The following is a 48,443-nucleotide window of genomic DNA, read 5'->3' as shown; positions in this document are numbered from 1 at the left end:
ACGCTGCCGACCACGTGCAGCGCCTCCTCCGGCCCGTACAGCAGGTACCGGGAGCGCAGCCGCCGCACGGCGTCGAGCACGGCGGGCCGGTCCGGCGCGGCGGCCAGGGACGTGATCGCTGTGACGGAGGTGGTGCGCTCGCCCGGGTCGCGGGTCAGCCGGGCGGCGTCCAGGATCTGGAGGGTGAACTGGTCCAGCCCGTCCAGCGCGCGGGCCACCGAGACGCGGGACTGGGCCCGCACCGCCAGCGCGGAGACGTCCGCCGGCACCGGCACGACCAGGTCCGGGCGCAGCTTGAGCAGCGCGCCCAGCGCCTCATCCGGTAGCGCGCGCAGGGTGTCGGCGAGTGAGATGGCCATCGCCGTTCAACGCTAGCGGCACCGGGGCGGATTCGCGCCGCCCGGCCGGGTCAGCGCGGCAATGTCACGATGGTGACCCGCGCCGGCAGCGCCGGGTCCGCCGCGACCACCTCGCGGGCCGCCGCCCCGGCCGCGGGCGTGACCGCGATCAGCCGGACCCGGCCCGGCACCCGGGCGAGGATCTGCCGCAGCCGCTGCGGCTCCCGGAACGTCATGTCGTAGATGCCGGGCTCGGTCTGCGCGCTGGTGCCCTGCAACGACGACAGGAACACCGACTCGCGGTACCCGTCGATGGTGGACGTGTCCATCATCAGCGTCACCGTGCCGGGGATCGGCGGGTACGCCCGGTACGCGGTCATCGTCGCCCGGGCCTGGCGCTGTCGCTGGAGCAACCGGTCCCGCCAGGCGCCCGTCCAGGTGGTGTCCTCGTGGGCGGCCGAGACGTGGAACAGCCCACCGGTCCACCCGATGACGCCGCTGGTGGCCAGGGTCGCGACGAGGACGGCGGCGGCGATGCCGGTCGGCGGCGCCCACTCGCGCGGACCGGCGCCCGGCCCCGGCGCCGGCAGCAGGCGGGCCAGGGCGCCCACGCCGACGATCAGCAGCGCCATGCCGTAATGCACGGTCTTGATGAAGTAGTAGCCGGGGCTCGCCCCGGCGGCGACGTTGGCCAGCGCGACCGCCGCCGCGAACAGCAGCGTGATGGCGACCGCCACCGGGTACCAGCGCCATACCGGCTCCCGCCACGCGGACCGGGCCAGCGGGCCGGTGGCGGCCACGGCGCCCAGCACCAGCAGGGTGTTGGCGACCGGGTCGGTCTGCCCGCCGACCGACAGCGCCTCGCTCTGCCCGCCGACCAGCAGGCCGGACAGCGCCGTGATCGGGGCCAGCACGGCGGTCAGCACCGCGACCACGAGCAGCATGCCCCGGTGGGCGAGCACGCGGCGCCGCGCGGCGAACAGCCAGGCCAGCACCAGCAGCCCGGCCGGCAAGAGGAACAGGTAGTAGGTGAAGCCCACGCCGACCAGCAACGCGCCGAGCAGCAGCAGCTGCTCGCGGACCCCGGCCAGCGGGCGGACGCACAGCCCGGCCACGATCAGCGCCAGGGCCAGCCCCAGCGCCTCGCTCGGGTACCCGGAGACCAGCAGGCGGGGCAGTTCGGTGCCCAGCGCCAGCGCGCCCACCAGGCCGACGGCCACCACCCGCTGGAGCGCGTGCAGCGGGCCGGTCAACCACTGGACCAGCCAGATCAGGGTGAGCAGCAGCAGACCGTAGCCGGCCAGCGTCCAGAAGATGTAGTGGTCGACGGCGGCCGGCCCGCCCGGACCGGCGGTGGGGCGGCGGACGAAGCCGTCCAGCAGGGCGGCCGTCAGGTGCCAGCCCTGCGGGTAGTAGATCATCCCGGAGAAGATGTGCTGCCGGGCCCGGCCCTGGGCCACGAACAGGTACCCGCCGAGCCGGCCGATCAGGTCGAACGCCGCCTCGTGGCGGGCATTGTCCTCGCCGCCGATGAGGATGCCCAGCCGCCGGGTGAAGTTGGAGTCGCGCAGGTAGGGCACGGACAGGTAGGCGGCCAGCAGTAGCGCGACGCCGCCCGAGAGCGCGTCCGCCCAGCCCGGCCGGGGCAGCGCCGGCCGCCGGCCGGTCCCCGCCGCGACCAGGAGCAGCACGGTGAACGCGGTGCCGGCCACCGGAACCGGGTGCATGCCCCACGGCCACACCGACCACAGCAGCCCGACCGCGCAGGCCAGCCCGATCAGCAGGCCGACCGCCAGCACCACGCGGTCCAGCAGGGTGCGCCCGCCGCGCAGCAGGGCCGCGGTACCCAGCAGGACCAGCGGCGGCAGCAGCCAGGCGGTGTGGCTGAGGGACGCGAGCGCCGGTACCGCCCAGGCGGCGATCAGCAGCGCTGCGGGGACCGCCCAGCGGGGCCGGTTGCGGCGGGGCGGCACGGGCGTGCTGGCCGGCGCGCTCACGGTTCCCGTCGAGGTGTCAGCTGGCCCGGCTGCCTCGCCCGTGGCTGGTGGATGTGGCCGGTCAGGGGACGGTCCGGTCGGCCGGTCGGCGGCCCCGACCCCCGCCGTACCCTGATCATCGTGCGGCCACCCCTTACCGTCGGCTTCGACCTCGACATGACCCTGCTGGACACGCGGCCGGGGATCGCCGCGGCGTACCGGGCGCTGAGCGCGCAGACCGGCGTCCCGGTGGACGCCGACGCCGCCGTGGCCCGGCTCGGCCCGCCGCTGCGGGAGGAGATCCGCCGGTGGTTCCCGCCCGAGCGGGTGGACTCCGCCGTGGCCGCCTACCGGGCCCTCTACCCGAGGTACGCCGTCCAACCCTCCCCGCCGCTGCCCGGCGCGCGGGAGGCGATCGCGGCGGTCCGCGCCCAGGGCGGGCGGGTGGTAGTGATCACATCGAAGCTCGGCCGCCTCGCCCAACTCCACCTCGACCACTGCGGCATCGTGGCGGACGCCCTGGTCGGCGACCGCTTCGCGGCGGGCAAGAGCAACGCGCTGGCCGAGCAGGACGTGCACGTCTACGTGGGCGACCACGTGGCTGACATGCGGGCCGCCCGGGCGGCGGGCGTCACCGCCATCGGGGTCCCGACCGGGCCCTGCTCGGCGGATGAGCTGCGGGCCGCCGGTGCCGACGCGGTCCTGCCCGACCTGACCGAGTTCCCCGGCTGGCTGTCGGCGCGCAGCTTCGATCCGCCGCCGGGGCGGGATACGGGTTGGGCGTGTCCGGCCTGATGGCTAGCCTTATACGCGGGCCGCGCTGCGCTGCCCGTCAATCCGGTATGGAAGGTCGAGATCTGCGGTGCCCACGGGTCGAGTGAAGTGGTACGACGCGGCTAAGGGATACGGCTTCGTCACCAGTGACGAGGGCGGTGACGTGTTCCTGCCCAAGGGTGCCCTGCCGGCCGGGGTCACCGAGCTCAAGGGGGGCCAGCGGGTCGAGTTCGGGGTGGTGGAGAGCCGCCGCGGCAACCAGGCCCTCGGGGTCAAGCTGCTGGACACCCCGCCGTCCGTGGCGGAGCTACGCCGGCGCCCGGCCGAGGAGCTGCACGGGCTGATCGAGGACATGATCAAGGTGCTGGAGGCCAAGATCCAGCCCGACCTGCGCCGGGGCCGCTTCCCGGACAAGCGCACCGCGCAGACGGTCGCGCAGGTGGTGCACGCCGTGGCCCGCGAGCTGGAGATCTAGCCCCCGGCGGGCACCAGCCCGGCCGCGGCCGCGCGGTCCAGCAGGGTCCTGACCGCCGCGTGCCCCTCCTCGCCGAGGTTCTCGGTGAACTGGTTCACGTACAGGTCGATATGCCGGCGCACCACGTCCGGCTCCATCTCCTGGGCGTGTTCCAGGACGTACGCCCGGCTGGCCGCCGGGTCGCGCCAGGCGGCCCGGACCGACTCGCGCACCCACCCGGCGGCGGCGACCGGGTCCACGCTGCCCTTCTTGGCGAGGATCGCGCCGAGCGGGATCGGCAGTCCGGTCTCGCCCTCCCACCACTCGCCCAGGTCGGCCAGGGCGGTCAGCCCGTACCGCGGGTACGTGAACCGCGCCTCGTGGATCACCAGGCCGGCGCCGAACCGGCCCTCGGCCACGCCCGGCATGATCTCGTGGAACGGGACCACCTCGATGCGGGCCGGCGGGCGCCGCGCCGACCAGAGCCGGAACAGCAGGTACGCCGTGGTCCGGTCGCCGGGGACGGCGACGGTCTGGCCGGTCAGGTCCGCGGTGGGCCCGGCGGCGAGCACGAGGGGGCCGCAGCCCCGGCCGAGCGCACCCCCGCAGGGCAGCAGGTCGTAGGAGTCCAGCAGCCACGGCAGGGCCGCGTAGCTCACCTTCACCAGGTCGAACTCGCCGCGTTCGGCGGCGGTGTTGGTGACGTCCACGTCGGCGTACGTGACCTCGACCGGCGGGGCGCCCTCGACCAGGCCGTGCGCCAGCGCGTGGAAGACAAAGGTGTCGTTCGGGCAGGGGGAGAAGGCGAGCGAGAGGGTCACGTGACCACGGTAGCCACGGCACCCGCGGCGGCGGCGAGCGCGGCCAGGGCCTGGGGTATGCGCCACGCCGCCCGGTCCCGGGGGCCTACCGGGTTGGAGACGGCGCGTAGTTCGGCGAACGGGACGCCCGCCTCCCGGGCGGCGCAGGCGACGCCGTACCCCTCCATGCCCTCCGCGACGGCGTCCGGGTGGCGGGCCAGAACCCCGGCGACGCCCTCGCTGGTGCCGGTGACCGTGGAGACGGTGAGGATGTCGCCGGTGACCGCCCCGGGCAGCGCCGCGCGCAGCGTCGCCAGCAGCCCGGGGTCGGCCGGCAGGGTGGTGGTGCCGAAGCCCAGGTCGTCGAGCGGGATGAACCCAGCGGGCGAGTCGGCACCCAGGTCGGCGGCGATGGACCGGACGCCCAGGGCCACCGCCGCCAACCCCACCCGCCCGGCGAAGCCACCCCCGATGCCGGCGGAGATCACCCCGCGGTAGGGGCGGCCAGCGGCCTCGGCCAGCGCGAGGACCCGCGCGGCCCCGGCGGCCGCCGCCGCGGGACCGACCCCGACCGGCACGACCCCGATCGGCGCGGCCCCGGCGGCCGGGGTGGCGGGCAGCCCGGCCCGGACCGCCTCCGCCTCCGCCTCGACCGCGGTGGCGATGAGTAGCGGACGTCTCACTCGCCGGACCGGTTCTTGGGCGCGGGGTCGTCGCCGGCCGGACGCCGGGCGCCGGGGCGGTAGATGTGGAAGCCGGGTGGGGTCAGCGGGTCGTCGTCGGGTGCGGGCGGGACGGGGGTGCCCGACGGCCCACCCTGCTTGGGTGTCGGCCGGCCGAAGGGCCGCAGCCGTCGCCGGGCCGGCTCCTCGCCGCCCCCGGCCGCGCGCAGCGGTGGTGCGGGGGCGGGCGCCGGCGCGGCGGGTGACGGCGCCGTGGCCGCGTCCGACCACGGGTCCACGGGCGGCACGGTCGTGCGTGGATCGACCAGGGTTGGCTCGTCGGAGCCGACCCGGCTGGCCGGGCGGTCGGCGGCCGGTGCGGCGGTGGACCGGTCGGCGGGGCGCTGCTCGGTCGCCTCCGGGGCGGCGCGGCCGTTGAGCCGCTCGCGGCGCAGGCCCGCGGCGACCGCCGCCGCCCGCAGCAGCGCCAGCGCGGCGAAGACCGCCGCCGCCACCAGGCCGACCCGGCCGCCCATCGGGATCAGGCCGAGGCCGCCGCCGGCCACCCAGGCCAGCATGAGCACGGTCTCGGCGTGCGCGAAGGCGCTGGCCCGGGAGCGTTCGGCGATCCGCTCCTGGATGGTCGCGTCCACGGCGAGCTTGGCCAGGCCGCTGGCCAGCGCGGTCACGAGACAGAAGAGGGCCACCGTGACCAGCGTGAAGCGCAGCGCGGCCAGGGTGGCGGCGCCGGCCGCCAGGAGCAGGCCGGTGGCCTGGAGCGCGGCCGGGCGGTGGATGTTCAGCCGGGTGCCCAGCGCGGTCGCCAGGAACGTGCCGGCGCCCAGCGCCCCGCCGACCACGCTGAGCGCGAACCCCTCCCCGAAGGTCATCCCGAGCACGGTGCCGGGCAGGTCGCCCGCCTTGATCGAGAAGGCGAGGAACAGCAGCAGGAACCCGTACAGGGCGCGAAGCGTGGCGCTGCCCGCGACGGTGGCCAGCACCAGGCGGCCGGTGAGCACCTTCTCCCCGCCGGTGCGGCGCCAGGGCGCGAGGAACACGCGCGGGACGGTCTCCGGCGGGTCGGAGTCGGCGCGCGGGGGCAGGCGCAGCGCGTGCACCATGCCGATCACGAAGATGACCGTGGCCACCCGCAGCGGCCACTGCGGTCCGAACTGGAACGCCGCGACCCCGAGCGGCGCCACCACGGCGCCGGCCACCGTGCCGTACACGCTGGCCCGGGCGCCCGCCTGGGACAGGCCCAGCCCGCGCGGCAGCAGCCGGGGCACCGCCGCCGAGCGGGCCACCCCGTACGCCCGGGACAGGGCCAGCACGCCGAACGCCGCCGGGTACAGGCCGAAGCCGTGGATGTAGTCCGAGATCAGCCAGGCGAGGAAGGCGCGACCCAGCATGGTGGCGGCCAGGGCGTACCGGCGGCCGTGGCGGAAGTGGTCCAGCAGCGGGCCGACCACGGGGGCCAGCAGCGCGAACGGGACCATCGTCACGAGCAGGTACAGCCCCACCTTGTCGCGGGCCTCGCCGAGCGGGGCGGAGAAGAAGATCGTGCCGGCCAGCCCGATGGTGATCAGCGTGTCCCCGGCGCAGGACGCGGCGTGCAGGTCGAACAGGCGGGCCATGCCGCTCTCCCCGCCCGCGCCCTTGCGCCGCACCTCGCCCACGGTGCGCCCGGCCCAGCGCCCGGTCGTCGCGGTGCCGCGGGCCAGTGCCCGCCCGGCGCGGATCGCGGTGCCCACCGTGCGCCCGACCGTCCGGCCGCGCCTGTCCTCCCGCCGCATGGGCCTATCCTCCCGCATTCGCGCGAGCGGAGCGGGTCACCCGGTGGGGCGCGTTGACCGCTGCCGCCGCGCATGGGCAAGAATGACCCGGTGACCAGGACCACGGCCCGCTCCGCCCGTCCCGACCAGGTGTGCGCCGACGCCGTCGAGTTGGCCCGCGCGGCGATTGTCGAGACCGGGCCGGAGCACGTCGGCGAGCATCTCGCCGCGGTCGGCGAGGGCGACCGGCTGGTGACCCACTTCTTCGAGTGCCGCCTGCCGGGGTATGTGGGGTGGCGCTGGGGGGTCACGGTGACCCGGGCGCCCCGCAGCCGGCTGGTGACGATCTGCGAGACCGTCCTGCTGCCCGGCCCGGAGGCGCTGCGGGCGCCCGGCTGGGTCCCGTGGAACGAGCGGCTGCAACCGGGTGACCTGGGCGTCGGTGACCTGCTGCCGGCCGGGCCGGACGACGACCGGCTGGCGCCCGGGTACCTGCTCTCGGACGACCCGGCGGTGGAGGAGGTCAACTGGGAGCTGGGCCTTGGCCGGCCGCGGGTGATGTCCCGGGAGGGCCGGCTGGAGACCGCCCAGCGCTGGTACGACGGGGAGCACGGCCCGGAGGCGGCGATCTCGGTCTCCGCGCCGCGCACCGCCCGCTGCGGCCGGTGCGGCTTCTTCCTGCCGCTGGCCGGCGCGATGCGGCAGAACTTCGGCGTGTGCGGCAACGTCTACGCCCCGGACGACGGCCGGGCGGTCAGCGTGGACCACGGCTGCGGCGCCCACTCGGAGGTGCTGGTCGAGCAGCCCGCCGCCCCGGTCGACGAACTGCCGACCGTGTTCGACGACGGTGAGGTCGAGCCGGTGCCGGCCGGTACCGTGGATGGCCTCGACGCGGGCGCCGAGCCGTACCCGCTCGGCTGAGGCTCTCCTCAGCCCTCCCGCTGCGGCGGGGCCACCCGCCGGCGGCGGCGGTTCGCGTCGTGCACCAGCATCGTCGCCAGGCCGGGTAGGCCGAGCAGGAAGCCGGCCAGGCAGATCCACAGCCAGTCGGTGTGCCCGTGCGCGGCGAGCCGCTCCCGGAACGCCAGGAGCACCAGTCCGGCGACCGCCCAGGCCACCATGCCGCCGACGGCGAACGGGACCATCGGCGGATCGACCGGGCGCAGGCTCCGCTGCTCGCGGGGTTCGTCAGGCACGACGCCAGGGTACGGGCCGGAAGATCCGCCCCGCTCACCTGTTACCCAGCCGGTCTTTTTCCGCACCGGTCCATCTGACACGATGCGCGGGACAACCCCGATTGATCAACTGGTGAGGCCCGCGATGACCGTTCCACCACCCGCCGCGGACACGATGGACCGCCCCGCCGCCCCGCGCAACGGATTCGACCGCTTTTTCGAGATCTCCGCACGCGGGTCCACGGTCGGCCGGGAGGTGCGCGGCGGGTTCGCCACGTTCTTCACGATGGCGTACATCATCGTGCTGAACCCGCTGATCCTCGGCGGCGCGGTCGACGGCGACAAGAAGTCGCTGGCGATCCCGGCGATCGCCGCGGCGACCGCGCTGGTGGCCGGCGTGATGACGATCCTCATGGGCGTGGTCGGCCGGTTCCCGCTCGCGGTGGCCGCCGGGCTCGGCGTGAACGCCCTGGTGGCGTTCGAGGTCGCCCCGAAGATGACCTGGGCCGACGCGATGGGCCTGGTGGTCATGGAGGGCATCCTCATCCTGATCCTGGTGCTGACCGGCCTGCGCACGGCGGTGTTCGTGGCCGTGCCGACCCAGTTGAAGACCGCGATCGGCGTCGGTATCGGCCTGTTTCTGGCGCTGATCGGCCTGGTGGACGCGGGCTTCGTGCGCAGCACCGGCCAGGGCTCCCCGCCGATCGGGCTGGGCTTCGGCGGCAAGCTGATCACCTGGCCGGGCCTGGTCTTCGTGCTGGGTCTGCTGCTGACCCTGGTCCTCGTGGTGCGCCGGGTCCGGGGTGCGATCCTGATCGGCATCCTGGGCTCCACGGCGCTCGCGATCATCGTCGAGTCGATCGTGCGCGTGGGACCGTCTGGCGGGCCGGCCGGCAACCCCCACGGCTGGTCGCTGAACGTGCCGAAGCTGCCCGCGCTGCGCGACCTGGCGGTGGCGCCGGACCTGTCCCTGCTCGGCCGGTTCAACCTGTTCGACTCGTGGGGCCGGGCGGGCGTGCTGGTGGTGCTGATGTTCGTGTTCACCCTGCTGATCACGGACTTCTTCGACACGATGGGCACGATGGTCGCGGTCGGCCAGGAGGCCGACCTGCTCCAGGCGGACGGCACCCCGCCACGGACCCGGGAGATCCTGCTGGTGGACTCGGTCGCCGCGGCGGCCGGCGGCGCGGCGAGCGTGTCCAGCAACACCACGTACATCGAGAGCGCGGCCGGCGTGGGCGAGGGCGCCCGGACCGGGGCGGCCAGCCTGGTGACCGGTGGGCTGTTCCTGCTGGCCATCTTCCTGGCCCCGGTTGTGGAGGTGGTCCCGTTCGAGGCGGCCTCGACCGCGCTGGTCGTGGTCGGCTTCCTCATGATGACCGCGGTGCGGACCATCGACTGGAGCGACTACGAGATCGCGCTCCCGGCGTTCCTGACCATCGTGCTGATGCCGTTCACCTACTCGATCACCAACGGGATCGCCGCCGGTCTCGTCACCTTCGTGCTGTTCAAACTGGTCAAGGGCAAGGCGTCGCAGGTCCACCCGCTGCTCTATGTGGTGTCGGCGCTGTTCCTGGTCTACTTCCTGCGCGGTCCGATTGAGACACTGGTCTTCTGACCGGCGGTGACCGGCGTCTCAGATAACCGGAATCCTGGTCCTTAGCCATGCTCATTAGTTAAGCTAACGAACGTGACGGAGCGGACCGTGACGGCACATCACCCAGAACAGGGATCGGGTGATGGCGCTGCCCAGCTCGCCCACGAGCTGCGCGACGCGATCACCCGGTTGAACCGGCGGGTCCGCCAGGCCCGGCCGGTCGGCGACCTCACCATCGCCCAGCTGTCCGCGCTGACCAGCCTCGAGCTGGCCGGCGCGCTCACGCCGCGGGAGTTGGCCGATCTGGAGCGGGTGCAGCCGCCGACGATGACCAAGATCGTCGGGCGGCTGGAGGAGGCCGGGCTCGTGCAACGGGCTCCGCACCCGACCGACGGCCGGCAGGTGATCCTGTCGGCTACCGAACGGGGGCGGGTCGTGTACGCGCAGTTCGAGCGCTCGCGGGACCAGTGGCTGGCCCAGCGGCTGAGCGAGCTGACCGGACCCGAACGCGCGGCGCTGGCCGCGGCCGCGGAGATCCTGCAACGGGTGGCGCGGGGCTAGCAGTCCCGCCGGCCGCCGCCGGGTCCGTTTCGTCACGTGTGGTGATGTGGCGTACGACCCGAGGAGGCGCACCCCGCGTGCGGGCACGTTTAGGCACGACGTTCCAGTCCCTGTCCGTCCGCAACTACCGGCTGTTCGCGACCGGGCAACTGGTCAAGCTCATCGGCGTCTGGGTGATGATCACCGCCCAGGACTGGCTGGTGCTCCAGTTGTCCGGCAACTCGGCGACCGCGCTCGGCGTGGTCACCGCGCTCCAGTTCATCCCGGTCCTGCTGCTCACGCTGTACGCGGGGAAGCTGGCCGACCGGTACGACAAGCGGCGGATCCTGATCGTGGCGAACGGCGCCTGGGCCGGGCTCGCCATGGTCCTGGGCGCGCTGGTGTTCACCGGCGTGGTCCAGTTGTGGCACGTGTTCGTCTTCGCCACGCTGCTCGGCATCGCCAACGCCGTCGAGACGCCGGTCCGCCAGGCGTTCGTCTCCGAACTGGTCGGTACCCCGCTGCTGCCGAACGCGCTCTCGCTCTCCGCGGCCACCTTCAACACCGCGCGGATCACCGGACCCGCCGTGGCCGGCCTGGCGATCGCCTGGTTCGGCGTGGGGCCGGTGTTCCAGCTCAGCACCATCCTGGCGCTGTCCCCGATGGTCAGCCTCATCCGGATCCGCCCCGCGGAGCTCTACCGGGAGGCGTTGCCGCCGGTGGCCGAGCGGGACGCGGCCACGATCACCGACGGGCTGCGGTACGTGCGCGGCCGCCCCGACCTGATCCTGCCGATCGTGCTGATGGCGGTGGTCGGGATGCTCGGCTTCAACTTCCCGGTGACGCTGGCCGCGCTGGCCAAGGTCACGTTCGCCAGCGGCGCCGCGTCGTTCGGCCTGTTCACCACCGCGCTGGCGGGCGGTGCGCTGGCCGGTGCGCTGGCCGGCAGCGGCCGGCGCGGGCGCCCGTCCGCGTACGTGGTGCTGGCCGCGGCGGTCGCGTTCGGCGCGCTCGAGACGGTGGCCGGGTTCGCGCCCACGTTCTGGCTGGTGGCCGCGCTGCTCGTGCCGACCGGGTTCTTCATGGTCTACTTCGCCCAGGCCGCGAACCAGCGGGTCCAGCTCGGTACCGACGCCGCCTACCGGGGCCGGGTCATGTCGCTGTACGTCCTGGTCTTTCTCGGTACCACGCCGATCGGCGCGCCGTTCATCGGCTGGTGGGCGGAGCACTTCGGGGCGCCGTCCAGCGTCTGGCTCGGCGGCGTCCTGTCGCTGCTGGCCGGCGTGGTCGCGCTCGTCTGGCAGCTGCGCCGGCGGCGGGAGCGGCTGCGGCTGGTGGTCCTGCCCACCCCGCGGCTGTACGTGGTGCCGTCCGTGGTGGACAACCCGGAGGTCGCCCGGGCGGCGTAACGCGCGCCGACTGTCGGACCCGTGTGCTTGGGTGACCGGGTGGACGATTCCCGGCTGATCGAATGTCTCACCGCCGACGCGGCGCGCCTGCGGGCGGTGGCCGCCGCCGACCTCGCGCCGACGGTGCCGAGCTGTCCCGAGTGGAGCGTCGCTGACCTGGTCGAGCACGTCGCGATGGTGTACGCCCACAAGGTCGAGTGCATGCGGCGCGGCGAGTTCCCCAGCCCGTGGCCGCCGGCGGACCACCCGCCGGCCGGGGGGCCGCTCGCCCTCTTCGACCGGGGCCTGGCCGGCCTGCTGGCCGAGTTCGCGGCGCGGGCGCCCGAGTCGCCGGCGGCCACCTGGTACCCACCGGAGCAGACGGTGCGGTTCTGGATGCGCCGGATGGCGCAGGAGACGGTCATCCACCGGGTGGACGCGGAGCTCGCCGCCGGGGCCGAGTCGGCGCCGATCCCGGTGGATCTGGCCACCGACGGCATCGACGAGGTGCTGCGGCTGTTCCTGTCCTACGGCAGCCGGGAGTACCCGGAGGATTTCGGTGACCGGCTGGCCGAGTGTGCCGGGCAGTCGGTGCTCGTCTCGGTCGGCGGCGCGCGCTGGCTCGCGGTGCTCGACCCGTCCGGCGTGCGGATCGAGCCCGGCGGCGCGGTTCAGCCGACCGCCCAGGTCAGCGGGGAGCCGGAGGCGGTGCTGCGGTGGTTGTGGCGCCGGGCGGGCGACGAGCGGGTCCGCTTCGACGGCAACCGGGCGGCGCTCGCCCGGCTGCGCGAGCTGCTGCGGGCCGCCACGCAGTAGCACCATCGGGTGAACCGAACGTACGGAAAGCGGTGGCAAACGTTACCAGCGGGATCTAGCGTCAGAGGACATGGCCGTGGTGCAGGGGGCGCAACTGGTCGGCGCGTTGCTCGCGCTGCTGTGCCTGCCGTGCGTCGTCGGGGCGCTCATGTTCGCCGACGAACTGTTGGAGCGGCTGCTGGTCGCTATCGGCCGGCGGCGCGCCGGCTGGCGGGAGCGGCGCATCCTCGGCCGACTGGAGCGCCGGCTGCCGCCCACCGCGCCGCAGGCGCTCGAGTCCCCGCACCCCACGCCCGCCATCGAGCAGATCGCCGCCGCGCTGCGCCGGCTGGACGCCCAGCGGCTCAACGTCGGCACCCGTTCGATGGCGCGGCACGAGGCGGTCCTGCGTGCGTACGACGAGCACCTGCGGATGGCGTGCCGCTGCCTCGGGGTGGAGGAGCACCTGGCCGAGGTGGAGGGCATCGACCGGGAGATCGAGCGGCTCCGCGTCGAGGGCGAACTCCAGGCCGCCGGCCTGGCCCTGCGGTCCCTCGCCGGCCCCCGCTGAGGCGTCGTGCGGCTGTTCGTCGCGGCCTACCCACCGCCGGAGGCCGTATCCGACCTGAGCGCCGCCGTGGGGCGCCTGGAGATCGGCCAGCGGGCCGGCGCGGGCGTCAACGTCCGCCTCGCCACACCGGAGAAGTGGCACATCACGCTGGCGTTCCTCGGCGACGTGGCGGAGGAGCGGCTGCCCGATGTGGACGCTGCCCTCCGGGTCGCCACCGCCCCGCCCGCCGCGCCCGTTCCGGTGCGGATCGCCGGGGGTGGGCGGTTCGGGCGGGGGCGGTTCACGATCGTCTGGGCCGGCGTGCAGGGCGACCTGGTGCCGCTGGCGAAGGCGGTCCGGCGGCAGCTCAAGCGGTCCCGGATCGGGTACGACCCGAAGCCGCTCAAGCCGCACCTGACCCTGGCCCGGCCGGGGGACCGGATGCCCGCCGAGGCGGTCGCGGCGGACATCGCGGCCCTCAACGGCTACGCCGGGCCACAGTGGAGCGTCGAGGCGATCGAGCTGGTCCGCAGCCACCAGGGGCCCCGGCCGCACTACGACCACCTGGCCACCTACCCGGTGGGGTAGCGGCCACCAGACGGCGGCCTGCGCTCGCTGCGGGCGGGCCTCAGCTCGACTCGCGGGCGGCCGGCCCGCCGCCGAACAGCACGTCGTCCCAGCTCGGCAGGCGCTTGCGGGACTTGGCGCCGGCCGACTCGCCGCCCTCGCCGCCGGCCGTGCGCCGGGGGCGCAGGACCGCCAGCGACGGGACGGCCGGGATCTCCTTGGGCGTGTCGGCGTCGTCGTCGAACGCGGAGCCGGAGCCGCCGCCGAGCAGGGCCGCCGCCCCGCCGGAGACCGGGCGCTGGTGGCGTGGGGCGTCCAGCCCGCCGTGCGCCGCCGGGGCGCTGGGGCGGCCGAGCGGGTCGGCGCCGAGGCCGCGCCCGCCGGTGGGCTCACCGCCGAGCGGGCGGTCCAGCGAGGCGAGCAGGGCGTCCCGGCCGGCGCGGATCGCGTCCCGGCCGGAGCGGCTCTTCTCCGGGGCGCTGGGCAGCGCGTGGCCACCCCGCGCCGGCTCCGCCCGGGGCGGTACCGGCAGGCCGTGACCGGTGCGCTCGGGCGCGGGCTCCTGGCCCAGGATCTGGGTCGGGCGCTCGATGCACAGGTACTGCGCCATGTCGTCGTGCGGGGTGACGGACTGCCGGGCCCGGTCCAGTTCCCAGATCGCCTGCGCGGTGGCCTTGCCGGACGGCCAGGTGGCGACGATCCGCCAGGTGCCGTCGTCGCGCCGGTACGCGTCCCAGGAGATCTTCTCGGCGTCGATGCCGTGCTGGCTCAGCCGGCCGTCGACCACCTCGGCGAGGCTGGTGCCCTTCTCCGAGCCGCGCAGCTTGGTGCGGCGGGCGTGCTGGGCGAGCATGGCCCGCTCCTGAAGCACCGGACCGGCGTAGCGCAGCACCCGGTCGACCGGCACCCCCGCGATCCGGGCCACGTCGTCGGCGGACTCGCCGGAGCGGATGCGGGCCTGGATGTCCCGCGGGGACAGCGAGGGCGTAGGGTCACCTGCGGTCATGGTCAGCGTGGCGGTGGGGTGCGCGCCGGGCTCGGCGTGCAGGGCGCTGGAGATCCGCTCGTCGATCGGCAGGGCGAGCAGCCGCCCGACCTCGTCGGCGAGCACCATCGCCTGACCGTCCTCGGAGAGGGCGACGAAGCGTACCGGGCGCATCGCGTTGCCTCCATCCCGCTTGAGCTGGCCCGCCGGGCAGCCCGACAGCTTGGACCCCACGGTACGCCCGCGGATCACCCGTGCGGTGGAGGCTGGGCCCGCGTGTTATCGCTGGTGCGGGCCCAGCCGCGTGCTAAAGGCGCCCCAGTACGTGGTCGACGCAGGCGGTCAGCGCCTCCACGTCGGCGGGGTCGATGGCCGGGAACATTGCCACCCGCAACTGGTTGCGGCCCAGCTTGCGGTACGGCTCGGTGTCCACGATGCCGTTGGCGCGCAGCACCTTGGCCAGCGCCGCCGCGTCCACCCCCTCGGCGAAGTCGATCGTGCCGACCACGGTCGAGCGCAGGGCCGGGTCGGTGACGAACGGGGTGGCCACCGGCGAGCGCTCGGCCCACCCGTACAGCACGCCGGCGCTCTCCGCCGTGCGCTTGGCGGCCCACGGCAGGCCGCCCTGCGCGAGCATCCAGTCGGTCTGCTCGGCGGCCAGGACGATCGTGGCCAGCGCCGGAGTGTTGTACGTCTGCTCCAGCCGGGAGTTCTCGATCGCCGTGACCAGGTCGAGGAAGCCCGGGATGTACCGGCCGGACGCCTTGATCTGGGTGGCCCGCTCGATCGCGGCCGGCGACAGTACCGCGATCCACAGCCCGCCGTCGGAGGCGAAGCCCTTCTGCGGCGCGAAGTAGTAGACGTCCGTCTCGCGCAGGTCCACCTCCAGGCCGCCGGCGGCCGAGGTGGCGTCGGTGAGCATCAGCGCGCCCGGGTCGGCGCCGGCCACCCGGCGGATCGGCACCGCCACCCCGGTGGACGTCTCGTTCTGCGGGGTGCCGTACACGTCCACGCCCGCCTCGGCGCGCAGCGCCGGCGCCGAGCCCGGCTCGGCCTTGAGCACGGTCGGGTCGGCGAGGAACGGTGCGGCCTTGACCGAGCCGGCGAACTTCGCGCCGAACTCGCCGAAGCTGGCGAACTGGGCCCGGTCCCGGATCAGGCCGAACGTGGCGACCTCCCAGAACGCCGTCGTGCCGCCGTTGCCGAGCACGACCTCGTACCCCTCGGGCGCGTCCAGCAGGGCGGCGATGCCGCGGCGCAACCGGGCCACCTGGTCGCGGACCGGCTGCTGCCGGTGGGAGGTGCCGAGCAGTGAGCCGCCGACCTCGGCCAGCGCGGCCAGGGCGGCGGGGCGGACCTTGGACGGGCCGCAGCCGAACCGCCCATCGGCGGGCTTGATCTCGTCGGGGATCCGGATGCTCGTTACGTCAGCCACTGAGCGGTGTCCTTCCGCAGGTCGGCCCGGTGCGGCCGGGCGGGTGGGGGCCGGCGGCACTGCCGAGGGTTCCCATCCTTCCACCCCGGCGGACCGGCGGCCCGCCCCGTTCCGGTGTCCCACCTCACGGGACGCGCGGGTCAGGCGTCGCGCGGGACCGCGGACCAGCCCTCGACGTCGGCGGCCTTGCGCGGCCCGGGCCCGACGTACCGCGCCGCCGGGCGGACCAGCCGGCCCAGCTTCTTCTGCTCCATGACGTGCGCCGACCAGCCGGCCACCCGGGCGCAGGTGAACATCGAGGTGAACATGTGCGCCGGCACCTCGGCGAAGTCGAGCACCACGGCGGACCAGAACTCCACGTTGGTCGCCAGCACCCGGTCCGGCTTGCGGCTGTGCAGTTCCTCCAGTGCCGCCTTCTCCAGCGCCTCGGCCACCTCGAAGCGGGGCGCACCCAGGTCGCGGGCGGTACGCCGGAGCACCCGGGCGCGCGGGTCCTCGGCCCGGTAGACCCGGTGGCCGAAGCCCATCAGCCGCTCGCCGCGGTCCAGCACGCCCTTCACGTACCCCTCGGCGTCGCCGGAGCGCTCGACCGCCTCGATCATGTGCAGCACCCGGGACGGCGCGCCGCCGTGCAGCGGCCCGGAGAGGGCGCCGATGCCCGACGAGATGCAGGCCGCCACGTCGGCGCCGGTGGAGGCGACCACCCGGGCGGTGAACGTGGAGGCGTTCATGCCGTGCTCGGCGGCGGAGATGAAGTAGGCGTCCACGGCCTTGACGTGCCGCGGGTCGGGTTCGCCGCGCCAGCGCCGCATGAACCGCTCGACGATCGTCTCCGCCTTGTCGATCTCCTTCTGGGGCACCGCGGCCAGCCCGAGGCCGCGCGCGGACTGCGCCACGAAGGACAGCGCGGTCACCGACACCCGGGCCAGGTCCTCGCGGGCCTGCGTGTCGTCGATGTCGAGCAGCGGGGACAGGCCCCAGTACGGCGCGAGCATGGCGACCGCGGACTGCACGTCCACCCGGATGTCGCCGGAGTGGACCGGCACCGGGAACGGCTCCGCCGGCGGCAGTCCCGGGCCGAACCGGCCGTCGACCAGCAGCGCCCAGACGTTGCCGAACGAAACCTGGCCGATCAGGTCCTCGATATCGACGCCCCGGTACCGCAGCGCGCCGCCCTCCTTGTCGGGCTCGGCGATCTCCGTCTCGAAGGCGACCACGCCCTCCAGCCCCGGCTTGAAGTCGGACATCTCGTACTCCTGGCTCTGGTTGTCCACGCTGACAGCCCCCCGGCCGGTGCTGGCCACCCGCCACCTGAGGCGATCCTCAGTTCGTTTCGTGCCATCTTGCCCGTTGGACAACTCGTTAGGCGAGCGCCCGAGCCTGTGCTACGTGCGACATTCTTCCCGCCCGCGCCCCCGTCGTCCGGCGGTTCCACCGTCGCCGGTGGCGAACGCGACAAAGATTGGCCTGGTCGGTGGCGGTCCGACAGGATGGGCCGGTGGCAACCGACGATCCCGACCTGGCGCGGATGCGCCGCGACTACGGCGCCGACGGTATCGATGATGGCCTCTACGAGGAGGATCTCGCGGCGGACTGGACCACGCAGTTCGGCCGATGGCTGGCGGACGCGGTCGCGGCCGGCCTGCCGGAGCCGAACGCGATGATCTTCGCCACCGCCGCCCCGGACGCCCGGCCCAGCGCGCGCACCGTGCTGCTGAAGGGGTACGACGAGCGCGGGCTCGTGCTGTACACCAACCACGAGTCGCGCAAGGGACGGGAGGCGCTGGCCAACCCGTACGCCAGCGCGGTCTTCCCGTGGATCGCCCTGCACCGGCAGGTGATCGTCTGCGGCCCGGTGGCGCCGGTGGCGCGCTCCGAGACCGAGGCGTACTTCGCGGTGCGCCCGCGCGGGTCGCAGATCGGGGCGTGGTCGAGCCCGCAGTCCCGGGTGCTGCGCGACCGGGCCGAGCTGGACGAGCACGTGCGGCTGGCGCGGCAGCGGTTCCCCGACGGCACCCCGGTGCCGCCGCCCCCGCACTGGGGCGGGCTGCGGATCGCCCCGGAGACCGTCGAGTTCTGGCAGGGCCGGCCCAGCCGCCTGCACGACCGGCTCCGCTACCGCCGGACCGGGGACGGCTGGGTGGTCGAGCGGCTGGCCCCGTGACCGCCGTCGAGCCGGAGGAGGTCGAGGCCGCCGAGGCGGGTACCGCCGCGACCGCCGGCTGGCGCCGGTACGCGATGGACACCCGCCCGCTGCGGCACGTCGCGTACCGGCGGCTGTTCGTCGGCAACGCGGTCGCCAACTTCGGGTACCAGTTCACCGCCATCGCCGTGCCGGTGCAGATGTACGCGATGACCCGCTCGTCCCTGTGGGTGGGGCTGCTGGGCGTGGCGGCGCTGGTCCCCCTGCTGGTCTTCGGGGTCTGGGGCGGCGCGGTGGCCGACGCGGTGGACCGGCGCCGGCTGCTGCTCGCCTCGTCGCTGCTGATGTGGTGCGCCACGCTGGGCCTGCTGGCCCAGGCGGTGCTCGACCTGCGCCGGCCGGAGGTTCTGCTGGTGCTGACCGCGGTGCAGTCGGTCGGGTTCGCGGTCAGTTCGCCGACCCGCCAGGCGATCATCCCGCGGCTGGTCCCGGTGGCCGAGTTGCCCGCGGCGAACACGATGAACACCACGTTCTTCAACGTCGCCATGGTCGCCGGGCCGCTCACCGCGGGCCTGCTGCTGACCCAGGTCGGCGCCGCCGCCGTGTACGCGGTGGACGCGCTCGCCTTCACCGTGATGCTCTGGGCCACCCTGCGGCTGCCCGCGCTGCCGCCGATCGGCGGCTCCGGCCGGGCCGGCTGGCGGGACATCCGCGAGGGGTTGGCGTACATCGCCACCTCCCCGGTCCTGCTGCTGTCGTTCGCCATCGACATCGCGGCGATGGTCTTCGCCATGCCCCGGGCGATGTTCCCGCAGGTCGCCGACCAGCGGTTCGGCGCCGGCTCGGTCGGCTGGCTGTACGCCGCGATCGCGATCGGCTCGGTGATCGCCGGCCTCACCTCCGGCTGGATCGGGCGGGTGCGCCGGCAGGGCGTCGCCCTGGTGGTCGCGGTGGTCGGCTGGGGGCTGGCCGTCGCCGCGTCGGGTCTGGCGCACCGGCTGTGGCTGGCCGTCACGCTGCTCGCCATCGGCGGCGCCGCGGACCTGGTCAGCGCCGTCTACCGGCAGACGATCCTGCAGACCTACGCACCGGACGGCTTGCAGGGCCGCATGCAGGGCGTCTTCATCTCCGTGGTGGCCGGCGGCCCGCGCCTCGGCGACCTGCGCGCCGGCGCGACCGCGGCCGCCTTCGGCACCACGGTGGCCTGGACCGGCGGCGGCCTGGTCGCCGCCGTGATCGCGGTCGCGCTGGCGGTGGCATTCCCGGCGCTGCTCAGGTACACGGTCGCCCGGTAGGGTCCGCTCATGACCTCAGCGAACGGGCCCGCGCCCCTGTCGGGTACACAGTGGACGATCCGGGCCGGTGGCCACGAGGCGGTCGTGGTGGAGGTCGGCGGTGGGTTGCGGACGTACCGGGTCGACGGCGAGGACTGCGTCGACGGGTTCACCGAGGCGGACCTGTGCCCCGGCTGCGCCGGCCAGGTTCTGGCGCCCTGGCCGAACCGGATCCGCGACGGCCGGTACACGTTCGCCGGCCAGGCCCGCCAGGTCGCGCTCACCGAGCCGGAGCGGCACAACGCCCTGCACGGCCTGGTGAGCTGGGTGAACTGGCACCCGGTGGAGCGGCGCGAGGACGCGGTGGTGCTGGAGTGCGCGATGCCGGCCCAGATCGGGTACCCGTGGCCGCTGCTGCTGCGCACCGAGTGGTCGGTGAGCGGGGCCGGCCTGCGCGCCACGCACACCGTGGTCAACACCGGGCGGGAGGACTGCCCGTTCGGCCTGGCGGTCCACCCGTACCTGATGATCCCCGGCGTCCCGGTCGACGACCTGGAACTGCTGCTGCCCGCCCGCAGCCGCCTGCTCGTGGACGGCCGGCTGCTGCCGATCGGCGCCGCCAAGGTCGCCGGCACCGACCTGGACTACACCGCCGGCCGGCGGATCGGCCACGCCCGCCTGGACACCGCCTTCGGTGACCTGGATCCCGGCCCGGACGGGCTGGTGACCGCCCGGATCACCGCGCCGGACGGGCGCGCCGTGGAGGTCTGGGGCGACGAACGGTTCCGCTGGTTGCAGGTCTACACCGGCGACTCGCTGATCGGCGACCGGATCCGCCGCGCGGTCGCCGTCGAGCCGATGACCTGCCCGCCGGACGCGTTCCGGTCGGGCCGGGACGTGGTCGTGCTGGCACCCGGCGGATCCTGGCAGGGCACGTGGGGTATCCGCCCCGCCGGTCGCCGGTAGCGGCCCGGGTCGAAGAGGGGGCAGGAGTGGAGTTTCGGCAGGTGGTGCGGGCGCGCCGGATGGTGCGCGACTACGACCCGCGGCGGCCGGTCCCGCCGGAGGTGGTCGACCGGTTGCTCGACCACGCGGTGCGGGCCCCGTCGGCCGGGTTCACCCAGGGCTGGGGGTTCCTGGTGCTGGAGTCGCCGGCCGACCGGGAGCGGTTCTGGGCCGCCACCACGGTGCCCGGCTGGGCGCCGACCCGGTGGCTGGAGGGCATGTCCCGCGCCCCCCTGATCGTCGTGGCGCACGGCAACCGGGACGCCTACCTGGACCGGTACGCCGAGTCCGACAAGGGGTGGACCGACCGCGACGAGGCGCGCTGGCCGGTGCCGTACTGGCACATCGACGCCGGCTTCGCGGCCATGCTGATACTGCTGACCGCGGTCGACGAGGGCCTGGGCGGCTGCTTCTTCGGCATCCCGCCGGAGCGGACGGCAGCCTACCGGTCGCAGTTCGGTGTACCTGACGAGTTCACCCCGATCGGCGCGGTCACGGTGGGCTACCCTGCACCGAGCCCACGGTCACCGTCGCTGCGGCGGGGGCGGCGACCGATGGACGACGTGGTCCATCGGGGTAACTGGTCGTAGTCTTCGGGCGGCGGAGCCGGAAGCCGACTTCGGGCCAGAAGTCGGGTGTCGGAGGGGGCCGTTACCCTGGGACCGGCGGGCCGGCGTCATGGGAGGGGAGCGTGTCGTCGTGATCTTCAAGGCGGTCCGGGACGGGCGGCCGTACCCGGATCACGAGCTGACCCTCAAGCAGTGGGCGGAGATCCCGCCCCGCCCGATCCGGCTCGACCAGCTCATCACGACCAAGCGCGAGCTCGCCCTGGACAAGCTGCTCGCCGAGGATTCCACCTTCTACGGCGACCTGTTCCCGCACGTGGTGCAGTGGAACGGCGGGCTGTACCTGGAGGACGGGCTGCACCGGGCGCTGCGCGCGGCGCTCCAGCAGCGGCACCAGATCCACGCCCGGGTCCTGGTGCTGCCGGCGCCAACTGCCAACCGGGAGGCCGCGAGCTGACATGCCGCGCCGCCGCACCTCACCCCTGGATCTGATCGACGTCGACCGGCTGCTCACCGAGGAGGAGCGGGCGGTCCGGGACGTGGTCCGCCAGGTGATCGACGACCGCGTCCGGCCGTACGTCGCCGAGTGGTACGAGGAGGCGTTCCTGCCGGTCCGCGAGTTGGCGCCGGTCTTCGGCGGGCTGGGCCTGCTCGGCATGCACCTGACCGGCTACGGCTGCGCCGGCGCCTCCGCGGTGGCGTACGGGCTGGCCTGCATGGAGTTGGAGGCGGGCGACTCGGGCGTCCGGTCGCTGGTCTCGGTGCAGGGTTCGCTGGCCATGTACGCGATCTGGCGGTTCGGCGGCGAGGAGCAGAAGCAGCGCTGGCTGCCCCGGATGGCGGCCGGCGCGGCGATCGGCTGCTTCGGGCTGACCGAGCCGGACCACGGCTCCGACCCCGCCTCGATGAAGACCCGCGCCCGCCGGGACGGCGCCGACTGGATCCTGGACGGGTCCAAGATGTGGATCACGAACGCGCCGGTGGCGGACGTGGCGGTGATCTGGGCGCGACTCGAGGACGGACTGGGCGGCTTCGTCGTGCCCATGGACGCCCCGGGCGTCTCCGTCCGCACCATCGGGCACAAGCTGTCGCTGCGCGCCTCGCCGACCGGCGAGATCGGGCTGGACGGGGTGCGGCTGCCCGCCAGCGCCCGGCTGCCCGGGGCCGAGGGCCTGAAGGCGGCGTTGTCCTGCCTCACCGAGGCCCGCCAGGGCATCGCCTGGGGCGCGATCGGGGCCGCCCGCGAGTGCCTGGACACCACCATCACCTACGCCTGCACCCGCGACCAGTTCGGCAAGCCGATCGCCCAGTTCCAGCTCACCCAGGCCAAGCTCGCTGACATGGCGGTCGAGTTGCAGAAGGCGTTCCTGCTGGCGGTGCACCTGGGCCGGGCCGGTGACGCCGGCACGCTGCGCCCCGAGCAGGTGAGCGTGGGCAAGCTGAACAACGTGCGCGAGGCGCTGGCCATCGCCCGCGAGTGCCGCACGATCATGGGCGCGAACGGCATCAGCGGCGACTACCCGGTGATGCGGCACGCGGCGAACCTGGAGAGCGTGCTGACCTACGAGGGCACGTCGGAGATCCACCAGCTGATCATCGGCCAGCGCCTCACCGGTCTCAACGCCTTCGCCTAGGTAGCGTCGCCGCCCCGCACGGCATCCCGTGCGAGGCGGCGACGAACTGACGCGTTGCCGCCCTAGACGGCGTGGCCGCCCGTCGCCGCCGGGGCCGGGGCGGCGACCGGCGGCTGGATGCCCGCCGCTGCCTCCGCCGCCTCCGCGGTCGCGATGGCCTTGGCGAGCTGCTGCTCGAAGCCCTTCGTCGACAGGTACAGCTTGTAGATGATGGCCAGGTCGAACACCAGCAGCAGGGCGCCGGCGACGACGGTGACGGCGGCCACCGCGCCGGCCACGTGGCCGGTCGCCGCGCCGATCAGCGGGCCGATGATGAACACGGCCATGTGCAGTTCGACGGTGCTCATCACGTTCGGCCGGATGCGGCCGCGGCGCAGCAGGTTGCGGAGCCGGACGAAGAGTCCGAACCGGGCGCGGAAGTCCTCGTTCAGGTCGACCACCTCGCGCTCGACCCACTTGGTCCGGTTCGCGACGGCCTGGCTGGCGTCCCCGGAGGGCACCTCGACCACGACCTCCTCGACGAAGCGGGGCGGCAGGGCGCCCGTCTCGCCGCGGGCGATCGCGGTGCGCTGGGCGGCGGCGGACAGCTTGCTGCGCATCTTCCCCTTGACCCGGCTGATCTCCAGCGAGTTGAGGTGGTGGAACATGTCGAGGAACACCACCACGCCGCCGAGCACCAGGTACAGCGGGTTGTGGGTGACCGCCCACAGGCCGCCCATGAGCGCGGCGGTGCAGGTGACCACGCGGACCCGGTCGAGCATGTAGTCCAGCCAGGCGCCGAACACGGTGCCGGTGCCGTTGAGCCGGCCGACCTTGCCGTCCATGCAGTCGGCGACGAACGCGAAGTGGAACAGCACCGCGCCGGCGACCAGCCACCACGGCGTGGCGAACGCGAAGCAGGCCGCGGCGACCAGGCCGATCAGCGCGGCGGCCAGGCTCAGCCGGTTCGGCGTGACCGACCGGTACGGCGACACCAGGCGGACCAGCCGGGACGCCAGCGGGTCCACCAGCAACACGGTCCACCAGGAATCGCGCGACTTGTAGGTTTTGACGCGGATCTCGGCGAGGCTCGCCCTTTCCATGCTCACAACTTCCGAACTTACCGCAGGGCAAACATTCGCTGAACTCCCGGGGACGACGCCGGTGAATGCGGCTGCCGTGTGTGCGGCTCCGGTCGCGGATGTCGCACCCCACTCGTACCGTGAGTACCACGTCACGATCGGCGGACCGACAGGGCGGTGAGCGATGAGCGGATCATCGGAAACCAACGGGCCCACCCGCGAGTTCCCGGAGTACGCGGCCGGCCGGGCACGGCTCGGGTCGAGCCAGGTCGACACCGACCTGGGCTGGCCGGAAGGCACGGAGGAGATCGGCCGGCCGCTGGCCGAGTCGCCATTGGCCGAGGCCGGCCGCACGGAACTGGTCGAGGCGCCACCGCGCCGGGGCCGTGGGCTGTTCTGGCTGGCCATCATCGTGGCGCTGCTGGTCGCCGCCGGTCTCGGGCTGCGCTCGGTGAACATCTTCCCGGACCTGAAGAACCCGTTCAGCAAGGAGCAGGCCGACCGCAGCCAGCCCCCGCTGCTGCTGTCGATCAAGGACCTGAGCCGGTACGTGGCCGCCCAGGGCAACTTCCAGGTGGTCATCGACCTGCAGAAGGACCGCAGGTACGTACCGGATTTCCTGCTCAACCAGCGGACGCTGTTCATCGCGGCCGGCTCGGTCGAGGCGTACGTGGACTTCGGCGCCCTGACCGAGGGCAACATCATCCGCTCGGCGGACGGCACCGGCGTGGAGATCCGGCTGCCGGGGCCGAAGCTGGGTGAGCCGAATCTGGACATCCCGGCCAGTTACGTCTTCGCGGAGCAGCGCGGGCTGCTGAACCGCCTAGGCGACCTGGTCGGCGGCGACCCGAACCGGCAGCGGGAGGTGTACGCGCTGGCCGAGGAGCGGATCGCCGCCGCAGCGCGGGACAGCCACCTGGCCCAGCAGGCGCGGGACAACACCACCCGGATGCTGGAGGGGCTCCTGCGCGGGCTGGGCTACACCACCGTGAAGGTCACCTACACGGCGGCGTAGCCGGGACGGTGACTCCTCAGTCGCTCGGCATGACGATCCAGAGCGCGAGGTAGATGATGACCTGTGTGCCGGGCAGCAGCAGGGAGAGCAGGAACAGCAGCCGGACCAGCCCCGGCGACCAGCCGAGGCGGCGGGCGAGGCCGGCGCAGACGCCGGCGACCCAGCGGTTCTCGCGGGGTCGTGACAAACGGGTGGTGGCCATGGTGTATTCCTTCCCCTCGATCGCGGTAGGCAGTCCACGCTAGGCGGCGTGCCGGCGGCATCCCTCCACCCGTGGAGGGATGCGTCGCGCCGGGCTCCCGTAGGGGCGGCCCGGGACCGGCCCGTAAACCACGACGTCGGCCCGCGTTCACCTCCAACGGCTGCTAACCTTCAGCCGTTACGCCGGCCCCGCTGACGGGACTCGGTCGGGAAGGGGAGACTCCGGTGACGTCCAGTGTCGCGGCGGTATGGGGCCACCGAGGCGTACTACGGCTCCTGGTGCAGCGCGATCTCACCGTCAAGTACCAGCAGTCGGTGCTGGGGTACATCTGGTCGCTGATCGAGCCGCTGGGCATGGGCCTGATCTACTACTTCGTGTTCGGCGTGCTGTACGGCGAGCGCGTCGGCCCGGCGCACGCCTCGTACCCGCTGTTCGTGCTCACCGGCGTCTTCGCCTGGATGTGGGTCAGCAGTTCGCTGAACGAGTCGACCAGCGCCCTCACCGGGCAGGCCCGACTGATCACCACGATGAAGGTGCCCCGCGAGGTGTTCCCGATCGGGCGCGTGATCGGCCGGTTCGCCGAGTACCTGGCCGGCGTGCCGATCCTGATCATCGCCGCGATCCTGTTCGACGGCGACTTCGGCTGGAACATGCTGGCGTTGCCGCTGGCACTGATGCTCCAGGCGATCCTGCTGACCGGCATCTCGCTGTTGCTGTCGTCGCTGAACGTGCTGCTGAGGGACGTGGAGCGGCTGATGCGGCTGGCGCAGCGGGCGCTGTTCTACGCCGCGCCGATCATCTACCCGCTTTCCCGGGTGCAGCAGAGCGACGTGCCCGAGTGGGTAAAGACGCTGTATGAGATCAACCCACTGGTCGGCATCTTCCAGTTGCACCACGCCGCCTGGATCGCCAACGAGTGGCCGCCGAACTGGCTGCTGATCACCTCGGCCGCGGGCTGCCTGATCGTGCTGCTCAGCGGGTGGTGGGTGTTCCGCCGCCTGGAACCGGCCGTGCTCAAGGAGCTGTGATGTCGTCCGAGCCGATTATCGAAGCCCGGGACCTGGGCATCCGGTTCGTCCGGAACCGGCGGCGCCAGCTGAGTCTGCGGGACATGTTCATCCACCGGGGCGGGAGCCACCCCCGCGCCGGTGACTTCTGGCCGCTGCGGAACCTGTCGTTCGACATCATGCCGGGCGAGGCGGTCGGCGTCATCGGTCGCAACGGCACCGGCAAGAGCACGCTGTTGCGCCTGGTCGCCGGCGTGCTGATCCCGGACGAGGGGGCGATCACGACGCGCGGGGCGGTGGCGCCGCTGCTGGAACTGTCGGCCGGCTTCTCCAGCGGGCTGACCGGCCGGGAGAACGTGCACCTGGTCGGTTCCCTGCACGGGATGAGCCGAGGCACCCTGCGGGCCAAGTTCGACGAGATCGTCGAGTTCGCCGGGGACCAGGTCCGGGCGGCCATCGACACGCCGGTGCGGCACTATTCCTCCGGCATGAAGGTGCGCCTGGGCTTCTCGGTGATCGCCCAGCTGCACCACCCGATCCTGCTGGTCGACGAGGTGATGGCGGTCGGCGACAAGGACTTCCGGGAGAAGTGCTACGCGACCATGGAGCGCCTGCTCGCCGAGGGCCGCACGCTGGTCCTGGTCTCGCACAACGAGAACGACCTGACCCGGTTCTGCACCCGGGGGCTGTATATCAACGCCGGGAAACTCGAGGTCGACGGCACGGTGCGCGAGGCGCTTGACGCGTACAACGGGCTGGTCCGGGCCTAGAAGGTGACGCTGGCCGTACTGCTCGCCGGAGCCCGTGCCGGCGATGTCGAGGTGCTCGCCGGGCAGTTGCGGGCGGCCGGTGCCCGCGAGGTGCTGGTGGCGCCGGTGGGCGACGGCGCGGTGCTGCGGATGGCCGCGGCGCGGGGCGAGCGGCTGCTGGTGTGCGGGGGTGACCTGGTCGCCAACGACGCGGTGCTGTGGCACCTGGCGACGGACCCGTCCGGTCGCTCGGTCGCGCTGACCGGCCCCGCGGGCGCCGCCCCGCACGCCGCCGGCGTCCGGGAGGCGCGCGGGCGGGTCGCCGAGGTGCTGCCGGCCGGTGCGGGGCAGCACGCCTTCCTCGGTGCCCTCCTGGTGGTCCCGGCGGACCTGCCCACCCTGGTGGCGGCGACCGGCCACGACGTCGATGGGCTGCTCGGTGAGCTGCACGGGTCGGGGGTGACGCTCGGGGCGCACCGGGTCCGGCTGCTGCACGCCGAGCGGGTGACCGACGCCGCCGGGCTGGCGGCCGCCCGCGCGGCGGTGGCGGCCGTCGACGAGGACGCGGCCCGGCTCAGGCTGGCCGTCAAGGAGCGCGACGACTTCTTCACCACGTTCTTCGTCAGCCCGTGGTCGCCGCTGGTGACCCGGGCGGCGGCCCGGCTCGGGCTGACCCCGACCGGGGTCACCGCCGTGTCGGTGGCGCTGGCCGGGCTGGCCGCGCTGGGCTTCTGGTCCGCTACCCGGCCCGCCCTGATCGCCGGCGCGGTGCTGCTGTACCTGGGCTTCGTGCTGGACTGTGTGGACGGGCAACTGGCCCGGTACACCCGCCGGTTCAGCGTGGCCGGGGGCTGGCTGGACACGATGGCCGACCGGCTCAAGGAGTACGTGGTCTACGCCGGGCTGGCGGCCGGCGCCGAGCGCGCCGGGCTGGGGCACACCTGGCCGCTGGCCGTGGCGGCGATCGTGCTCCAGACCGTCCGGCACATGACCGACGCCTGGTACGGCGCGATGCACGACCGGGCCGCGTCCCGGCCCGCGGCGGCGGCCGGGGTGCGCGGCATCGGCGGCCGGCTCGGCGCCGCCTCCGAGCGGGTGCAGGCGGACACCGGTTCGCCGATCTACTGGCTCAAGCGGATCGTGGTGTTCCCGATCGGGGAGCGGTGGGCGCTGATCGCCGTGGTCACCGCGCTGGTCAATGGGCGGGCCGCGCTGATCGCGGTGCTGGTTTGGGGCGGGCTGGCCTTCGCGTACACGCTCGCGCTGCGCGGCCTGCGCGCCGCGTCGATGCGGGTGCCGGTGATGGCCGGCCCGGACGCCCCGGATCACCGGGACGACGGGCCGCTGGTCCGGCTGCTCCGGCCGGGCCGGCGCGCCGGGGGCAGCGGCCTGGACTGGCTGGTGCCGGCGGCGCTGCGGGCCGTCGAGTACCTGGCCGTGGTGGCGGTGGGCGTGTACCGCGGGGTGCCGTACCCGCTGCTGTACCTGCTGCTGGTGCTCCTCGCGCTGCACCACTACGACCTCGTGGCCCGGATGGAGAAGAACATCCCGCCCCGGCGTGCCGCCGTCGCGCTCGGCTGGGACGGGCGGATGATCGTACTGATACTCGCCGCGCTGCTCCCCGCAGCGGCCCCGGCGCTGCTCGCCGGATTGGCTGGGTATGTTGGATTGGTCCTCGGCATCCGCGCCGCCGCCGGGTTCGCGGCATCGCGGCCGGCGCCGGTGCCCGTGCCGGAAGGTGGGAGAACCCGGTGACCCTGCTCAGCGTGGTCGTACCGTGCTACAAGGTGCAGGGCTACCTGCGGGAGTGTCTGGACTCGATCCTCGATCAGCGGTTCACCGACCTCGAAGTGATCGCGATCGACGACCGCTCGCCGGACCACAGCGGCGAGATCCTCGCCGAGTACGCCGCCCGGGACCCGCGGGTGCGGGTGCTGACCCCGCCGGAGAACGTCGGCCTGGGCCGGGCCCGGAACCTGGGCCTGGACGCGGCCACCGGCGAGTACGTGTGGTTCGTGGACAGCGATGACTGGTTGACCCCCGGCGCGATCGGCGCGGTGGCGCAGCGCCTGCGGGACGGCCGCCTGGACGCGCTGATCGTGGACTATGTTCGGGCGCACTGGGACGGTCGCATCGAGCCGAGCAGCTCGGTGGACGTCCTGCCGGCCGCGCCGGACGAGTTCGCGTTGCACGAGTGGTTGCCGGCGTTCCGGATCCTGCACGTCGCCTGGAACAAGATCATCCGGCGGGAGTTGCTGCTCCAGCTCAACTTCCGGTTCGAGTCCGGCTGGTACGAGGACGTCTCGTTCACCTACCCGGTGCTGGGCGCGGCGCGGCGGATCGGTGTGCTGAACCGGGTCTGCGTGAACTACCGGCAGCGGCGCACCGGCGCGATCACCCGGACCCGGGGCGAGCGGCACTTCGAGATCTTCGACCACTGGGTGCACGCCTGGGAGCGGACGGCGGGGTGCGCGCCCGAGTTCGAGGCGCTGCGCCGGCCGATGTTCGACCGGATGATCTGGCACCTGCTGCTCGTGCTCGGCAACGGCGAGCGCGTGCCGGCCCGCTCCCGTCGCGCCTTCTTCGCGCGGATGACCGAGTTCTACCGGCGGTACCGCCCGGAGGCCGGGTACACGCCGCCGGGCGGCCTGGCGGGGAAGCGGCACCGGATGATCGCCCGGGGCTCCTTTGTGGGCTTCGAGGCGCTGCGTCAGGGTCGGGCGAACGTGCGCCGGGCGCGGCGCTTCGCCCGGCGGGGCAAGCGGGCCGCGTTCACGGCCGCGCGCCGGGTACGGGAGCGGCTGTACCGGGGGTACTACCGCATCCAGCGGCGGCTGCCGGTGGACCGATCGCTCGCGCTGTACGCGTCGTACTGGTACCGCGGGTACCTGTGCAACCCGGCCGCCATCCACGCCAAGGCGCGTGAGCTGGCGCCCGGCGTGCGCGGGGTGGTCGTGGTGAACCGCTCCCGGGCCGGCACCATCCCGTCCGGCGTGGACCATGTCGTGGCCGGCACGCTCCGCTACTACCGGCTGCTCGCCCGCGCGGGCTACCTGTTCAACAACGTGAACTGGCCGAACTGGGTGCGTAAGCGCGCCGGGTCGGTGCACGTGATGACGCACCACGGGACCCCGCTGAAGCTGATGGGCCTGGCCCAGCTCGACCACCCGGTCGGCGCCAAGGGCAAGGACATCCGGGCCGAGCTGGCCCGGGCGGACCGGTGGGATTTCAGCGTCACGTCGAACGCCTTCACCACGGAGATCTGGGAGCGGGCGTACCCGTGCCGGTACGAGACGCTCGAGGTCGGCTACCCGCGCAACGACCGGCTGGCCCTGGCCACGCCGGCCGACTCGGCCGCCGCCCGGGAGAAGGTGGGCGTGCCGGCGGATGCCACGGTGCTGCTGTACGCGCCCACGCACCGCGAGTGGCTTGAGGACGGGCGACCGGTGCTGGATCTGGCCGAGTTCGCCGCCCAACTGCCGCCGGACCACGTCCTGCTGGTCCGCTCGCACTACTTCTACGACAAGGCGGGGCGCCCCGAGGCGGGCGGCCGGGTGGTGGACGTCTCCCGGTACCCGATCGTGGAGGACCTTTACCTGGCCTCCGACGCGCTCATCACGGACTACTCGTCGGCGATGTTCGACTACGCCGTCCTGGACCGGCCCGTGGTGATCTTCGCGCCGGACTGGGAGGTCTACCGGACCAACCGCGGGGTCACGTTCGACCTGATGGCCGAGCCGCCCGGGGCCGTCGCGACCACGCTGCCGGAGCTGGTCGACGCGTTCACCGGCGGCGGGTACGCCGGTGACGCCGCGGCGAAGGCCCGCGCCGCCTTCCGGGCCCGGTTCTGCGCGCTGGACGACGGTGGTGCCGCCGAGCGGGTGGTGCGCCGGGTCCTGCCGACCTCCGCACGACATTCGTGACCGACGGTCAAGACAGGGAGAGGCCCCGAATGGGTGCTGTGCTCAGCATCGTGGTTCCGATCTACAATGTTGCGCCCTATTTGTCCGACTGCCTCGGCTCCCTCGCCAGCCAGGCTTACCGGGACCTCGAAGTGATCATGGTCGACGACGGGTCCACTGACGACAGCGCCCGGATCGCCGCCGACTTCGCCGCCCAGGACGGCCGGTTCCGGCTGGTCAGCCAGGAGAACAAGGGCCTCGGTGCCGCCCGCAACACCGGGGTACGACACGCCTCCGGCGCGTACCTGATGTTCGTGGACAGCGACGACGTGCTGCCCTCGTACGCCCTGTCGACGCTGGTGGCCGCGCTGGAGCAGTCCGGTTCGGACTTCGCCACCGGCAACGCGTACCGGCTGAACTCGCGGGGCGTGCGACAGTCCCCACTGCACAAGCCGATCTTCGCGGAGACCCGGCTGCGCACCCACGTGACCCGCGAGCGGCGGCTGCTGGAGGACCGGACCGCGTGGAACAAGGTGTTCCGCCGGCAGTTCTGGGACAAGCACCGGCTCAGCTTCCCCGAGGGTGTGCTCTACGAGGACACGCCGGTGATGGTCCCGGCGCACGTGCTGGCCGGCTCGGTCGACGTGCTGCAGGTGCCGGTCTACTACTGGCGCCAGCGGGAGGGCCCGGACCGGTCCATCACCCAGCGCCGCGACGAGCTGAAGGGCTTCGTCGACCGGATCACCGGGGTGGACTTCGTGAGCCGGTTCCTCGCCGAGCAGAAGCAGAAGAAGGTCAAGGGCTGGTACGACGCGGCCGCGCTGCGCAGCGACCTCATGATCTTCATGAAGGTACTGCCCGATGTGGACGACGAGTACCGGCGCGAGTTCCTGGACCGGTGCAACGACTTCCTGGACCGGGTCGACCCGAACGTGCTCCCCGACCTGCACACGAAGATCCAACTGCACTGGCACCTGGTCCGTCAGCGGATGATGGACGAACTGCTCACGCTCATCACCGCCACCCGGCACATGCCGAAGACCCCGATCGTGTGGCGCGGCCTCAAGCGGTACCACGAACTGCCGTTCCTGGACGACAAGCGCCCGGAGCTGCCGCGCCAGATGTTCCTGGCCGGCACGCCCAAGCCGCGCACCAAACTGCACGAGGTGACCTGGGAGGGCGACCGGCTGCACCTGCGCGGGCACGCGTTCATCCAGGGCATGGGCGCCAACCGGCCGTGGAACGCGGCCCGGCTGGTCACGGTGAGCAAGGGTGAGCGGACGGTGCACGCCCCGGCCCGGCCCCGCCGCTGCCCGGACGCGACCGCCGACACGATCCTGCCGACCGTCGGCTACGACTGGTCCGGGTTCGAGGCCACCATCGACGTGGGCAAGCTGCGCAACCCCGACGGCACCTGGGGCAGCGGCCGGTGGCCGGTGACCGTCGGCGTGGTCGGCCCGACCCAGGCCAGCCGCGGGCCGCTGTACCCCGGCGGCTCCGGTAACGGCATCCGGCTCACCAGCCACTACGTCGCCGACGATGTGCGGGTCACCCCGATCATCGACAACCGGGCGGTGGCGCTGCAGATCGAGCGGGTGGCCGCCCGCGCGGACCGGACCCGGCTCGTGGACGACAGCGTCGAGATCGGCGGGGTGCTCGCCGCCGGTACGCCCGACAGCGTCGCCATCCAGCTCTCCCGGGCCGCCGGCGTGGTGTGGCGCACCTACACGGCGCGGGTCACCGGCGGCCGCTTCCTGGTCCGGATCCCGCTCGCCGACCTGCGCGCCGAGGTGGCCCCGGACGTGCCGATGCTGATCGGCGAGGTGGGCGACCGCTGGCAGGTGGAGGCGGTCACCGGGCCGGACCGCGGCGATGTGCACCCGGTCGTGGCCGATCGGGACTTCCCCGAGTTGCGCGCCTCGTCCGAGGGGCGGGAACTGTGGCTCAAGCGCAGTCCCGACGGCCACCTGGAGCTGGACCTGCTGCCCACCGGCCCGGCGGTCACCGAGGCGGCGTGGACCGGCGGCCGGCTCGTCCTGCGCGGCGACCTGCCCGAGCCGGGCCCCGCCGGCGACTGGTCGGAGGCGGCGGTGGTGCTGCGGGTCTGGGGCGCCAAGGAGGAGCGCTCGTTCCCGATGCGGATCTCCGGACGCTCCTGGCAGGTCGAGATCGACCCGGTGGCGGTGCCGACCTACGCCGGCCTGGTGCAGTTGCGCACCGGTACCTGGGACCTGTTCTGCCGCGCCTCGCACGGCCCGGAGGCGCCGCTGTGGCACCTGCCGTTCGCGTCCGGCGCGCTGAACCGGCTGCCGATGCCGGCCGGCCTGGCGCACCGGGAGATCAGCCTGGAGCGCCAGCACCACGAGCGGACCGTGCTGCGCGTCAGGCCGGCGCTCGACTTCGACGAGCGGGGCCCGTACTGGCAGGACCGGCTGTGCCGCCGCGAGTACCCGGCGCTGCGCCGCCACCCGCTGCGCGACGCGGTGCTCTACAACAGCTTCACCGGCCGCCAGTACTCCGACAGCCCGCGCGCGGTGCACGAGGAACTGGTCCGGCAGGGCCACGACCTGGAGCACCTGTGGGTGGTCCGGGACGGGCAGGTGGCGCTGCCGGAGACCGCCACGGCGGTGCGCCTGTCGGGCCGCGACTGGTACGAGGCGCTGGCGACCAGCCGGTACATCGTCACCAACCAGCACCTGCCCGAGTGGTTCCAGCGGCGCGAGGGTCAGGTGGTCGTGCAGACCTGGCACGGCACCCCGCTCAAGCGGATCGGCCACGACATCGCCGACGTGCGCTTCGCCGACCCGGGGTACCTGCAGAAGGTGGACCAGGAGACGCCGAACTGGTCGTTCCTGCTCTCGCCCAACCGGTTCAGCACGCCGATCCTGCGGCGGGCCTTCCGGTACTCCGGCGAGATGCTGGAGGTCGGGTACCCGCGCAACGACATCCTCTACGCGGAGCGGGAGCCGGTCGCCGCCCGGGTGCGCGCCCAGTTGGGGCTGCCCGAGGGCCGCAAGGTCGTGCTGTACGCGCCGACCTGGCGGGACGACCAGTTCTACGGCCCCGGCCGGTACAAGATGTCGATGAGGCTCGACCTGGACCGGGCCGCCGAACGGCTCGCCGATGACCACGTGCTGCTGGTGCGCCGGCACCCCAACGTGGTGGACGAACTGCCGCGCAGTGGCGACGGCTTCGTCTGGGACGTCTCCACCTACCCGGACATCGCCGACCTGCTCGCGGTCACCGACGTGCTCGTCACCGACTACTCGTCGGTGATGTTCGACTTCGCCAACACCCGCCGCCCGATGCTCTTCTTCACCTACGACCTGGAGCACTACCGGGACCGGCTGCGCGGCTTCTACTTCGACTTCGAGGCCGAGGCGCCCGGCCCGCTGCTGGCCACCTCCGACGAGGTGATCGAGGCGGTCCGGGACGCGGCGGCGGCGGCCGCCCGGCACGCCGAGGCGTACGCCCGGTTCGTCGAGCGCGCCTGCGACCTGGACGACGGACACGCCACGCAGCGGCTCGTGAGCAGAATGCTGTCCGCCGGCGGCACGCGGTGAGGTAATCAAGTCGTCACACCTGGAACATGGCACGTTTACCCGATAGGCCATCCCCATGATGCTGGTCACAGTTACAGGTGTCCCGCCCGCGTGCGTAGGCGGTTATTCAGCGTGACCAGAAACGGGCCACGCGGGGGGCCCGTATCTGTCAACTGGGGAGGTGTGACGGGTGACCACCGTCGCGCTCAAGGACGTCACCAAGATTTTCCCGGACGGGACGGTGGCGGTCGACAACGTCAGCCTCGACGTGGGCGACGGCGAGTTCATGGTGCTCCTCGGCCCCTCGGGCTGCGGCAAGTCCACCGTCCTGCGGATGGTGGCCGGGTTGGAGGACCCGACCAGCGGCGCCATCATGATGGACGGCGAACTCGCCAACGACCTGCCGCCGCGCGACCGTCGTATCGCCATGGTGTTCCAGGATTTCGCGCTGTACCCGCACATGACAGTCGGCGACAACATCGCCTTCCCGCTGCGACTGTCCGGCATCGAACCGGTCCCGCGGGGTGAGCGGGTGGCCGACGTGGCCGCCGCCCTCGGCATCGGCGACGTGCTGGGTCGCAAGCCCAGCCAGCTGTCCGGCGGCCAACGCCAGCGGGTGGCCATGGGGCGGGCCATCGTCCGCCGCCCCGGGCTGTTCCTGATGGACGAGCCGCTGTCCAACCTGGACAGTGGACTGCGCGCCGAACTGCGTGCGGAGATCTCCGGACTGGTCCGGGAACTGGGCGTCAGCACCATCTACGTCACCCACGACCAGGCCGAGGCGCTCACCATGGCCGACCGGGTCGCCATCATGCGCAAGGGTGTCCTCCAGGACGTGGGCACGCCCACCCAGGTGTACGGGCGCCCCGCCACCCTGTACGTGGCGGCGTTCCTGGGCAGCCCCCGGATGAACCTGCTCGAGGCGTCCGTCTACGTGCACCTGGACCGGTACATCGCGCTGAACCTGGGCGAGCAGGCGCTGTACCTGCCCTGGGACGACATCCGCGCCCGGGCCGTCTCGCACTACCACGGCGAGCGCATCGTCATCGGCATGCGGGCCGAGGCGCTGACGCCGGTCGCCCCGGACACCGCCGGGGACGTGCTCCAGGGCCGCATCCGCTACCTGGAGCACCACGGCCACGAGTCGCTGGCGTTCCTGGACATCGGCGCCACCGCCGTGATGGTGGACGAGCTGGGCGGGACGCCGGCGGAGACCGCCGGGCACTCGCGCGGCGGCCGGCTCAGCCAGGTCATGCAGCGGATCACCGGCCGGGGCCCGGAGCGCCCGGCCGGGCGGCGGAACGGCCGGGACAGCGTGCTCAGCGACCCGGGCCGGCACAGCCGCCGCCCCGCCGAGCTGGCGGTGCGCCTGGCGCCGTACCCCGCCGTTACGCCCGGCCACCCGCTGGCCGTGCAGGTCCGTATGGACGCCCTGCACTTCTTCGACGACCGCGGTGACCGCATCGACGTCGGGTGGCGCTGACGTGACCGGTGCGGCCGGGGGCCGGCGGTGCCCGGTCGCACCGATGATCGAGTGTGGTAACGGCCTTCGTCGCTAGCCGAGGACCCCCGCCAGCCAGCGCAGCTTTTCCCGGTCGTGGTAGCCGGCGCCGCCCTCGTGCGTGTTGAACGGGTACTCGCGGATCTGCTTCGCCCCGCCGTACCCGTTGTACGCGGCGTACACGGTGGACGGCGGGCACACCTCGTCCATCAGCCCGACGGAGAACAGCGCCGGGGCGTTCGCCCGCCGGCACAGCACCGCGACGTCGAAGTAGGCGAGCGTGCGGTAGACCGCGTCCACCCGGCCCCGGTGGATCTTCAGGTAGTTCTTGATCTCCGCGTACGGGTAGCTGTCGACGAGCGTGGTGGCCCGCGGGAAGTCGCACAGGAACGGCACGTCCGGCGCCGCCGCGGCCAGGTCGTCCACCAGCCCGGCGGCGGCGAGGGTGATCCCGCCGCCCTGGCTGCCCCCGGTCACCGCCACCCGGGAGGCATCCACCGCCGGGTGCGTCCGCACCGCCTCCACGGCCCGCACCGCGTCCGTGAAGACCCGCCGGTAGTAGTAGGTCGCGGGGTCCATGATCCCGCGGGTCATGAACCCCGGGATGGATGGCGCACCGGCGGCCGGCTCGGCGTCGTCGGTGTCCCCGACCGACCAGGCCGAACCCTGCCCGCGCGTGTCCATCACGAAGTGCGCGTACCCGGCCTGCGCGAACAGGTTCCGCTCGTGTGGCAGCCCGCGCCCGCCGCCGTAGCCGATGTACTCGACCACCGCCGGCAGCGGACCGGCGCCGCCCGCCGGCAGGTGCAGCCAGCCGCGGATCGGCGCGCCGCCGTAACCCGCGAAGGTCACGTCGTACGTGTCGATCACGGTCAGGCCCGTGTCGATCGCCGTGAAGGTGGCGGCCAGCTCGTGCTTGCGCGCCTCGGCCAGCGTCTCGGCCCAGAACTCGGCAAAATCGTCGGGGACGCGCAGCTCGGGAGCGTAGGTGCGGAGCTGCTCGGCCGGCAGGTCGAACCAGGACATTCGACGATCTTCGCAGGCCGGGGGCCCCGGGGGTAGACCCGGACCGCATCGTGGCGTGTACGCTACTCGTACTAACGTCCGTATCTCGCACAGTATCGGGAGTGCCGCCCATGACCGAGGCCTACCTCGTCGCCGGAGTCCGCACCCCGATCGGCCGGTACGGCGGCGCCCTGACCCCGGTCCGCCCCGACGACCTCGCCGCGCACGCGATCCGCACGCTCACCGAGCGGCTCCCCGCCGTGGACTGGTCCGCCGTCGACGACGTGCTCCTCGGCTGCGCCAACCAGGCCGGCGAGGACAACCGCAACGTCGCCCGGATGGCCGCCCTGCTCGCCGGCCTCCCCGACGCGGTACCCGGCGGCACCGTCAACCGCCTCTGCGGCTCCGGCCTCGACGCCGTCGCCGCCGCCGCCCGGGCCATCCGCGCCGGCGAGGCCGACCTGGTCATCGCTGGCGGCGTCGAGAGCATGAGCCGCGCGCCGTTCGTCATCCCGAAGGCGGAGACCGCGTACTCCCGCTCCAGCGAGATCCACGACACCACCCTCGGCTGGCGCTTCGTCAACCCGGCCATCCGGCAGCGGTACGGCATCGACTCGATGCCCGAGACCGCCGAGAACGTCGCCGCCGAATACGGCATCAGCCGCGCCGACCAGGACGCCTTCGCCCTGCGCTCCCAGCAACGCGCCGCCAGGGCCCAGGCCAATGGCCGCCTCGCCGCCGAGATCGTCCCGGTTCCGGTACCCGGCCGGCGCGGCGCGGTCACCGTCGTCGACACCGACGAACACCCCCGCGAAACCTCCCTGGACAGGCTGGCCGCCCTGCCCACCCCGTTCCGCGACGGCGGCACGGTCACCGCCGGCAACTCCTCCGGCGTCAACGACGGCGCCGCCGCCCTCCTCGTCGCCAGCGCCCCCGCCCTCACCCGCTACGGACTGACCCCCCTGGCCCGCGTCGACGCCGCTGCCGCCGCCGGGGTCCCGCCCCGCGTCATGGGCGTCGGCCCGATCCCCGCCACCCGGCGCCTGCTCGCCCGCACCGACCTGACCCTCGCCGACATCGACATCGTCGAACTCAACGAGGCGTTCGCCGCCCAGGCCCTCGCCGTCCTGCGCGACCTCGGCCTCCCCGACGACGCCGAGCACGTCAACCCCAACGGCGGCGCCATCGCGCTCGGCCACCCCCTCGGCATGAGCGGCGCCCGCCTGGCCCTCACCGCCGCCCTCGAACTGGACCGCACCGGCAGCCGCCGCGCCCTGTGCACCATGTGCATCGGCGTCGGCCAGGGCATCGCCCTCCTGCTCTCCCGGCCCTGACTCCCACTCCCCACCCCGCCCACTCATCGCTCAAGGCCCCGGCGCGGGCCACGGGTGTGACATCCTGGCACGAGAGCGCCGGGAAGGGGGCCGCGATGGACGATGCGCGCTTCACCGAGGGCCTGCTCAACCTGGCTGAAGCCGGCCGGTACCTGCACGTGCCCCGCCAGACGTTCCACCGGTGGGCGCGCGGCTACCGGCGGGGGGAGCCGCTGCTGCACGTCATCGGCAAGGGCGAGACGTCGCTGCCGGTCACCTTCATCGCCCTCGCGGAGGCGCACGTCCTCGACGCGCTCCGCGACGCCGGTGTCCGCCCGCAGCGGATCCGGCCAGCGCTCCAGCGGCTGCAGGAGGAGTTCGGCCGGAAGTACGTGCTGGTCGCCCCCGAACTGGCCACCGACGGGATCGATGTGCTCTGGGACTTCGCGCGCAGCGAGGCGGGGCACGGCCTGATCGCCGGGGACACCGGGCAGCACGTCATTCGGGAGATCGTCGCCGATCACCTTGAGTACATCGCCTGGGACGAGCGGGGCGTTCCGAAACAGCTCGAACTGCGACACTGGCAGCCGTCCAAGGTGGTCGTCGACGTGCGCCGCGCGTTCGGACAGCCGTACTTCGCGGGCACTGGGACCCGGGTCGCGGACGTTGCCGGACTGGTCAAGGCGGGTGAGAGAGCTGAAGCGGTCGCCGAGGAGTTCGGCCTCTCCATCGGGGACGTCCGCACCGCCGCCCGCATCCTCCTGGGCCGCGCCGCCTGAGTTCTACATCGACGAGAACATGGCGGGCCGTACGGTCCGCAGGTTCATCGCCGACCTCGGCTATGCGGTACACACTCCGGCCGAGGTCTTCGGGCGGGAACGGCTCGAAGCGGGACTGCGGGACGAGGACTGGTTGGCGGTCGTCGGCTCGCGGGGCTGGGTCGTCTTCTGCCGTGACCAGCACATCCTCGACCGGGAGTGGGAATTGCGCGCCTATCTCGCCGCCAGGTGCACATGTTCCTCTTTCCCGGCAGCGTCCCGCTCGCCGGGATTCTCGACCTGTTGACCGTCAACCTCGCGCAGATCGGGGCGCTGGCGGTGGCGCGCAGGGCCAACGTCTACTGGCTGACGAGGACCGGCGTAGTCGAGTACCAGCGCCGGGCGGCGACGCGGGGCCGGCGCCGCCGGGGCTAACGGCGCGGCCGGGTTACCGGCGGGTGCGGGGGGAGTTGCCGGCTACGCGGAGGTCGGCGTCGATGCGGGCGGTGGCGGCGAGCAGGGGTGGGAGCAGGTCGCGGCGCATGGACTCGACGCTGTTGCGGCTGGCGTGGACGGAGATGTTGACGGCGGCGACGACGGTGCCGGTGCGGTCGCGGATGGGGGCGGCGATCGAGCGCAGGCCCTCCTCCAGTTCCTGGTCGACGATCGCGTAGCCCTGCGCCCGAACCCGGCGCAGTTCGGTGCCCAGTACCGGGGTGGTCGTGATGGTGCGGGCGGTGAGGCGGGTGAGGACGGCACGGGAGAGGTACTTCTCGATGGCGTCGTCGGGTTGGCTGGCGAGCAGGACGCGGCCCATGGAGGTGGCGTAGGCCGGGAACCGGGTGCCGACGTTGATGGCGACGGTCATGATCCGGCTGGTGGGGACGCGGGCGACGTAGACGATGTCGTCGCCGTCGAGGACGCACATGGAGGAGGACTCGTGTACCTCGGCGACCAGGCGCTCCAGGTGCGGCTCGGCGACCTCCGGGAGGGAGAGGCTGGACAGGAACGCGTAGCCGAGTTCCAGGACGCGGGGGGTGAGGGAGAACAGCCGGCCGTCGGTGCGCACGTAGCCGAGGTCGGCGAGGGTGAGCAGGAAGCGGCGGGCGGCGGCGCGGGTGAGGTCGCAGAGCCGGGCCACCTCGCTGAGGGTCAGTTCGGGGTGGCGGGCGTCGAAGGCGCGGATGACGGCGAGCCCGCGTTCCAGCGACTGCACGTGGTGCGGTTCGCGGGTCGCGGCCTCGGGGCGCAGGTCAGTCGGCTGCTCGGTCATCGGCTCCCCCGGGCTGGTCGGCTAGAGCAAGGTACCCCAGGGTGCGCTGCGCGACGGCGTACGCCGCGTTCGCGGCGGGGACGCCGGCGTAGACGGCGGTGTGCAGGATGACCTCGCCGATTTCCGCCGGGGTCAGCCCGTTGCGCCGGGCGGCCCGCACGTGCATTTCCAGTTCCTGGTGGCAGTGCAGGGCGGTGAGGACGGCGAGGGTGATGCAGCTGCGGGTGCGCCGGTCCAGTTCGTCGCGGGTCCAGACGCTGCCCCAGGCGTACCGGGTGATGAAGTCCTGGAACGGTGCGGTGAGGTCGGTGGTGTTGGCGACGGCGCGGTCCACGTGCTCGTCACCCAGGACCTGCCGGCGTACGGCCATGCCGGCTTCATGGACGTCATCGGGCATTCGTCGCCTCCAGCATCACAGCGCCTTCAGGATCAGCGGGGTGGCCGCGTCGGCGCGCTCGTAGGTGGCCAGGTGCGCGGCGTGGTCGAGGATGGCCAGCCGGGCGCCGGGGATCGCGCGGGCGATGAGTTCGGCGTGGGGTGGCGGCGTGGCGGGGTCGTCGGCGCCGGCGAGGACCAGCGTGGGTGCCGCGATCCGGGGCAGGTCGGGGCGCTGGTCCATGACTTCGATGGCGGAGCAGGCCGCGGCGTAGCCCTCCGTCGGGGTGGCGGCGACCATGGCGCGTAGCGCGGCGACCCGCTCCGGGTGGGCGGCGGCGTATGCCGGGGTGAGCCAGCGGGCCACGACGGCGTCCGCGACCGCGCCGGTGCCGCCGGTGGACAGATCGGCGCCCAGCGAGTTGATCATCAGGACGGGCGGGGCGTCCGGCGCGCCGTCGACGCGGTGGTGGACCTCCACGGCGGTCATCGGCCGGCCGCCCGCAGGGCGCGGTCGATCAGTTCGCCGGCGCTGCCGAGGTACGTGGCGGGGTCGAGCAGCCGGACCAGTTCGCCGGGGGAGAGGTGCGCGGTGATCCGGGGGTCGCCAGCGAGGTTCCCGGACGCCGACCGCACCACCTCGTGGGCCGCGCCCGCGCCGAGCACCGGGCGCAGCGCGGCGCTGACCCGCTCCGCGAGCAGGTCACCGCCGGTGAGGTCGAGGTTGGCGCGCATCCGCGCCGCGTCGACCTCCAGCGCGTCGAGGCTGGCGCGCAGCCAGTGCGCCGCCGAACCGGTGGACTCGATCAGGGCGCGCAGCGGGCGCCACTCGGCGTGCCAGCCACCCGCGGCGCGCTGGTGCTCCTGCGGCATCGCGGCGAGCAGCGTGGCGACCAGGCCGGGTGCCTGCGCGGCGCAGGCGGCCGCGCTGACCGCCCGGATCGGGTTGCGCTTGTGCGGCAGCGTGGACGATCCGCCGCCCGGTCCGGCCTCGGCGACCTCGCCCACCTCGGTCTGCGCGTAGAGGACGACATCCCGGGCGACCTTGGCCAGGGCGCCGGCGGTGGCGCCGAGCGCGCCGGCCAGATCGGCCACCCGCCCCCGCTCGGTGTGCCAGGGCACCACCGGTTCGACCAGGCCGAGTTCCGCGCAGTACGCGGCGAGCAGGTCGAGTCCGGCGTCGCCGAACGCGGCCAGGGTGCCGGCCCCGCCGCCCAGTTGACCGGCCAGCGGCACGGCGGCGAGGCGGCGGCGGGCGGCGTCCAGGCCGGTGAGCCAGCCGGCGGCGACCAGCCCGAAGGTGGTCGGCAGCGCCTGCTGGAGGAGGGTCCGGCCGGCGACCGGGGTGTGCCGGTGGGTGGCGGCGAGGGCGGCCGCCCGGTCGGCGGCGGCGGACAGGTCGGCCAGCAGCGGCACCCGGGCGCGGTGCGCCACCAGCATCGCGGCGGAGTCCATGATGTCCTGGCTCGTCGCTCCCCGGTGGACGGCTTGGGCGGTGGCCGGTGGCAGCGCCGCCCGCAGGCGGGCGACCAGCGGCACCACGGGGTTGCCGGCCCCGGTGGCCTGCGCGCCCACGTCGCCGGGGTCGACGGTGAGGCGGGCGCAGGCGGCCACCACGGCGTCCGCGTCGGCCGCCTCGACGAGGCCGACCCGGGCCTGCGCCCGCGCCAGGGCCGCCTCGGCGTCCAGCAGCGCCCGCAGCCAGGCCGCGTCCGAGACCTCGACGCGGACCGGCCCGGCGGCGAGCACGCCGTCGAACAGGCCGCCGTCAGAGGGCGAAGAAGACGGTTTCATCGTCACCCTGCAGGCGGATGTCGAACCGGTACCCGTCGTCGATCGGCCGGGCGATGAGGGTGGCGCGGCGGTCGGCCGGCACGCCCGCCAGGACCGGGTCGGCGGCGTTGGCCGCGGCCTCGTCGGCGAAGTAGATGCGGGTCACGACCCGGTTCAGCAACCCTCGCGCCAGCACCGACACCGCGATGTGCGGCGCCTGCTCCACCCCGCCCGGGCCGGGTACCCGGCCGGGCTTGCGGGTCAGGATGGCGTACCCGCCGCCGTCGTCGGTCGGGCAGCGGCCGAAACCGCGGAACTCGGTGTGCCGGCCGCCCGGGTCGTCCGGGTGGTCGAAGTGGCCGGCCGGGTCGGCCTGCCAGGTCTCGACGAGCGCGTCCGGCAGCGGGGCGCCGTTGCCGTCGCGGACCGTGCCGCGGATCCACACGGCGCCCGGCGAGCCCTCGGGCACCACGTGCGGGCCGTCCGGCCAGGGCAGGCCGATGGCCAGGTACGGCCCGACCGTCTGGGACGGGGTGAGTCCGCCGTCGCTCATGGCCTGGTCTCCATCGGGGTCGCCTCGGTGCCGCGCAGCACGATGTCGAACCGGAACCCGAGCGCCCACTCGTCGACCGTGGCCGCGAGGTCGAAGGCCGCCACCATCCGCTGCCGGGCGCGCTCGTCCCGCACCGAGTTGACGATCGGGTCGTACCCGAACAGCGGGTCGTCCGGGAAGTACATCTGGGTGACCAGGCGCTGGGTGAACGCCCGGCCGAACAGCGAGAAGTGGATGTGCGCGGGGCGCCAGGCGTTGGCGTGGTTGCCCCAGGGGTACGCGCCCGGCTTGATCGTCACGAACCGGTAGTGGCCGGACGCGTCGGTCAGGCACCGGCCGACACCGGTGAAGTTCGGGTCCAGCGGCGCGTCGTGCCGGTCCCACTTGTGCAGGTACCGCCCGGCCGCGTTGGCCTGCCAGACCTCGACGAGGCTGTTCGGCACCGGCCGGCCGTTCTCGTCCCGGACCCGCCCGTGCACGACGATCCGCTGGCCCTGCGCCTCGCCGCCGCCCGCCCGGACCGTCAGGTCGGCGTCGGCGGCGGTGACCCGCCCCTCGCCGAGCACCGGGCCGGTCAGCTCGGTCAGCGTGTGCGGCAGCAGGACCGGCGCCTGGCTGGGCGCGCGCAGGATGGTGGACCGGTACCCGGGGGACAGCAGCGGCGGGTGGACCGTGCCGTCGTCCCGGCGGTAGACCGCGGGTGTCATGCGCTCTCCTTCGCTGGGGATGATTGCCGGACGGTGGCTTGCAGGGCGCGCAACGCGGCCAGTTCGGCGGTGGCCGGCGGCAGGGTGGTGCCGGCGGACTCCGCGATCCGCAGCGGCCACCCGGTCGCCGCCCGGGCCCGGTCGGCGGCCACGCCGGGGTGCAGGCGGGTCATGGTCAGTTCGCAGGTCCGCGGGTCGGGTTCCAGGATGCCGAGGTCCGTGATGACCGTGACGGGGCCGCGGCCGGGCAGGTTCAGCCGCTGCCGGTCGCCGGGGCCGGAGCCGTAGCCGACAGAGGTGACGAAGTCGACCCGGTCCACGAACGTGCGCGGGCTCTGCCGGACGATCACGATGACCTCCCGGCAGGACGCGGCGATCTCCGGCGCCCCGCCGGCCCCGGGCAGCCGCACCGTGGGGTCCCGGTAGTCGTCCCCGATGATCGTGGTGTTGATGTTGCCGTACCGGTCGATCTGGGCGGCGCCGAGGAAGCCGACGTCGATCCGGCCGGGCTGGAGCCAGTAGTTGAACACCTCGGGCACGGAGACCACGGCGTCCGCGGTCTCGGCGAGCACACCGTCCCCGATGGACAGTGGTAGCCGGTCCGGCTTGGCGCCGATGGTGCCGGACTCGTAGACCAGCACCAGCCCGGGCGCGTGGGTGCGGCGGGCCAGGTTGGCGGCGGTGCTGGGGAGCCCGATGCCGACGAAGCAGCGGGTCCCGTCGCGCAGCGCGCGGGCCGCCGCCACGGTCATCATCTCGTCGGAGGTCCACTCGGTCATGCCGCCAGCACACTCTCCTCCAGCCACCGGGTGAACGCGTCCCGGTCCCGGCTGATCGCGTCCCACTCCCGGTAGTAGTCGTTGTCCCGCTCGCTGAAGCCCATCGCGTACGAGGGGTGGGCGCCGCCGGGCACCCGGGCCACCCGGGTGACCGTCCACTGCGGAAGAACCACCGCGCCGGGGCGCGGCGCCAGTTCGTCCACGATCTCCTCCACCGTCACCAGGCTGCGCCGCGAGGCCAGCACGACCTCCTTCTGCACGCCCGTGATGCCCCAGAACTGCACGTTGCCGGCGCGATCCGCGCGCTGGGCGTGGACGATGCCCACGTCCGGGTTCAACGCCGGCACGGCGGCCAGCAACTCGCCGGTGAACGGGCAGGCGATCGGCTTGATCGTGGCGGTCTGGGCGGCCAGGTCGGTGCCGGTGTACCCGCGCAGCACCGCGAACGGCAGGCCGGACGCGCCGGCCACGTACCGGTTGGCCATGCCGGCGTGGCTGTGCTCCTCGATCTCCAGCGGGGCCGGCCAGCCCTTCCGCACCGCGTCCCGGAACCGGTGCAGCGAACCGACGCCGGGGTTGCCCGCCCAGGAGAAGACCAGCCGGGCCGCGCAGCCGGCGCCGATGAGCTGGTCGTACACGATGTCCGGGGTCATCCGGACCAGGGTGAGCCCGCGGCGCCGCTGCCGGATGATCTCGTGTCCGGCGGCGACCGGGATGAGGTGCGTGAAGCCCTCCAGCGCGACGGTGTCCCCGTCGCGCACCAGCTCGGCCACGGCGTCGGACAGCGAGGTGATCTCAGCCATGCGGGTTCCTCGTGCGTTTGGCGAACGGGAGTGCGTTAAGCGAACGATAGCTCATGCGACCCGGTCCCGGGGTAACGCGTCGCGGAGCGGACCCCGGGTGCATCGCGGCCTCCGTAACAGCTTGGGCATGGGGCGTTGACGTGAGCCAGAGCACGCCATACGTTCTTGATGAGAACCTACGTTCGGTAAGCGAACATAGCAATCCATCCCCTGGAGGTCTCATGCGTCGGTTACTCGTGGGGATCGCCGCGATCACCGCGCTGCTTGCCGCAACGGCCGGCTGCGGCTCGTCGCCCTCGTCCGGCGGCTCGACCTCGTCCGGCGGGACCACCCAGGTCAAGGTGGGTGTCATCCCGATCGTCGACGTGGCACCCATCTACCTCGGCAAGAACAAGGGCTTCTTCTCCAGCCGCGGCATCGACCTGAGCATGGAGACCGGCCAGGGCGGCGCGGCCATCGTCCCCGGCGTGGTCAGCGGCCAGTTCCAGTTCGGGTTCAGCAACGTCACCTCGCTGATGATCGCCCAGACCAAGAACGTCCCGATCAAGGTCGTGGCCAACGGCGTCGCGTCGACCGGCAAGGCAGGCGCGGACTTCGGCGGTGTGGCGGTCAAGGACGACAGCCCGATCAAGACGGCCAAGGACCTGGCCGGCAAGAAGGTCGCGGTCAACACGCTGAAGAACATCGGCGACACCACCGTGCGCGAGTCGGTCCGCAAGGCGGGCGGCGACCCGAGCGGCATCCAGTTCGTGGAGATGCCGTTCCCCAACATGCCGGCCGCCGTGGCCAACGGCCAGGTCGACGCGGCCTGGGTGGTCGAGCCGTCGCTGTCGGAGATCACCGGCGCGGGCGGCCGGGTGGTGGCGTGGAACTACGTCGACCCGGCACCGGACCTGACCGTCGCCGTCTACTTCACCTCCACCAAGCTGCTCGCCGACGACCCCGACCTGGTCAAGCGGTTCACCGAGGCGATGAACGAGTCGCTGGCGTACGCCGACGCGCACCCGGACGAGGTGCGGGCGGTGCTCGGCGAGTACACGGAGATCGACCCGGCGGTGCGGGCCAAGCTGACCCTCCCGAAGTGGCCCACCGAGATCAACCGGGCCGCCCTGGAGACCCTGGCCGGGCTCGGCCAGCAGGACGGCATCTTCACCGGAACCCCGGATCTTGGCAAGCTTCTGCCATGACCGCCGTACCCGATGCGGGGGCCGCGACCGCGGGTCGCGGCCCCCGCCGCGGCGAGCGCCGGTCCGGTCCGGTGCGGGGCGAGACGCTCCTGCTCGGGCTGGCCGGGCTCGCCGCCCTGCTGATCCTCATCGAGGTGCTGCCCCGCACGGGGCTGGTCTCCGCCCGGTTCCTGCCGCCCACCAGCCGGATCGCCGCGGCGCTGGCCGACCAGGCGCGCACCGCCGAGTTCTGGCGGGCGATCGGCGACACGCTGGTCGGCTGGGGCATCGGCCTGGCCATCGCGGTGGTCGCCGGGGTGGTGCTGGGCGTGCTGATCGGAGCGGTGCCGCTGCTGCGCGCGGCCACGGCGTCCACCATCGAGTTCCTGCGGCCGATCCCGTCGGTCGCGCTGATCCCGCTCGCGGTGCTGCTGTACGCCAACGGCCTCGGCTCGGTCCTGCTGCTGGTCGTCTACGCCTCGTTCTGGCAGGTGCTCATCCAGGTGCTGTACGGCGTGCAGGACGTCGACCCGGTCGCCGAGGAGACCGCCCGCAGCTACGGGCTCGGTGCCTGGGCCCGCATCCGGTACGTCCTGTGGCCGGCGGCCATGCCGTACGTGTTCACCGGCATCCGGCTCGCCGCCGCCGTCGCGCTGGTGCTGGCGGTCACCGCCCAGTTGGTGATCGGCGCGCCCGGGCTGGGCGCGAAGATCGCCGTCGCGCAGACGTCCAACGCCGTCCCGCTCATGTACGCGCTCATCGTGGTCACGGGCGTGCTCGGGGTGCTCATCAACCTGGCCGCCCGGGTCGTGGAGCGCCGGTTCCTGGCCTGGCACCAGTCGGTACGCGGAGAGGTGGCAGCCTGATGGCCGCCACGGCGCTCAAGCGGATCGGGCTGGTCCTGGGTCTGCCGGTGATCCTGTTCGCGGTCTGGTACGTGGCCACGGACAACAGCCAGAGCTTCTACGTGCCGCCGCTGCGGACCATCCTGTCCGTCTTCGACGACACCTGGACCGGCCAGCGGCTGCGGGCCGACGTGCTGCCCAGCGCACTGCGCCTGCTCGCCGGGTACGCGCTGGCGACCGTCCTCGGCGTCGGCCTCGGCGTGGTGATCGGCAGTTACCGCCGGGTGCGCGCGGTGGCCGAGCCCGTGCTGGAGTTCTTCCGGGCGATCCCGCCACCGGTGCTGGTCCCGGTCATCATGCTGTTCGCCGGCATCGGCGACGGCATGAAGGTCATCGTGATCGTCTCCGGCTGCGTCTGGCCGATCCTGCTGAACACGGTCGAGGGGGTGCGCGCGGTCGACGGCGTCCTGGCCGACACCGCCCGCTCGTACCGGATCACCGGACCCGCCCGGCTCCGGCACCTGCTGCTGCGCTCGGCCAGCCCGCAGATCATGGCCGGCATGCGGCAGGCGCTGTCCATCGCGATCATCCTCATGGTGATCAGCGAGATGTTCGCCGCCAGCAACGGGCTGGGCTTCACCATCGTGCAGTTCCAGCGCAGCTTCGCGATCCCGGAGATGTGGACCGGGATCATCCTGCTCGGGCTGCTCGGCTTCGTGCTGTCCGCGCTCTTCCGGTTCGCCGAGAACCGCGTCCTGGCCTGGTACCACGGGCTGCGCAGCGCGCAGCGCAAGTCCTGAGAGGAGAGCCCCCATGCTCGAGGTGCGCGGCCTGAACAAGGTGTACGAGGGGCACCAGCGCCGGGTCGAGGCGGTCCGCGACCTGACCTTCACCATCGACGCCGGCGACCTGGTCTGCCTGGTCGGGCCCTCCGGCTGCGGCAAGACCACGCTGCTGAAGTGCATCGCCGGCCTGCTCGCCCCCACCGCCGGCGAGGTGCTGCTGGACGGCCGGCCGGTCACCGGCCCGCCACGCGGCATGGCGGTGGTGTTCCAGGAGTACGGCCGCAGCCTGTTCCCGTGGATGAGCGTGCGGGACAACGTGGCGTTGCCGCTGAAGCAGAAGCGGGTGGCGAAGGCGCGCCGCCGCGAACTGGTCGACGAGGCGCTGGCCGCCGTCGGCCTGGCCGGCACCGAGTCGGCCTACCCGTGGCAGCTGTCCGGCGGCATGCAGCAGCGGGTGGCGATCGCCCGCGCGGTCGCGTACGAACCCGAGGTGCTGCTGATGGACGAGCCGTTCGCGGCGGTCGACGCGCAGACCCGGGCGGACCTGGAGGACCTGGTCCGGGCGCTGTGGAAGCGGCTGGGCGTGACGATCCTGTTCGTCACCCACGACATCGACGAGGCGGTGTACCTGGGGCAGCAGGTCATCATGCTGTCCGCCTCGCCGACCGTGGTGCAGGAGCGGCTGGCGATCGACCTGCCGGCCGAGCGCGACCAGCTGCACACCCGCGCGGACGCCCGCTTCACCCACCTGCGCACGCACGTCTACGAGCAGATCCAGGCCGCCAAGCGCGGTACCCGAACGGACGCCGCCGTGGCTTCGGTCGCAGAGTGATCCGGCGCAGTCCGGTGAACGCCGCCAGGTGCCAGCCCGGGCGGTAACGTGCGGCTCAGGCGGGGGC

The 48,443-nt window shown here is 73.5% G+C and carries 49 protein-coding genes and 1 pseudogene; 30 read left to right on the top strand and 20 right to left on the bottom strand.

The features are described 5' to 3' along the window. Both KJS59_RS18495 and KJS59_RS18490 read right to left on the bottom strand, forming a co-directional pair. Positions 1–359: pseudogene (locus KJS59_RS18495) on the bottom strand (helicase-associated domain-containing protein); the annotation flags it as partial. A gap of 50 nt (positions 360–409) precedes the next feature. Continuing rightward, positions 410–2,335 carry a hypothetical protein gene (locus tag KJS59_RS18490; protein ID WP_213454166.1) on the bottom strand — a complete coding sequence of 642 codons (1,926 nt, stop codon included), beginning with the start codon at positions 2,333–2,335 and terminating at the stop codon, positions 410–412. A 120-nt stretch (positions 2,336–2,455) separates the two neighbouring features. Here KJS59_RS18490 and KJS59_RS18485 point away from each other — a divergent pair, with 120 nt between their 5' ends. Next, positions 2,456–3,109 (top strand): HAD family hydrolase, encoded by a 654-nt coding sequence (locus tag KJS59_RS18485; protein ID WP_283775796.1) that lies wholly within the window; start codon positions 2,456–2,458, stop codon positions 3,107–3,109. A 67-nt stretch (positions 3,110–3,176) separates the two neighbouring features. Continuing rightward, positions 3,177–3,563 carry a cold-shock protein gene (locus tag KJS59_RS18480; RefSeq protein WP_213454164.1) on the top strand — a complete coding sequence of 129 codons (387 nt, stop codon included), beginning with the start codon at positions 3,177–3,179 and terminating at the stop codon, positions 3,561–3,563. Here the strand turns inward: KJS59_RS18480 and KJS59_RS18475 are convergent. The 3 genes from KJS59_RS18475 to KJS59_RS18465 are packed head-to-tail and all read right to left on the bottom strand — an operon-like array spanning position 3,560 to position 6,797. Then, complete coding sequence (locus tag KJS59_RS18475; protein WP_213454163.1) at positions 3,560–4,363, bottom strand: 1,4-dihydroxy-6-naphthoate synthase; 804 nt, start codon at positions 4,361–4,363, stop codon at positions 3,560–3,562. The genes KJS59_RS18480 and KJS59_RS18475 overlap by 4 nt on opposite strands. Continuing rightward, the gene (locus tag KJS59_RS18470) at positions 4,360–5,025 is read right to left on the bottom strand and encodes a futalosine hydrolase (RefSeq protein WP_213454162.1); all 666 of its coding nucleotides are present in this window, start codon (positions 5,023–5,025) and stop codon (positions 4,360–4,362) included. Before KJS59_RS18470 ends, KJS59_RS18475 begins: the two co-directional genes overlap by 4 nt. Then, positions 5,022–6,797, bottom strand: coding sequence for an MFS transporter (locus tag KJS59_RS18465; protein ID WP_213454161.1), 1,776 nt, complete (start codon positions 6,795–6,797; stop codon positions 5,022–5,024). The genes KJS59_RS18470 and KJS59_RS18465 overlap by 4 nt, the downstream gene beginning before the upstream one ends. Before the next feature lie 72 nt (positions 6,798–6,869). Between KJS59_RS18465 and KJS59_RS18460 the strand changes: the two genes are divergently transcribed. After that, positions 6,870–7,697 carry a DUF3027 domain-containing protein gene (locus KJS59_RS18460; RefSeq protein ID WP_213454160.1) on the top strand — a complete coding sequence of 276 codons (828 nt, stop codon included), beginning with the start codon at positions 6,870–6,872 and terminating at the stop codon, positions 7,695–7,697. Between the two features lie 8 nt (positions 7,698–7,705). On the opposite strand, the gene KJS59_RS18455 is transcribed toward KJS59_RS18460, so the two are convergent. Further along, positions 7,706–7,921, bottom strand: a complete 216-nt coding sequence (locus KJS59_RS18455) for a DUF2530 domain-containing protein (RefSeq protein ID WP_213454177.1) — start codon at positions 7,919–7,921, stop codon at positions 7,706–7,708. Between the two features lie 175 nt (positions 7,922–8,096). Between KJS59_RS18455 and KJS59_RS18450 the strand changes: the two genes are divergently transcribed. The 6 genes from KJS59_RS18450 (at position 8,097) to thpR (ending at position 13,409) form a co-directional block, all read left to right on the top strand. Continuing rightward, positions 8,097–9,569, top strand: coding sequence for an NCS2 family permease (locus tag KJS59_RS18450; RefSeq protein ID WP_213454159.1), 1,473 nt, complete (start codon positions 8,097–8,099; stop codon positions 9,567–9,569). 72 nt (positions 9,570–9,641) lie between these two features. After that, complete coding sequence (locus KJS59_RS18445) at positions 9,642–10,109, top strand: MarR family transcriptional regulator (RefSeq protein ID WP_249714392.1); 468 nt, start codon at positions 9,642–9,644, stop codon at positions 10,107–10,109. Positions 10,110–10,186: 77 nt separating this feature from the next. Next, the gene (locus KJS59_RS18440; RefSeq protein WP_213454158.1) at positions 10,187–11,497 is read left to right on the top strand and encodes an MFS transporter; all 1,311 of its coding nucleotides are present in this window, start codon (positions 10,187–10,189) and stop codon (positions 11,495–11,497) included. 39 nt (positions 11,498–11,536) lie between these two features. After that, positions 11,537–12,292 (top strand): maleylpyruvate isomerase family mycothiol-dependent enzyme, encoded by a 756-nt coding sequence (locus KJS59_RS18435; RefSeq protein ID WP_213454157.1) that lies wholly within the window; start codon positions 11,537–11,539, stop codon positions 12,290–12,292. Positions 12,293–12,362: 70 nt separating this feature from the next. Further along, positions 12,363–12,842, top strand: coding sequence for a hypothetical protein (locus tag KJS59_RS18430; protein WP_213454156.1), 480 nt, complete (start codon positions 12,363–12,365; stop codon positions 12,840–12,842). Positions 12,843–12,848: 6 nt separating this feature from the next. Further along, positions 12,849–13,409 carry an RNA 2',3'-cyclic phosphodiesterase gene (gene thpR / locus KJS59_RS18425; protein ID WP_213454155.1) on the top strand — a complete coding sequence of 187 codons (561 nt, stop codon included), beginning with the start codon at positions 12,849–12,851 and terminating at the stop codon, positions 13,407–13,409. Between the two features lie 40 nt (positions 13,410–13,449). Here thpR and sepH read toward each other — a convergent pair whose 3' ends face one another. From sepH to KJS59_RS18410, 3 genes are all read right to left on the bottom strand, one after another. Beyond that, positions 13,450–14,547 (bottom strand): septation protein SepH, encoded by a 1,098-nt coding sequence (gene sepH / locus KJS59_RS18420; RefSeq protein ID WP_213454154.1) that lies wholly within the window; start codon positions 14,545–14,547, stop codon positions 13,450–13,452. Positions 14,548–14,680: 133 nt separating this feature from the next. Further along, complete coding sequence (serC, locus tag KJS59_RS18415; protein WP_213454153.1) at positions 14,681–15,808, bottom strand: phosphoserine transaminase; 1,128 nt, start codon at positions 15,806–15,808, stop codon at positions 14,681–14,683. A 140-nt stretch (positions 15,809–15,948) separates the two neighbouring features. Beyond that, positions 15,949–17,055, bottom strand: coding sequence for a citrate synthase 2 (locus tag KJS59_RS18410; protein WP_213454175.1), 1,107 nt, complete (start codon positions 17,053–17,055; stop codon positions 15,949–15,951). A 281-nt stretch (positions 17,056–17,336) separates the two neighbouring features. Here KJS59_RS18410 and pdxH point away from each other — a divergent pair, with 281 nt between their 5' ends. From pdxH to KJS59_RS18380, 6 genes are all read left to right on the top strand, one after another. Beyond that, positions 17,337–17,972, top strand: coding sequence for a pyridoxamine 5'-phosphate oxidase (pdxH, locus tag KJS59_RS18405; RefSeq protein WP_213454174.1), 636 nt, complete (start codon positions 17,337–17,339; stop codon positions 17,970–17,972). A 74-nt stretch (positions 17,973–18,046) separates the two neighbouring features. Then, positions 18,047–19,246, top strand: coding sequence for an MFS transporter (locus KJS59_RS18400; protein ID WP_213454173.1), 1,200 nt, complete (start codon positions 18,047–18,049; stop codon positions 19,244–19,246). A gap of 9 nt (positions 19,247–19,255) precedes the next feature. After that, positions 19,256–20,191, top strand: coding sequence for an aldose 1-epimerase family protein (locus KJS59_RS18395; RefSeq protein WP_213454152.1), 936 nt, complete (start codon positions 19,256–19,258; stop codon positions 20,189–20,191). 26 nt (positions 20,192–20,217) lie between these two features. Continuing rightward, a complete protein-coding gene (locus KJS59_RS18390) occupies positions 20,218–20,820 on the top strand; it encodes a nitroreductase family protein (protein WP_213454151.1) in 603 nt (200 codons plus the stop codon). A gap of 109 nt (positions 20,821–20,929) precedes the next feature. Then, complete coding sequence (locus tag KJS59_RS18385; RefSeq protein WP_213454150.1) at positions 20,930–21,253, top strand: type II toxin-antitoxin system VapB family antitoxin; 324 nt, start codon at positions 20,930–20,932, stop codon at positions 21,251–21,253. 1 nt (position 21,254) lies between these two features. Continuing rightward, a complete protein-coding gene (locus KJS59_RS18380) occupies positions 21,255–22,430 on the top strand; it encodes an acyl-CoA dehydrogenase family protein (protein WP_213454149.1) in 1,176 nt (391 codons plus the stop codon). Between the two features lie 62 nt (positions 22,431–22,492). Here KJS59_RS18380 and KJS59_RS18375 read toward each other — a convergent pair whose 3' ends face one another. Further along, on the bottom strand, positions 22,493–23,512 hold the full coding sequence (locus KJS59_RS18375) for a CDP-alcohol phosphatidyltransferase family protein (RefSeq protein WP_213454148.1): 1,020 nt from the start codon (positions 23,510–23,512) through the stop codon (positions 22,493–22,495). A 163-nt stretch (positions 23,513–23,675) separates the two neighbouring features. Between KJS59_RS18375 and KJS59_RS18370 the strand changes: the two genes are divergently transcribed. Next, on the top strand, positions 23,676–24,506 hold the full coding sequence (locus KJS59_RS18370) for a DUF4230 domain-containing protein (RefSeq protein WP_213454147.1): 831 nt from the start codon (positions 23,676–23,678) through the stop codon (positions 24,504–24,506). A 16-nt stretch (positions 24,507–24,522) separates the two neighbouring features. On the opposite strand, the gene KJS59_RS18365 is transcribed toward KJS59_RS18370, so the two are convergent. Beyond that, positions 24,523–24,708 (bottom strand): PspC domain-containing protein, encoded by a 186-nt coding sequence (locus KJS59_RS18365; protein WP_213454146.1) that lies wholly within the window; start codon positions 24,706–24,708, stop codon positions 24,523–24,525. A gap of 224 nt (positions 24,709–24,932) precedes the next feature. On the opposite strand from KJS59_RS18365, the gene KJS59_RS18360 reads away from it, so the two are divergent. From KJS59_RS18360 to KJS59_RS18335, 6 genes are all read left to right on the top strand, one after another. After that, complete coding sequence (locus tag KJS59_RS18360; protein ID WP_213454145.1) at positions 24,933–25,736, top strand: ABC transporter permease; 804 nt, start codon at positions 24,933–24,935, stop codon at positions 25,734–25,736. 83 nt (positions 25,737–25,819) lie between these two features. Then, positions 25,820–26,485, top strand: a complete 666-nt coding sequence (locus KJS59_RS18355) for an ABC transporter ATP-binding protein (protein WP_376771201.1) — start codon at positions 25,820–25,822, stop codon at positions 26,483–26,485. A 3-nt stretch (positions 26,486–26,488) separates the two neighbouring features. Next, positions 26,489–28,219 (top strand): CDP-alcohol phosphatidyltransferase family protein, encoded by a 1,731-nt coding sequence (locus KJS59_RS18350; protein WP_213454143.1) that lies wholly within the window; start codon positions 26,489–26,491, stop codon positions 28,217–28,219. Continuing rightward, positions 28,216–30,387, top strand: coding sequence for a bifunctional glycosyltransferase/CDP-glycerol:glycerophosphate glycerophosphotransferase (locus KJS59_RS18345; RefSeq protein WP_213454142.1), 2,172 nt, complete (start codon positions 28,216–28,218; stop codon positions 30,385–30,387). The genes KJS59_RS18350 and KJS59_RS18345 overlap by 4 nt, the downstream gene beginning before the upstream one ends. A 29-nt stretch (positions 30,388–30,416) precedes the next feature. Continuing rightward, on the top strand, positions 30,417–33,929 hold the full coding sequence (locus KJS59_RS18340) for a bifunctional glycosyltransferase/CDP-glycerol:glycerophosphate glycerophosphotransferase (RefSeq protein WP_213454141.1): 3,513 nt from the start codon (positions 30,417–30,419) through the stop codon (positions 33,927–33,929). 169 nt (positions 33,930–34,098) lie between these two features. Continuing rightward, entirely contained in the window at positions 34,099–35,391 is a 1,293-nt protein-coding gene (locus KJS59_RS18335) for an ABC transporter ATP-binding protein (protein WP_213454140.1), read from the top strand. Between the two features lie 72 nt (positions 35,392–35,463). Here the strand turns inward: KJS59_RS18335 and KJS59_RS18330 are convergent, their stop codons facing one another. Further along, the gene (locus KJS59_RS18330) at positions 35,464–36,435 is read right to left on the bottom strand and encodes an acetylxylan esterase (RefSeq protein ID WP_213454139.1); all 972 of its coding nucleotides are present in this window, start codon (positions 36,433–36,435) and stop codon (positions 35,464–35,466) included. Positions 36,436–36,545: 110 nt separating this feature from the next. Here KJS59_RS18330 and pcaF point away from each other — a divergent pair, with 110 nt between their 5' ends. From pcaF to KJS59_RS18310, 4 genes are all read left to right on the top strand, one after another. Beyond that, complete coding sequence (gene pcaF, locus KJS59_RS18325) at positions 36,546–37,748, top strand: 3-oxoadipyl-CoA thiolase (protein ID WP_213454138.1); 1,203 nt, start codon at positions 36,546–36,548, stop codon at positions 37,746–37,748. Positions 37,749–37,843: 95 nt separating this feature from the next. Next, entirely contained in the window at positions 37,844–38,506 is a 663-nt protein-coding gene (locus tag KJS59_RS18320; protein ID WP_213454137.1) for a DUF433 domain-containing protein, read from the top strand. Positions 38,507–38,525: 19 nt separating this feature from the next. Then, complete coding sequence (locus KJS59_RS32295; protein ID WP_213454136.1) at positions 38,526–38,792, top strand: PIN-like domain-containing protein; 267 nt, start codon at positions 38,526–38,528, stop codon at positions 38,790–38,792. Beyond that, entirely contained in the window at positions 38,741–38,920 is a 180-nt protein-coding gene (locus tag KJS59_RS18310; protein WP_213454178.1) for a hypothetical protein, read from the top strand. The genes KJS59_RS32295 and KJS59_RS18310 overlap by 52 nt, the downstream gene beginning before the upstream one ends. Positions 38,921–38,933: 13 nt before the next feature. Here the strand turns inward: KJS59_RS18310 and KJS59_RS18305 are convergent, their stop codons facing one another. Genes KJS59_RS18305 through KJS59_RS18270 form a run of 8 tightly spaced genes read right to left on the bottom strand, consistent with a single transcriptional unit; the run spans position 38,934 to position 44,748 of the window. Then, positions 38,934–39,758, bottom strand: a complete 825-nt coding sequence (locus KJS59_RS18305; RefSeq protein WP_213454135.1) for an IclR family transcriptional regulator domain-containing protein — start codon at positions 39,756–39,758, stop codon at positions 38,934–38,936. Beyond that, complete coding sequence (gene pcaC, locus KJS59_RS18300; protein WP_213454134.1) at positions 39,739–40,155, bottom strand: 4-carboxymuconolactone decarboxylase; 417 nt, start codon at positions 40,153–40,155, stop codon at positions 39,739–39,741. The genes KJS59_RS18305 and pcaC overlap by 20 nt, the downstream gene beginning before the upstream one ends. Before the next feature lie 15 nt (positions 40,156–40,170). Continuing rightward, complete coding sequence (locus KJS59_RS18295) at positions 40,171–40,623, bottom strand: alpha/beta fold hydrolase (RefSeq protein ID WP_213454133.1); 453 nt, start codon at positions 40,621–40,623, stop codon at positions 40,171–40,173. Further along, on the bottom strand, positions 40,620–41,927 hold the full coding sequence (pcaB, locus tag KJS59_RS18290; protein WP_213454132.1) for a 3-carboxy-cis,cis-muconate cycloisomerase: 1,308 nt from the start codon (positions 41,925–41,927) through the stop codon (positions 40,620–40,622). Before pcaB ends, KJS59_RS18295 begins: the two co-directional genes overlap by 4 nt. Next, positions 41,902–42,459 (bottom strand): protocatechuate 3,4-dioxygenase subunit alpha, encoded by a 558-nt coding sequence (gene pcaG / locus KJS59_RS18285; protein WP_213454131.1) that lies wholly within the window; start codon positions 42,457–42,459, stop codon positions 41,902–41,904. The genes pcaB and pcaG overlap by 26 nt, the downstream gene beginning before the upstream one ends. After that, positions 42,456–43,166: a protocatechuate 3,4-dioxygenase subunit beta gene (gene pcaH, locus KJS59_RS18280; protein ID WP_213454130.1), complete on the bottom strand. Its 711-nt coding sequence runs from the start codon at positions 43,164–43,166 to the stop codon at positions 42,456–42,458. Before pcaH ends, pcaG begins: the two co-directional genes overlap by 4 nt. After that, positions 43,163–43,945, bottom strand: coding sequence for a CoA-transferase subunit beta (locus KJS59_RS18275; protein ID WP_213454129.1), 783 nt, complete (start codon positions 43,943–43,945; stop codon positions 43,163–43,165). The genes pcaH and KJS59_RS18275 overlap by 4 nt, the downstream gene beginning before the upstream one ends. Continuing rightward, the gene (locus tag KJS59_RS18270; protein WP_213454128.1) at positions 43,942–44,748 is read right to left on the bottom strand and encodes a CoA transferase subunit A; all 807 of its coding nucleotides are present in this window, start codon (positions 44,746–44,748) and stop codon (positions 43,942–43,944) included. Before KJS59_RS18270 ends, KJS59_RS18275 begins: the two co-directional genes overlap by 4 nt. A 221-nt stretch (positions 44,749–44,969) precedes the next feature. Between KJS59_RS18270 and KJS59_RS18265 the strand changes: the two genes are divergently transcribed. From KJS59_RS18265 to KJS59_RS18250, 4 genes are read left to right on the top strand one after another with little or no spacing between them, the layout of a single operon-like run. Next, positions 44,970–45,935: an ABC transporter substrate-binding protein gene (locus KJS59_RS18265; RefSeq protein ID WP_213454127.1), complete on the top strand. Its 966-nt coding sequence runs from the start codon at positions 44,970–44,972 to the stop codon at positions 45,933–45,935. Further along, positions 45,932–46,780, top strand: a complete 849-nt coding sequence (locus tag KJS59_RS18260) for an ABC transporter permease (RefSeq protein WP_213454126.1) — start codon at positions 45,932–45,934, stop codon at positions 46,778–46,780. The genes KJS59_RS18265 and KJS59_RS18260 overlap by 4 nt, the downstream gene beginning before the upstream one ends. Beyond that, on the top strand, positions 46,780–47,559 hold the full coding sequence (locus tag KJS59_RS18255) for an ABC transporter permease (RefSeq protein ID WP_213454125.1): 780 nt from the start codon (positions 46,780–46,782) through the stop codon (positions 47,557–47,559). The genes KJS59_RS18260 and KJS59_RS18255 overlap by 1 nt, the downstream gene beginning before the upstream one ends. Before the next feature lie 13 nt (positions 47,560–47,572). Beyond that, entirely contained in the window at positions 47,573–48,376 is an 804-nt protein-coding gene (locus tag KJS59_RS18250; protein ID WP_213454124.1) for an ABC transporter ATP-binding protein, read from the top strand. Positions 48,377–48,443 lie beyond the last annotated feature (67 nt).

This window comes from Rhizomonospora bruguierae, assembly GCF_018397995.1.
Lineage (GTDB): Bacteria > Actinomycetota > Actinomycetes > Mycobacteriales > Micromonosporaceae > Rhizomonospora > Rhizomonospora bruguierae.
The sequence above is the reverse complement of the archived record's forward strand: the minus strand, read 5'-3'. Positions and strand labels throughout refer to the sequence as shown.

What these genes read in the sequence shown, in the direction of transcription:
- KJS59_RS18465 (WP_213454161.1), bottom strand. Translation starts at nt 6,797, where the DNA reads ATGCGGCGGGAGGACAGGCGCGGCCGGACGGTCGGGCGCACGGTGGGC.
- KJS59_RS18460 (WP_213454160.1), top strand. Translation starts at nt 6,870, where the DNA reads ATGGGCAAGAATGACCCGGTGACCAGGACCACGGCCCGCTCCGCCCGT.
- KJS59_RS18455 (WP_213454177.1), bottom strand. Translation starts at nt 7,921, where the DNA reads ATGGTCCCGTTCGCCGTCGGCGGCATGGTGGCCTGGGCGGTCGCCGGA.
- KJS59_RS18450 (WP_213454159.1), top strand. Translation starts at nt 8,097, where the DNA reads ATGACCGTTCCACCACCCGCCGCGGACACGATGGACCGCCCCGCCGCC.
- KJS59_RS18430 (WP_213454156.1), top strand. Translation starts at nt 12,363, where the DNA reads ATGGCCGTGGTGCAGGGGGCGCAACTGGTCGGCGCGTTGCTCGCGCTG.
- sepH (WP_213454154.1), bottom strand. Translation starts at nt 14,547, where the DNA reads ATGCGCCCGGTACGCTTCGTCGCCCTCTCCGAGGACGGTCAGGCGATG.
- KJS59_RS18410 (WP_213454175.1), bottom strand. Translation starts at nt 17,055, where the DNA reads ATGTCCGACTTCAAGCCGGGGCTGGAGGGCGTGGTCGCCTTCGAGACG.
- pdxH (WP_213454174.1), top strand. Translation starts at nt 17,337, where the DNA reads ATGCGCCGCGACTACGGCGCCGACGGTATCGATGATGGCCTCTACGAG.
- KJS59_RS18400 (WP_213454173.1), top strand. Translation starts at nt 18,047, where the DNA reads ATGGACACCCGCCCGCTGCGGCACGTCGCGTACCGGCGGCTGTTCGTC.
- KJS59_RS18395 (WP_213454152.1), top strand. Translation starts at nt 19,256, where the DNA reads ATGACCTCAGCGAACGGGCCCGCGCCCCTGTCGGGTACACAGTGGACG.
- KJS59_RS18380 (WP_213454149.1), top strand. Translation starts at nt 21,255, where the DNA reads ATGCCGCGCCGCCGCACCTCACCCCTGGATCTGATCGACGTCGACCGG.
- KJS59_RS18375 (WP_213454148.1), bottom strand. Translation starts at nt 23,512, where the DNA reads ATGGAAAGGGCGAGCCTCGCCGAGATCCGCGTCAAAACCTACAAGTCG.
- KJS59_RS18370 (WP_213454147.1), top strand. Translation starts at nt 23,676, where the DNA reads ATGAGCGGATCATCGGAAACCAACGGGCCCACCCGCGAGTTCCCGGAG.
- KJS59_RS18365 (WP_213454146.1), bottom strand. Translation starts at nt 24,708, where the DNA reads ATGGCCACCACCCGTTTGTCACGACCCCGCGAGAACCGCTGGGTCGCC.
- KJS59_RS18355 (WP_376771201.1), top strand. Translation starts at nt 25,820, where the DNA reads ATGTTCATCCACCGGGGCGGGAGCCACCCCCGCGCCGGTGACTTCTGG.
- KJS59_RS18340 (WP_213454141.1), top strand. Translation starts at nt 30,417, where the DNA reads ATGGGTGCTGTGCTCAGCATCGTGGTTCCGATCTACAATGTTGCGCCC.
- KJS59_RS18330 (WP_213454139.1), bottom strand. Translation starts at nt 36,435, where the DNA reads ATGTCCTGGTTCGACCTGCCGGCCGAGCAGCTCCGCACCTACGCTCCC.
- pcaF (WP_213454138.1), top strand. Translation starts at nt 36,546, where the DNA reads ATGACCGAGGCCTACCTCGTCGCCGGAGTCCGCACCCCGATCGGCCGG.
- KJS59_RS18320 (WP_213454137.1), top strand. Translation starts at nt 37,844, where the DNA reads ATGGACGATGCGCGCTTCACCGAGGGCCTGCTCAACCTGGCTGAAGCC.
- KJS59_RS32295 (WP_213454136.1), top strand. Translation starts at nt 38,526, where the DNA reads ATGGCGGGCCGTACGGTCCGCAGGTTCATCGCCGACCTCGGCTATGCG.
- KJS59_RS18310 (WP_213454178.1), top strand. Translation starts at nt 38,741, where the DNA reads ATGTTCCTCTTTCCCGGCAGCGTCCCGCTCGCCGGGATTCTCGACCTG.
- KJS59_RS18305 (WP_213454135.1), bottom strand. Translation starts at nt 39,758, where the DNA reads ATGACCGAGCAGCCGACTGACCTGCGCCCCGAGGCCGCGACCCGCGAA.
- pcaC (WP_213454134.1), bottom strand. Translation starts at nt 40,155, where the DNA reads ATGCCCGATGACGTCCATGAAGCCGGCATGGCCGTACGCCGGCAGGTC.
- KJS59_RS18295 (WP_213454133.1), bottom strand. Translation starts at nt 40,623, where the DNA reads ATGACCGCCGTGGAGGTCCACCACCGCGTCGACGGCGCGCCGGACGCC.
- pcaB (WP_213454132.1), bottom strand. Translation starts at nt 41,927, where the DNA reads ATGAAACCGTCTTCTTCGCCCTCTGACGGCGGCCTGTTCGACGGCGTG.
- pcaG (WP_213454131.1), bottom strand. Translation starts at nt 42,459, where the DNA reads ATGAGCGACGGCGGACTCACCCCGTCCCAGACGGTCGGGCCGTACCTG.
- pcaH (WP_213454130.1), bottom strand. Translation starts at nt 43,166, where the DNA reads ATGACACCCGCGGTCTACCGCCGGGACGACGGCACGGTCCACCCGCCG.
- KJS59_RS18275 (WP_213454129.1), bottom strand. Translation starts at nt 43,945, where the DNA reads ATGACCGAGTGGACCTCCGACGAGATGATGACCGTGGCGGCGGCCCGC.
- KJS59_RS18270 (WP_213454128.1), bottom strand. Translation starts at nt 44,748, where the DNA reads ATGGCTGAGATCACCTCGCTGTCCGACGCCGTGGCCGAGCTGGTGCGC.
- KJS59_RS18265 (WP_213454127.1), top strand. Translation starts at nt 44,970, where the DNA reads ATGCGTCGGTTACTCGTGGGGATCGCCGCGATCACCGCGCTGCTTGCC.
- KJS59_RS18260 (WP_213454126.1), top strand. Translation starts at nt 45,932, where the DNA reads ATGACCGCCGTACCCGATGCGGGGGCCGCGACCGCGGGTCGCGGCCCC.
- KJS59_RS18255 (WP_213454125.1), top strand. Translation starts at nt 46,780, where the DNA reads ATGGCCGCCACGGCGCTCAAGCGGATCGGGCTGGTCCTGGGTCTGCCG.
- KJS59_RS18250 (WP_213454124.1), top strand. Translation starts at nt 47,573, where the DNA reads ATGCTCGAGGTGCGCGGCCTGAACAAGGTGTACGAGGGGCACCAGCGC.